This is a genomic window from Sphingobacterium sp. 1.A.5, assembly GCF_002734235.1.
In the GTDB taxonomy this organism is placed as follows: Bacteria; Bacteroidota; Bacteroidia; order Sphingobacteriales; family Sphingobacteriaceae; genus Sphingobacterium; species Sphingobacterium daejeonense.
Window position 1 is genome coordinate 1 of the sequence record NZ_PEBA01000016.1, and the last position, 50726, is coordinate 50726.

Sequence of the window (50726 nt, forward strand, 5' to 3'; positions counted from 1 at the left end):
CCTTGAACATCTTGATGGGGCTCTCTGCTGTACGCCCATTGGTCTGGCAATACTTCTCCAAAAGTTCCTCATGTATAAAACTGAAATCGATAAGATCGTTGATTTTGCGAAGTAGATTGTCTTTTGGAACAATGATATCGTACAATCCCGAATAGGAACTGAACTGAATTTTTTGTTGGGTAGAAAGCATCCTGATGTCCGTTAAAGCCTACTTTAAGATACGAAAAAAGGAGCAGAAAACTGTTGTTTTCCACTCCTTTTTTTAGCCCATTCTAAAAGAGGACTTTTTCAGTGCCCTCAAATTATCAATCGGCTTTTTCTATTATTTTACACCGTGCATTAATTTCTTTAAAATTGGCTGCAATGACATCACAATCACACCAGCAACAATGGGAACAATTGTGAATATTAAGAAAAATGTACTGAGAGAATATTGATTTGTGATGACCTCGATTTGACCTCCTAAAATTGCCGCTAGCTTGTTTCCAATAGCCAATGCTAAATACCACATACCAAACATAAAACCAATCATTCGCGCTGGAGCCAATTTAGAAACATAGGATAATCCCACTGGTGATAAGCATAACTCACCCAAAGTATGGAACATATAAGCAAGTATTAACCAAATCATCGAGACCTTGATGCCATCTTGAATGCCATGTGCTCCAAATGCCAATAATCCAAAACCTATAGCCATTATGATTAAGCCCATTCCATATTTTACTGTTGCCGGTGGATTAAATTTAGAATCCCATATTTTTGAAACAAAATTTGCAAAGGTGATAATAAAGAAAGAATTCATGATGGAAAACCATGACACTGCAATTTCGGATGATTCAGCTGTAAATTCACGATATAGCATCCAAATTGCAACTCCCCAAACACCTGCAAAACATATAAACTGTACAATATTGGAAAGTGGAGCCTTGCCATAGGTCTTCTTTGTAAGCATTATGACAACATAAGTCACCAATAATAAAGGAACTACTGTCAATAATGTATTTATTACATTGAATATGGTTAATGAATTACCAGACAAGCTGCGATCCACACTGTCACGTGCAAAGATCACCAAGGATGATGCCCCCTGCTCAAAAGACATCCAAAAGAAGATGACAAAAAAAGCAAAGATAATAACTGCAATTAATCGATCACGGACTACTTTAGTATATCGGCTTAACCTCGAAATTACTACGAATAAGAACAAAATTAATGCTATGATAATAGCCACATTTTGCCCTGCTAATGTCCCAATCTGAAGGCTAGATAATATATCGATTCCTGCAATTTTTGATAAAGGGTCATTAAACGCAAATCCAAGACCTAAAATGGTCATAATACCGATTAGAATTGAGTCTAACTTAGTAAATGGATTAGGTTTGTCATCTGGATTATCAATATTTACAACCGTAGCCTTTTGTTCTAAGTTTGTTTTTGAAGGTGGGTCACCAACGGTACCAAAAATTGGTTTTGCATACCAAAACTGTAAGGTACCTAGAAACATAAAAATTCCAGCAAGACCAAATCCCCAGTGCCATCCTACTTTCTCTCCCAAATAACCACATAGCATCATACCAAAAAATGCACCTGAATTAACTCCCATGTAGAAAATAGTGTAGGCAGCATCCTTTTTTTGAGGGAACTTTTTATACATTTCAGAAAGAATAGAGGTCATATTGGGTTTAAAGAAACCGGTTCCCAACACCAATGCTCCAAGGCCTAAATAGAGAAATAATGGGGTGTCAAATGCCATAAATAAATGACCTAAGGTCATTATAGCAGCCCCAATAACAATAGCATACCTATACCCCAGATATTTATCTGCCATAATTCCTCCAAAAATTGGTGAAATATAGAGTAACATTGCATAGGTACCATAAAGTGCACCTGCTTGGATTGGGTCCCAGCCCCAACCTGAAAATGGACTGCCTGATATAATTGCACTGGTTAAAAAGTTGATTAGTAATACGCGCATTCCATAAAATGAAAAACGCTCCCACATTTCCGTGAAAAATAAAACAAATAATCCTGAAGGGTGTCCTAAGACTAAACTACCATCTATTCCTTGTTTCTCTAGTTCTTCAGAAAATGAGGCATCTGAAATTTGATTCATACGTTAATTATTGGATTCTATACTCTGTAATATTGGCCGTAAAATTAAACAAAAAGCCGAATGTTAAACAATTCGGCTTTTTAATTACATTATATTTCTTTTACTTAAACTTATTATTAATGAATACCATGCATCATTTTCTTTAATTTATTATTGAAAATCAATAATAACAAAGCTACGAAAATTGGCAAAGCAGCAATAATCAAGAAAAATGTAGACATAGAATATTTTTCTGCAATTTGGTCGATATAAGAACCAGTCATACCAGCAATAAAGTTTGCAATGGCTGAAGCTGTGAACCAAAGACCAAATAATAATCCTGCTAATTTTTTAGGAGATAACTTACTTACATAAGAAAGACCAACTGGTGAGACACATAATTCGCCTGTTGTATGGAAGAAGTAAGCTAATATCAACCAAATCATACTGACAGAAGCTGATTGAGCTCCCGAAGGAATTGACATTGATCCATAAGCTAAGGCTAAAAATCCGACAGCAACTAAGATCAATCCAAAAGCAAACTTAACTGGCCCTGAAGGATTCCAAACCTTCTCCCACAATTTAGAAAATGAAGAAGCTAAAGTAATAATGAAAAATGAATTCAAGATTTGAAACCAGGAAACAGTTACTTCAGTATTTTCAACTGAAAATTCTCTATTAACTTTCCAAATACCTAATGCCCAAATTATTGCGAAAGAGATTGCTGTAAAAATAACTGTCAAAGGGTATTTGCTGAAAATTTGTTGGGATAGTTTAAATAATACCCAAGTAACAATTAATATTGGGAAGATGGTCAAGGCCGCATCAACCCATTTAAATATTTCACCGGAATTACCTTCTAATACACGCTGTGTATAGTTTTTAGCAAAAATGGTCATGGAACCACCTGCCTGTTCAAATGCAAAGAAGAAAAAGATACTTGCTATCATCAATACTGCAACCACAACTAAACGATCTTTAACGATGTTTTTTGGTGTATTGTCTTCTTCTTGAATATTATGAACATGTTCTTCTTCTTTATGAACGGTTCCAGGTTTTTCACCAATAACTCCAAATATCTTCTGAGCAAAATAGAATTGAACCATACCAAAGAACATAAAAACTCCAGCAAGTCCAAAACCGTAATGCCATCCTACCTTTTCACCAATGTATCCACATAAAAGCATACCTAAGAAAGCACCTGAATTAATCCCCATATAGAAAATTGTATAACCGGCATCCTTTTTAGCAGAGGTATCGGGATATAATTGACCAACCATCGATGAGATGTTAGGCTTAAACATACCATTACCTAAAATCATCAAGACTAATCCCAAATAAAAGAAGGATTGTGATGTCCCTTCAAGAGCCATTGAGGCATGACCGAGAGTCATAATCAATGCTCCCCATAAAATTGCTTTTCGATATCCTGTTAATTTATCAGCAATCATACCACCTATTAATGGAGTTAGATAAACTAATCCAGTATACCAGGCGTATAATTCCATAGCCTCAGCATTTGTCCATCCCCAACCGCCTTTCACTATTTCTGTAATTAAAAACACCGTAAGGAGTGCCCGCATACCGTAGTAACTAAAACGCTCCCACATTTCTGTGAAGAATAGGACAAACAAACTCGCAGGGTGTCCCATCACCATTTTATCGTCAACCCCTTGTTTGGCAAGGTGATGGACCAAATCCTGGTCTTTTTCTTGATTCATCGGTTATTATTATTTATGTTAATATAGAATTATTTACAGAACATTATTTTTTTCGGATAGCAAATTAACAAATTTTTATTTAGAATTAACACTTTGTTAATGCTCTCCCTCCCTTTTAACATTTAGAACTTATGATTGGATTAGGTCAGAAAAGTTTAATGAATTTTTAAATATTTAATGGTCTTTCGAACTATTAATTTTTAATAAAAACAGAATTTTATTGTTGATTTGAAACTGTATGCTACAGATATTTAAATAAAAAACAATAAATACACTAATCTATAATCAATAACATATTCATCAAAGGATGTAAATAATTTAAAAAATGGGGTTATTAAGTAAGGAATGGTATATGTTTTCAGTTATAATTAAACTTGTGTAAACATTTTTTTACGAATGAAAAAAGTTAAAAAATAAAAAAGGCAAAGTTGAACCAACCTTGCCTTAACTTTATAAGTTTCTTTTACTATTTGAATTTCTCCAATAATGCTTTTGTTAATTTGATTCCTTCATCTTCTGAAATCTTATCACCTTCAAATTCAATCCCCACATATCCTTTGTATCCAGCTTTCTTCACGATATCCATCATTTTTGCATAATCAATACCTGTGTCATTACCATTAGCATCAAAGGCATGAGATTTAGCACTAACACCTTTTGCATACGGCATTAATTCAGCAACTCCTTGGTATCTATCGTACTCATAGAAATTTCCAAAATCTGGTAAACTTCCACAATTTTTCTTCCCAACAGTTTTTAGAACATCAGCCAACCAATCTCCATGAGATGAAATACCACCATGATTCTCTACAACAACAGAGATCTTTCCTTTTTTACCGTAATCTGCTAATGTTGAAAGACTTTTTACCACTTGATCCTTCACTTCCTCTTTGGTACCTTCCCCGGCCGCATTAACACGGATGGCGTGACAACCCAAGAAGTTTGCAGCATCGATCCATTTGTAATGGTTTTCGACCGCTTGCTTACGCTTATTCTCATCGCGATCGCCTAAATTACCTTCCCCGTCAATCATAATCAGGACATTTTTCACTCCATTATCCTTTGCACGATTGTTCAAATCTTTTAAATAAGTCATATCTTTTGCCTTATCTTTAAAGAATTGATTTACATATTCTACACCATAGATACCAAAATTCTTCGCCGTATACTCTGGAAAATCAATGTTTTTCAGATCGCCCTTAAAAATTTTCTTATGTAAGGACCACTCAGCTAATGAAATCTCAAACCAGTCTTTCTTTCCTGCAAATACATCAAGCGAAGGTGCCAATGTCACTCCTGCAGTAACCAGACCAAGGTTTCTTAAAAATTCTCTTCTTGAACTCATGATTGTTGTTATATATAGTTTATTAGATATTTGCCCATCCAGAAGTCAATACATCCACTAAATGCATTGTCTTGATAGGTAGTTGATTTTTCTCAATATAAGCTTGCAATTGCAGTAGACATGACGAATCTGTAGAAATTATATAATCTGCTTTTACATTCATTGCATTCTGCACCTTCTGCTCTGCCATCGCTGTAGATATACCTTCGAATTTCACGGAAAAAGTACCACCAAACCCACAGCATGTTTCTTGGTCTTTCATCTCAAGAATTTCTAAACCGCCGACATGACTTAATAATTTGCGAGGTTCCTCCTTAATCTTGCATTCACGCAGTGCAGAACATGAATCATGATACACTGCTGTGCCTACTAATTCAGCACCAAAATATTCCTTCTGCAATACATTAACCAGAAAATCACTGATTTCAAATATATTACGTTGAAGGGATCTACATTTATTATGTTCTATAGAATTTGTAAATAAGTCATCATAACCACCTCTCACCATTCCAACACAAGAGGCAGATGGACTTACAACAGGATGTTCATCATTAAAATCATTTAAGAACTTTTGCCCTATTTTCTTCGCATCATCCCAAAATCCAGCATTATATGCTGGCTGTCCACAACAAGTTTGCTCGGTATTATAAATAACTTGGCAACCCGCCTTCTCTAAAAGTTTTACGCTGTTAAATGCAGTCTCTGGATATAACTGATCGATAAAACAAGGTATAAATAGCTCTACTTTATGCATTAATTGCTTTGAATAATCTGTAATTTATTAAATTTTAAAACACGAAACAACAACAAAAACCCTATAATAAAATAAACAGCCAAGAATAATGCCGAATAACGAATATTTTGAGTCATCTGCTCAATCAGTCCAAAACTAAACAAACCTATAACGATGGCAACTTTTTCAGTGACATCATAAAAACTAAAAAATGATGTGGTATCCTCAATATCCTCTGGTATTAACTTTGAATAAGTGGATCTGGATAAAGATTGAATACCTCCCATCAATAATCCGACAGAAAATGCCATTCCATAAAACTGGTATTCATTGGTCATAAAATACGAAGCGCAACAAATTAATATCCAAAAGAATACAACGACCATTAGAACCTTAATATTGCCAAATTTCTTTGCTGCAATAGACATAATATAAGCACCGCCAATTGCAACAATCTGAATCAATAAAATTGAGGCGATTAATTTACTGGCCCCCAAATTCAAAACTTTCTCGCCAAAAGCCGCAGCAACAATAATTAACGTTTGGATCCCCATGGCATAAAAGAAATACGCAGGAAGAAACCTTTTTATAGCTTCGATTTTATTGATCTGATTTAAGACAGTAGAAAATTCTTTTTTAACCTTAGTAAAAAATGGAAGTTTTTCAGATCCGACTGTAGGTCTATTTCTGGGAAGAAATCTAAATGGAATCTGGGCAAAAAGTATCCACCACAACCCTACTAATAGAAATGAAAATCTGGCTGGAAATGATGCATCCGTAATACCAAACCATTCTGGTTTGAAAATAAAAACAAAACAAATCAACTGTAAAGTTACACAGCCAACATATCCATAAGCAAATCCTTGGGCACTTACTCTATCTTGTTGATCAGGAGTGGCAATAATTGGTAAGTATGAATTATTAAAAGCAACACCGCCAATATAACCCATAGCAGCTAATCCAAAACAGAATATCCCCCACTCCAAAGTTTCAAGTTTGAAGAAAAACATACCCATACAGGCAATAGCACCTAGATAGGTGAAGAATTTCATGAAAAATTTACGCTTGCCAGCAGCATCTGAGTAAGCCGATATAAATGGAAGACCCAAGGCCATTAATAAATAGGCAATGGATAATGCAAAATTAGATAAAGCCGTATTTATAATCTCATACCCAAAGAATGATACTGTATCATTTGTGTCAGGATTTTTTGTAATTGTAGTATAATAAACAGGGAAAATCGTCGAATTGATGACCAAATTATAAGCTGAATTAGCCCAATCATACATGGACCAAGACCTAATCAGCCTTTTATCATTCTTCTTGAATATCTTCATAAGGTTTGCTTATGCGAATATACCAATTGATTTTATATATGATTTAATAATTTTCGTAGATATGTGTTACTATTCTTACCATTTCTTTACGTACAGGTGCTGAACTACCTAAATAATTGTTATTCAGGAATGAAAAAGCATATCTTTTCCCTTTCTTGGTTAGAATATATCCACTTTGACAATGAACACTATTAATTGTACCGGTTTTTGCCCAAACGAATGGTTTCCCTCCCGGAGTTGGATAGACATTCTTAAGTGTACCCTCCAAACCACCTGCAGGAAATAAATATAACTTCGCAGTTTCGTCACGAATATCATTATTTATCTGAAGTAATACTTCAACCATACTTCTAGGTGTAATTTTATTATAACTCGAAAGACCACTTCCATCCCTTAGCTCAATAGAATCACTTAATTTACTATAATAAGTGTCTTTCATAAATTTCCGAAGGTCTTCCGTTTTAAATTTATTATACTTTAAAAAGGATGCCACCATGTTAAGTTGTTCTGCTAAAAAATTATCGCTAGGTAGCATCATTTCCCTCAAAACAGCTCTTTTCTCCACAGAGTTTATAATTTTAAAATCTGAGGGCAAAGGCTTTGAAACTAAGCCCACTTCTTTTTTTAGAGTATCTTGAAGTAGTAATACAAGAAGACTATCACTAGGCCTAAAAGGCTTTTCATTGACATAATTTTTTGGCAATGGAAGTTCATTTATTTCATACCTATTATTTTCTAAAGCTCTATGTATTCTATACCTGGTCGTAGTATCGGACAATTGTTTTACATCTCTCTCAAAATATGATGGAAATAATTTTAATTTACCATTGACTTCTCTAAACTGAACCACATTTCCATAGATTGGAAAGGGAAATAACTCTGGCTGGTAATAAAATTCATAATCCTCTATAGACCATCCGTTTCTATAAGTGGGTTCTTGTGTAGAAGTACTTGAATAATATAATTTTTTATCGCTGTTTTTCAGGAAATTATATACTTTACCGCTATCAAGTTTTGGATGTAAAAAGCTAGGATCTCCAGTTCCCCAAAATATTAAGGAATCACCACGTTCCACATAAGCTAAGCCAGGAATTGAATCACCAATCAATTTCAATGAAGTAAATAATGTAAATACTTTGGTGTTGGATGCTGGTGTAAAATGCTTATCCTCGTTATATCCATATACATATCGCTGTTGATCAATATCATATAGACTGAATCCATAATAGTGCTTTTTCAGAATATTGGATTGATTAAACTGCTCATTTAGGTTTAAGGTACTGTCTTGCGCCTTTAGATTAACGCATGCCAATAACCCTAATAGGATTAATATGCTTCTCATAATGTAAACATAGTAAATTTTACATTTCTATTGATTCTGAAACAAACATTTTATAAATAAAAAGAATGGGCTAACCTTTACGGTCAGCCCATTCTTCTTTATTTGATTTAACTTATTAATTCGGTTTTAACACTCCATTACTTCTGTCGATTTCCACTTGAGGAATTGGCCAGTATTCGCTTTTAGCACCGAATACTAAACCTTTATACGAAGGAAGATATTGACCTTCAAATGCAGAATAGCTTTCAAGAACTGATTTAGCAACTCCCCATCGAACCAAATCAAAGAAGCGATGACCTTCAAGCGCAAGTTCTAACCTTCGTTCTGTTCTTACAGCTGTTCTTGCAGCATCCTGATTTGCGAATGCAGGATAAGGCTTAACATTGTAGGCAGCAGCATTTGCACCTGTTCCTGTTTTCTTTGGCGCTAAGGTAGCAGCTCGTTTCCGTACGTCGTTCACTAATTTCAATGCTCCAGCCAAGTTACCAGCTTCAACTTCACATTCAGCAGCCATTAACCAGACATCCGCTAAACGAATTACATTGACATCCAGACCAGTCAGATAATTTTCTCCAGGAGCAGCATTAGTAGCAAATTGAGACTGAGGGATCATGGTCTTAATTCCCACAAAAGGACCAGCATATTTAGCATCACGAATCCAAGCATTCCCCGGCATAATACCATAGTCTAAGTAAGAAACACCTCTACGGCCAACCGTATAATCTAACCTAGGATCAAATTTTAAGGAAACATCCAAAACATAGGATGCTGTTGGATTTTGTAAATCAGATAAATAAGGTTTTGCCCTGTATGCCGAAGGAGAAAGAGGCAACCCATTAGCATCTACTTGAAATGCATTCACCAAATCAATTGTTGGTTGATAAAATCCACAACAACCAACTGGAGATGTTCCATATAACCCAGAAAGCATATCACCAACATTTGAATTATCGGCAGCACCATTTGAATTGATTGCATGTTTAGAAACGACCACTGCTTCGGGTCCATTCTCCTTGGTAACATCAAAATTGTTCCAGTAAGGCATAGATACTAAATCCTTTCCGGCCATAACTTCTTTAAAAAGAGTTAATGCTTGAGCATATTTTTTCTGGTACAGATATAGTTTTCCTAAATATGCTTTTGCTGCATTTTTATCCATACGGCCAAACTCATCATTGATTTTAGTAGTAGGCAGGTTTTCTACAGCAAACTTCAAATCTTCTTCAATTAATGGAAGCACATCCTTATCATTTGGAATTTTAGCAGCTTCTTCTGCTGTAGCTATTTCTTCAGTAATGATAGGAACGTTTCTAAAAACTCTCCATAAATAAAAATAATAGTGTGCCCTCAGCATTTTAGCTTCTCCCTGAATTTCTTTGGCTCTTTCTGCAGATATTTCTTTTGGACCTGATTGGTCATTTGCCAATAATTTCAAGGTATTATTACAACGCAATACTCCTTCAAAATATACTTGCCATTGAGTGCTAAGATTATCATTGGTACTGATGGAGGTAAAATTCTCAATCATATTCATGGGAGTCTGGTCTGTAAGCTCTGATCCTTTATGTGCATTATCAGATGCCATTTCTCCAAAAACCCATTGACTAGGAGCTGAAGCATAGTTTCCCCAGGTTCCACTAACATTACCATTCATTATACTATATGCCCCCATCAAAGCGCCTTCCACCCCATCTTTATTACCTACCTGAGGTTCAGACAATTCCCCTTGAGGCAATTTCTGTAAGAATTCTTTTCCGCAGGAACTTACTAGTAGCATGCCTGCACCTAAAAGAATCATTAATTTATTTCGTTTCATGATTTTTCAATTTAAATTTCTACTATTAAAATCCTAAGTTAAGACCGAAAGTATACTGGCGAGCTTGCGGATATACCCCAAAATCTACACCCAATGCAGGATAATCAGACGGTGTCGCTGAAACCTCTGGATCTAATCCTTCATACTTTGTAATCGTAAAAAGATTAGTAACACCTAAATACAGTCTAAATCTGCTGAAAGCAGTATTCTCTCCAAACAATTTTTGAGTAGGTAAATTATATCCAATTTGGAAGTTTTTAAGTTTCAAGAAGCTTCCATCCTGCACGTAATAGCTAGATGTTGCATATTCGAATGCGCTCGGCTCATCATTTGGATTTGCTAAAGAAGGAATATTACTGCCCGTATTGGTTTCACTCCAAGCATCTAACAATCTCGTGCTTTTTTGACCTCTAAATACACCAAAGTCTGTAAAGTATCTAGTTGCTTCGTAAATATCATTCCCTTGAGAACCATAGAAATATAATAATACGTCAAAGTTTTTGTATGCAGCATTGATATTAAAAGAGTATACAAAATCAGGATGTGGATTTCCTATAATCGTTCTATCTCCTGGATCAATCTCACCATTGTTATTTAAATCAGCGTATTTTAAACCACCTGGTCTTGCTTTTTCATATGATGGAGAATTAGCAACATCCTCTACACTTTGGTAGATGCCTGCTACTTGGTACCCATAAAAAGAACCGAATGGTTGACCTTTTTGTAGAATTGAAGTTTCCATAGATCTAAAAGCACCATAGTTTACCTGAGTAACCTCTGGGGATAAAGCAACTACGTTATTTTTATACATTGAAAAATTCGCTGCCAAATCTAATGTAAATGGTTTTTCTTGTCTATATCCATAATGATAACCAAGAGAGAACTCAAAACCTTTATTGCTCATGTCGCCAATATTTCTATAAGGAACTCCAGCACGTCCTGTTGCTGCGGCAGGTAATGGAACTCTGAATAACATGTCGGTAGTCTTTTTATTGAACCAATCGATCGAACCATCAAAATCACCATTCAATACAGTAAAATCTAGACCTACATTCAGTGATTTAACCTGTTCCCATTTGATATCTGGATTTGCATAAAAGTTTTGCCATATACCATTGATCACTCCATTATTGATTGGATAAGAAGATTGAGTTAATGAAGCTAGGTATCTATTTAAGAATTGAAATCCTGGAATTCTTTGGTTACCCGTAACACCATAACCAGCACGAAGTTTTAAATCCGTTAACCATTCTGCATCCTTAGCGAATTCCTCTTGAGAAATACGCCATGCACCACTAATACCAGGGAATACACCATAAAGATTTTTCTCACCGAAGTTTGAAGATCCATCACGACGAAGGATTAAGCTCAATAAATAGCGGTCTTTGAATGCATAATCAGCTTTTCCCATTAAAGAGAACATACTACCAATAGAGCCTGAACCATTATTATTGAAGTTTGAACTTCCTGAATTCAGATAAAGGTAATCTAAACTGCTCATAATAAAATAGCCGTTTCTGCTACCATCTATCCCGCGGTTTCTATTTTTGATAGCCTCAGTACCCACCATAATATTTAAACTATGGTCCTCTCCTAAGTTTGGTTTATAATTCAAGGTATTAGTCCAAGTCCATTCCGTAGTAAAACCTTGATATTCACTCATACCATTGTTAAAACTTCCTTCTGAAAATTCCGGATTTGGATAATTATAACTTACACCGTTATAATTTTCATAACGTAGACCAAAATTAGTCCTTAATGTTAAACCTGGAATAAAATCATATTCTGCGAAAGCGTTACCGAAAAAGAAATTAGATCTGTTCATATTATCTTTTGCTCGGTATGCCATAGCCACAGGGTTTTGACCATTACCTAGATCTTTACCAAAAGATCCTGCAAAATTACCTCCTTCATCATAAACCGGAATTATATTCTGAATACGGTAAGCAAAACCTAATACCGATCCTTCACCTTGGTATCCACCAGCAGTATTTGGATTTACTCCCATACCATAGCCTTCAGTGTAAGCATAGGATAAATTCTCTCCAAACCTCAGTTTCTTTTCAAAAGCATTAAATTGCGTATTGGTTCTCACATTATAACGTCTGAATCCAGTATGAATTAAACTTCCTTTTTGATCTAAGTATCCGCCTGAAAAAGCATATTGGGAAGTTTCATTACCGCCATTTGCTGCTAATTGATAAGATTGTATAGGTGCAGTTTGGGATAATTCATCAAACCAATTTGTTCCTTCCTTATTTGCTTTTGTGATTTGATAAAAAGTTGAACGGTCTTTAGCATTATAATTATACTTGCTCATATCAACATCAGCCGGAGTTATATCCCAATTGGTTTTTGAGCCAGCAAGCAAATAATCTTGTAACTGAAGATTTGTGCCATTAAATTTATTATCAAAATCCAAAACTTGTTGTGGTGTTAACATTTTAGGAAATGCCCCTTTATTTGGAACACCAGCACCTGCATAAGCATCTAATGTAATATTGGTCTTGCCTTCTTTTCCCGATTTAGTCGTTATAATTACGACACCATTATTTGCCCGAGCACCATAAATTGAAGCAGCGGAAGCATCTTTCAAGACTTGCATGGACTCAATATCATTTTGATTTAACCAGCTCAATTTACCTTCGAATGGTATTCCATCGATAATATAGAGAGGTTCATTATTGTTGATTGTTGAGTAACCACGAATACGGATTTGTGGAGTTGACCCTGGCGCACCATCATTTACGATCTGAACACCAGTAGCACGACCTTGTAATGCTTCAACAGCACTTCCTGCCGGTTGCGATTTTAATTCAGTAACATTTACAACTGCAACCGCACCTGTTAAATCTTTCTTGCGTTGAGTACCATAACCCGTAACAACCACCGTTTCCAAATCACTACTATCCTCTGATAAGGATATAGTAACAGGTTGACTGGTAGAAGTAACAGTAAAGCGAGTGGATACAAAACCAACATATGTAATTTCTAATACATCGTTTGGTTGTGCATCAATTTCAAAATTTCCCGAAACATCTGATGAGGTACTTGAGGTTTTTCCAACGATTTTGATCGTTGCCCCAGCAATCGGCTCTTGGGTTGCCTGGTTAATAATCTTACCTTTTACTGGACTTTGCATTGCATATAATGGATGCATAGCGATTTTATTCCAAATGGATGGCTCTGATGCTGTGACATTGCTCATGCTGAGTAACCCCATAGAAATCAGAAGACCACTTTTTAGCAACCTTTTGGGAATAAAAGAATTGCTATGGAATTTCATTGATCTTCCCATAATAGAATTTGTTAGTTAGTTTGTTAAATTAATTTGTTTAGTACTTTTTTATTTAACCAAAAACCAAAGCGCGGCCATGGAATAAATAATTAAATTTAGATCCTATATAACTCCAATTTGGAATTACATTAATTTTTTAAGAATTGGATTCTCTAAGTGGGTTTCTTAATTGGATTTAAGTAATGGTGGTTCATAAGCTGTTAGTTTTATATAGTTATTAGTTATTCAAAATTATAAAATTAAGCAGTGTGCTTAACGTTAAACAAAGTGTACATCAAACACTTGTGAATTTTAATTATACCTCTCCTACAGATACTAAAAAAGATGATATAATGATAACAGGATTAAATTTCGTTTAGAATTTAGTTTACAATTAAATCTAATTTATGAAATATTTTTAATAAACAAGAGTTTTGTGCAACAAAATATTTACAACAAAAAAAAGGAGGTTTTCACCTCCTTTTTTAATTCATTTATTGTAAATCAATTAATATCCTAAAACGTATTTTAAACCACCAATAATTTGTTTTTGAAAATTGGGTTCATGCAAGGATTCTTTGGTATGCCCCAATCCTGTATAAAAAACTTTTATACCATCATAAACCTGGTACCATGCAATTGGATGAAAATCTCCCATCTTTCCATCCTTATAGGATGATTCGTCTAGGGTCATCAGAATTTTTAAATCAGGTTTTACATTTGAGAAGTCGTACCATTCATCCTTATGCATCCATACTTTTGGCAAATGCTTCGTTGCTAAGTGTTTTCTGTTCTTAACATCTATCTTTGCTTCTTGAACTGCAGGATGACTAGCAAAATATGCCCCTACTAAGCCATTATACCATGGCCAATTATGTTCTGTGTCTGTAGCAGCATGTATCCCCATAAATCCTTTCCCTGATTTCAAGAACTTTTGAAATGCTTCCTTTTGATCCGCATTAAAAATATCTCCAGTAGTGCTAAAAAACAATACAGCATCAAAATTATTGAGTGAATCCGCCAGAAAAACATTTGCATCCTCTGTATGGAACATCTGCATATTCTGGTCTTTCAATAGTCCAGATAATACCTTCACTCCTTCTTCAATATTGTCATGCCTGAAACCAGCAGTTTTAGTAAAAACCAATACCTTTTTAGGCTTTTCCAAATTAACTCCAAATGCAAAACAGAAACCTAAACAAAAAAGTAGTGTCAGTACGCAAATTCTTTTCATATGATTTTATTTAGTCAGTGTCTGATAAAAATCTAAACTTTCAACAATCGCATCTTCTTCAACAAATTTATTGAAGTCACAATCACCAATAGATCTCAACAAAGCAAAACCTAATTTGTTCCCTTCATTTTTCTTGTCGTTCTTCATCAAATCTAAAAGCTCAGGATAGATTGCTGAATTTAATTGGTAACTAGGATAAATTGATAGTAAATAAGAAACTATTTCATCTAATTCACTTTTCTCTAGATTATTGAATTTGTATGATAAGTAAGCTTCACACACCATACCGATTGCTATGGCTTCACCATGTAGTAAGGGGTTAACATCATTCACCAATGAATATCCCTCAATAGCATGTCCAATGGTATGTCCGAAATTTAAGATTTTCCTTATTCCTTTTTCAGTTGGATCTTCGGTTATTACGCTATTTTTGATAACCACAGATTCATAAACTAACCCTTCAGGAATTTCCGGTAAATTAACTGACTTACAACGATTAAACAAATCTTTATCTTTTATAAGGCCATGTTTAATAACTTCAGCAAAACCAGATAAAATTTGTCGATCATCCAAAGTCTCCAAAAATTTATTTGAGATAAAAACGGCTTTTGGTTGACTAAAAGTACCAATGATGTTTTTAACATTATCTAAATCAATCCCTGTTTTCCCTCCAACAGAGGCATCAACCTGTGATAATAGTGTGGTAGGAACATTTAGAAAATCAATACCTCTTTTATAGGTTGAGGCAGCGAATCCACCCATATCAGTCACGACACCCCCTCCTAAATTCATCATCAAAGCTTTTCGATCAGCTCCAAAATCTAACATAGTCTTCCATACTCCTATACAGAAATCTATGTTTTTATTCTCCTCCCCTGGATCGACTTCAATAATATCATAATCTACAATGTCAGGAATGGCTGCTTGAATTACTGGCAAACAATGGTCATTGGTGTTTCTGTCAACTAGAATTAAAAGTTGCGAATAATCATGGTCTATTAAGAAAGACTGCAATTCATTTAATTCATTATCGAATACGACATCGTATCCCAAACTATTAATCTTCTTCATATTTATTTTCTACCTAAAGATAGGTAAATTTCTCAATCTTAATCGGCTTAAAAATTAACCGATAAATATTTTACACAAAAAGAATACTATATTATTTTAACCTTATTGCCATCAAATTCAACAAGATCTCCTACCTTAACTTTTAATCTTTTCCTATAATCGACTTGACCATTGTATTTTACAAGTCCTTCTTCAACTACCCATTGAGCCATAGCGCCATGCTCTACCCAATTCATAACTTTTAATAATTGGATTAATTGAATGTAATCCCCTTCTAGTGTAAACGTTTGCATAAACAAAAGTAATTCTATTCAACAGTATTTACGACATTACTATGATTTTAATTCATAAAAAAAACCTAATTTTGCCAGCATCAAATTAAAGTAATATGGACATAGCTTCACCCTTAAAGCTGGACTTTAACAACACTGAAATTGCCTTTAAAGGAAAAAGTGATAAAGATCTTAACAAAGCTTATTGGTTATTTAAAATGGTTGCCAGTAACGCCCTGATCAAAATTGGCACTCCTATAACAAACTTTTCTCTAAACATCGGATTGCCTATCCAAGGAATAATCAAAAATACAATCTACAAACAATTCTGTGGTGGTGAAAGTATTGAAGATTGCCAAAAAGCAATTCAAGACCTGGGTAAAGGTCATGTAACTACAATATTAGATTATTCAGTAGAAGGAGAAGATTCTGAAGAAAGCTTCGATGCTTGCTGCAATGAAATTCTGAGAACAGTTGAAGCAGCAAAAAACAATCCTTTAATTTCTTTTTGTGTATTCAAACCAACTGGACTTGGAAGATTCGACCTCTTAGCAAAAATCGATGCAAAAGAAACGCTAAACGAGAATGAAAAAGCTGAACACCAACGATTATTAGATAGATGCGACAAGATTTGTAAAGCTTGTTATGATGCTGATATCCGAGTATTAGTTGATGCTGAACATTCTTGGATTCAAGACACAATCGATGATATTGCAAGAGAAATGATGGAAAAATACAACCAGGAAAAACCTATTGTATATAATACCTATCAGTTGTACCGTCATGATAAATTAGCCTCTTTAAAAGCAGATTTTGCTTATGCTAAAACTCAAGACTTTCATTTAGGAGCTAAAATAGTTCGTGGTGCATATATGGAAATTGAAAGAGAAAGAGCAAAAGAAAATGGATACCCTTCACCAATCCAACCAGATAAAAAAGCATCTGATATAGATTATAATGAAGCAATTCATTTCTGTTTGGATAATATCGACCAGATTGGACTCATGGCTGGAACTCATAATGAACAAAGCTGTAGGATATTAGCCGAAGAACTTGAGAAAAGAAATATTCCACATAACATTCCAAATGTATTCTTTGCACAACTTTTAGGAATGTCAGACAACCTTTCATTTAATTTGGCTGCTGCAGGTTATAATGTAGCTAAGTATATGCCATATGGTCCTGTGAAAGCAGTAATGCCTTACCTTTTCAGAAGAGCTCAGGAAAACACATCCGTTGGTGGTCAAACAGGCAGGGAACTCAGCCTGATCATGAAAGAACTTAAACGAAGAAAAGCAACAAAAAAATAATTAATACTTGAAAAGTCTCCAGATAATGGAGACTTTCTTATTTTTGCCGCATGACACCAGAAAATTATCAAAAATATCTAAGACTAAAAGAACTTGCAAATCCATATAAAGCATTGTTATTTGATGTTGACGGAACATTAGCAGATAATATGCTTGCTCATAAAGCAGCTTATGTTGCAACTGCAAAAGAACATGGTATCATTTTAAACCCAGACTTAATTGATGAAACCGCCGGCTGGCCTACTATAGCAGTGGCTGATGAAATCTCAAATCGATATAATGTATCCTTAGACAAATATGATTTTGCAAAGCGGAAGTCATCAATCTTCATCGAACAATTTATCCAAAAAACTAAACCAGTAGATTTTGTAAGACAAATCTTATATGATTTTTCGGAATCACGTAAAATAGGAATCGTTTCTGGAGGAACAAGATCAACATTAAATATTACCTTGGAAGTGATTCAGGTAGTAGGCAAGTATGAAACATTGGTATGCGCTGGTGATACTCCAGAAGGAAAGCCATCTCCACAACCATTCTTATTAGCGGCTAAACAACTAGAGGTGGACCCAACAGAATGTTTGGTCTTTGAAGATGGAGACCCAGGAGTACAAGCTGCAATATCAGCAGGAATGTCATGGGTAAGGATTGATCAGATCTAACTAGAAATTCGTAATAATTCGAATTCCTCCATTTGTATAGTTCATATCTGCACGTTTGAAACTTCCTACTGGTAGTTTTAAATAGGGTTCAACTGAAATCTTCATACTTTTGTTCATTTTCATCTCTTTACCAATAGATAAATTAACAAATCCACCAAAACCATTACTGCTGATATTTTCATCTTCGGTTTTGATCGCTCGAGAAACCTGCTGAACAGCATTCTTAACATCTGCCTCATTTTCTGGGAGACCATTACCAAATAATTCACTATTGGCATTCTCTACATAATGAGTGTACCTATTTTGATTAAATACAGCTGCATAAGTTAGTCCTGAAGACGCATAAAAGCCATCTTTGGATTTAACACGGATATCCAAAGGAATCTCCAATGCCTGTACATTCCCAGTAATAGCATTTACATTTGGCAAAACGATAGCATTATTACTTGCATATTGTTGGGTCAATCCGTTAGTCGTAATTTTCTGGATAGCTTCTTGACTTGCTAAAACTGGGGTCTCAGAATTAGCAATTGGATCCTTCAAAACCGAAACATCATATTTATTGTAAGCCAAACCAGTTCTAACACTTACGTTTTTATTAATGTTATAAGATAATAAAACACCTCCCCCAAAATTAAATCTCTCATTTGTAGAATTTGGAGAAACAAATAACCCTAAATCAAACTTATTTAATAGATTGAATTTACGACTTTTTAAATCTGGTGCATTGCCATTTTGATTGACGTTATTGTTATAGGCCAATTCTGTTTTTACACCATTACCAGATGTTTTATATTCTGTGTCATCCAATGTAATGTTTGCCATAGGACTCTCCTTAGAATAAGAATCCAGTGCAGAAGGCATTTGAATAGAATTTCTAAGGTTAATTGATGGATTATCTGAATAATTTCCCATTAAACCATACAATTTGCCCTGAACATTCCTCGGTGAAGATGATGAGGCTACGATATTTTGATTGTCAATTCTTTTCGAACTAAAATTATTTTCATAAACAATTACAGCATCTTCATCAGAAGACATCTGTTCTGTTCCAATTCTATTCTCAGTTATGCTATTTTCAATAGGTTTTTGGATAGAGTTATTTTTTGCTATTTCATTTTCTGAAACAACCTGATCAGTGTCCCAATTTCTAATTGCAAATAGGCCAATCAATAGAATTGCTGCAGCACTAGCAGCCCAATAAAAGGTCTTATTCCTTTTAGGTACTGCCGGATCATATCTATGCTGAAAATTCTCCCAAGAACCTTCCTTATAAGGAAGTTCCTCAGTTGACTTCATTTTTTCAATGATTTGATCGACAATATCTTTGTTATTTTTATTTTCCATTTTCTTTAACGAATCAGGATTTAATATTTTCTAAATTTATTTGGCTCAGATATAATTTGCGGAGTTTTTGTTTTGCTCGGGTCAAGTAAGTCCGCGAAGTACTTTCGGGAATACTGAGCTCCTTCCCTATTTCCTCATGCGAATAACCCTCGATTTCATATAAATTGAAGATTGACCTCTGAATATCGGGCAATTGCTGGATTAAACTCAGCATATCTTCGTACTCCAAACGGCTTCCATTGTCAACAGCATAATGAATGGTGTCTCCAGCATTCAGGTCATCCAGCATATACATTTGCTTTCTAACACGTAAAGCATCGATAGATGTATTAACCGCTATCCTAGCGATCCAAGACTTGAAAGTTTTTTCGAGTATCGTAGGATCTTCATGTAACGAAAACGTGCTGATCTTATTAAAAACCTTAACAAAACATTCATTAGCAAGCTCCTCAGCTTCCATCTCATGCTTCATATAACGGATTACTATTGCCATGATATAACCATAAAACTTCTTGTATAAAAAGGATTTACTTTTCTCAGAATTTGACATAGCACATTGCTCCAAAGCTGTCCTAAGATCCAATGGTCCACTTTTGCTGAGGTATTTGTTAAATATTCCCACCTATATCTTTTCTAATCCTTTTTGATAAAAAACTATAGATGAAGCTAAGCTTTATGCATACTTTTTTCCCGCTATTTTACTTATTTGTTCTATTAACGAGGTAAAACAATTTCATGCTACAGTTGGTATAAAATAATGATTAAGGTCATTAATTCCTTGCTAAATATTTGGTAAATTTAACAAACACAAAATTAACGACTATGAGAGCCATATTATTTCCTACTGATTTTTCAGAAATCGCAAACAATGCATTCCTTTATGCATTGCACATAGCGAAGTCTATTGATGCTAAGATATATGTGCTTTACACATATCTTGAACCTGTACTTTCAGCAACACATGGTGGCCAGCCCGAATTATTGGGTGAAGTATATCAAACCATAGAATTAAATCAATTCGAAGTTTATAAAAAGAAAACTCAAAATTTAAGAAATTTAGCAGCCGAAGTAGGAATGCAGGAGGTTGAACTGGTATTCTTATTTGAAGAAGGTCCTGTCGCATCAGTTGTAAAAAACATCGTTGACCGTGAAAAAATACATATCGTAGTCATGGGAACTCACGGTGAATCAGGGTTTTTGTCCAAACTTATCGGAACCAATACAGTAAGTGTGATTAAGTCAATACAGAACCCTGTTTTAGCTGTACCTCCGCATGCAAAATATCAAGGAATCAAAAGAACCGTATTTACCACTCTATTCAGAGAAAAAGATAAACCAGCATTAAAGGAAATGTTGGTGATGGCAAGAGCAGTAGGCGCCAAAATTGATTGCTTACATGTTCTGCATAACGATAAAGTTCCTGATGTTCTACTGAATACCGAAGCCTGGCAAAATGAATTTCCAGATGACGATATTAACTATATCTTACTAGATGAAGTAGAATCCATTGAAAATACAATTGCAAACTACATTTTAGAAAACAATATTGATATCTTAGGTGTCGTTAAAAGAAATCGAAACTTCTTTGACAGGCTTTTTGGAAGTAGTGTAAGCAACAATTTAGCATTACATTCCAAAGTGCCAATATTGGTGTTTCATGAAGAAAAATAAGTATGCAGCAGGTTATTAAAAAATTAGAAGAACTAAAAAGAATCAATGATAAGGCTGAAAAGTTCACTGAATTGACCGATGAGAACTTCGTCGAACATGGGGTCCTTTTTTTTATTCCATTGGAAAAATATGAGGTCAAGGTTTTAATACCAGCCCCTTTTCACAAAAGTATATTTGCGAGTGGAACACCAACTTATAAACAAGTGGTAAATCATAAAGAAGCAATGTTGCTAAAATAAAAAAGGGTATCAAAAGATACCCTTTTGAGCCTCCTATCGGAATCGAACCAATGACCTACTGATTACAAGTCAGTTGCTCTACCAGCTGAGCTAAGGAGGCGCTGAAAACGTTGCAAATATGATATTTTGCATTCAAATTTCCAAACAAAATACTTTATTCTAAAAAACTAAAAACCTAATTATATGAACCTCAACCCATTATTTTCTATACATAATTTTAAATAATGTCATTTTGTCTTGATAAATTATTTTCACCTGCCATTATTTCAGTTTATTATTAAAAAACAGAGAAGGCATTCCTTTTGTTATCACAATATCACAGTAACAAAACTAGCATATGAACTTTAACAACTTTACAATTAAAGCCCAAGAGGCAATACAAAAAGCTTCAGAAATTGCATCCGGACATCAGCAACAAGCTATTGAACCAGCACATATTATGAAAGCTTTATTAACGGTCGATGAAAATGTAATCGGCCATTTATTAAAAAAATTAAATGTAAACATCAATTACCTAACTCAAGAAGTCGATAAGATTATCGAATCATATCCGAAAGTAAGTGGAAGTAATGTTTACCTTAGTAACAGCGCCACGGCAGTCCTTCAAAAAGCTCAAAACTTTTTGAAAGAGTTTAATGATGAGTTTGTTTCCATTGAACACATTCTATTAGGCTTATTAGTTGCAGGTGACAAAGTCGCAACCTTGTTAAAAGACCAAGGTGTTACAGAAAAAGATTTAAAAACTGCCATTAAGGAATTGAGAGGCAATTCTCGAGTTACCGACCAAAATGCAGAGGCTACTTATAATGCATTGAACAAATACGCAAGGAATTTAAATGAATTTGCGGAATCCGGAAAACTTGATCCCGTTATCGGTCGAGATGAAGAAATAAGAAGGGTAATGCAGATTCTATCCCGTCGAACAAAAAACAACCCAATATTAGTCGGAGAACCCGGGGTTGGTAAAACGGCAATCGCTGAAGGAATTGCATATCGTATTATCAAAGGTGATGCTCCGGAAAACCTTAAAACAAAAACCGTTTTCTCATTGGATATGGGAGCTTTAGTAGCCGGAGCAAAATATAAAGGTGAATTCGAAGAACGATTAAAGGCTGTTGTAAAAGAAGTATCGGATAGTGATGGTGAAATTATTCTCTTTATTGATGAAATCCATACACTAGTTGGAGCTGGAGGTGGCGAAGGCGCAATGGATGCTGCTAATATCTTAAAACCTGCATTAGCTCGCGGAGAATTAAGAACTATTGGTGCAACAACCCTAAACGAATACCAAAAGTACTTTGAAAAAGATAAGGCATTGGAGCGTAGGTTCCAAAAAGTAATGGTTGAAGAACCAGATACGCAAGATGCAATTTCAATCCTGCGTGGTATAAAAGAAAGATATGAAACTCATCACAAAGTGAGGATTTTGGATGAAGCAATTATCTCTGCTGTTGAATTATCGCAAAGATACATAACAGATCGTTTCTTACCAGATAAAGCGATTGACCTAGTTGATGAAGCTGCTTCAAAACTAAGATTGGAAATGGACTCTGTTCCAGAAATCGTAGATGAATTGGAACGTCGTATCATGCAACTTGAAATTGAAAGAGAAGCTATTAAAAGAGAAAACGATGACAGAAAAGTATCTGAACTCTCTGAAACAATTGCAAATCTTTCCTCTGAAAGAGATTCTTTAAGAGCGAAATGGCAATCTGAAAAAACATTGGTTGACCAAGTGAATCAAGAAGCTGAAAATATTGAGAACTATAAACTGGAAGCTGAACAAGCAGAAAGGGCTGGTGATTATGGAAAAGTAGCAGAATTGAGATATGGCAAAATCAAGGAAGCTCAAGACAAAGTTGATGCTCTGAAAAAAGAACTATCTGAAAAACAAGATAGTAGCCGTATGCTTAAAGAAGAAGTTACTTCCGAAGATATTGCTGATGTGGTTTCTAAATGGACAGGCATACCAGTCAGTAAAATGGTGCAATCAGAAAGAGAGAAATTATTGAATCTTGAAGAAGAGTTGCACAAAAGAGTAGCTGGACAAGATGAAGCCATTGAAGCTATTGCTGATGCAATCCGAAGATCAAGAGCAGGACTTTCAGATGCTAAGCGACCAATAGGATCCTTTATTTTTCTTGGAACGACGGGTGTGGGTAAAACAGAACTTGCAAAAGCATTAGCTGAATATCTTTTTGATGATGAACAAGCGATGATTCGAATTGATATGTCGGAATACCAAGAAAGACATGCCGTTTCCAGGTTAATTGGAGCGCCTCCAGGATATGTCGGATATGATGAAGGTGGACAGTTAACAGAGGCAGTACGTCGCAGACCATATTCTGTAGTTTTATTGGACGAAATCGAAAAAGCACATCCAGATGTATTCAACATTTTATTGCAGGTTCTTGACGATGGGCACTTAACGGATAACAAAGGCCGTGTGGTGAACTTTAAAAACACCATCATAATTATGACATCTAATACTGGATCACATATCATTCAAGAGAATTTCTCAAAACTGAACGATAGTAACAGAGAAGAAGTTGTTGCTAAAACAAAAGATGAAGTTTTGGATTTATTACAAAAATCAATTCGTCCAGAGTTCTTGAACCGTATCGATGAGGTCATTATGTTTACTCCTTTGACAAGATCTGAAATTGGAGATATCGTAAGAATGCAATTCGACAAGGTTCAAAAGCAATTAGCCGAACAGAATATTTTCTTGACAGCATCGGATGAAGCATTAGATTGGTTGGCTCAGTTGGGATATGACCCAGTATATGGTGCTAGACCATTAAAAAGAGTGATTCAAAAAAGAATTCTAAATGAACTTTCGAAAGAAATTCTTTCAGGCAAAATCTCAAGAGATTCAATAATTGAACTGGATGCGTTTGATGGCAAATTTGTATTCCTCAATAAAAACGAAGAAAAAGAACAAAAACAAGAAAGTTAAAATAATCTGATAAATAAAAAACGGGCTGAATAAAATCAGCCCGTTTTCTTTTGCTTATTTGCATTTAGAAACTTTGTTAAACTTCATCAGAGTAGACAAATCTGATTTCTTCACGAAGATTATATCTAGATGCCATTACCTCTCCATAAGCTCCAGCCGTTCTAATTGCTATTAAATCTCCTCTTTCTGAAATTGGTAATTCTACCTCTTTACCAAAACAATCAGAACTTTCACAAATCGGACCGACTACATCATAATTTACCTCTTCCTTTATCTCTGTTGAACCCAACTTCTCAATCTTATGATAAGCCTGGTACAATGCAGGACGCATTAATTCGGTCATGCCAGCATCCAAAATCAAGAAATTCTTTTTAACCCCACTTTTGGTATATAAAACTTTGCTTATAAGGCTACCAGATTGAGCAACTAATGCTCTTCCTAATTCAAAATGAACTTCTTGCTGAGGGGTTCTTTCCAAAAACTTGTCAAATACTTCAAAATAAGCCTCAAAATCTGCAATAGGATTACCGTCAGGATTATGATAATCTACTCCTAATCCTCCCCCAACATTCAAAACCTTGATCGTAGTACCTCTTTCTTCAAACCAACTCTTCCATTCATTTACTTTGACACATAAGCTCTTGAATACATTGATATCCGTAATCTGAGATCCAACGTGAAAATGTAAACCCAATAGTTCTAGATTTTCACACTCCCTTAATACAGAAGCCGCTTTCTCTAGTTCCGAATTAGGAACTCCAAATTTGTTCTCATCAAGCCCTGTTGTTATATAATGATGGGTATGAGCATCAACATTTGGGTTTATACGTAATGAAACCTGAGCCTTTACATTGTTTTTCCCAGCCAACTCATTAATTACTAATAATTCCTGGATAGATTCAACATTGAAAGCAAAGATTTGATAGTTTAATGCCAATTCAATCTCTTTATCAGATTTCCCAACTCCCGCGAATGTAATTTGGCTTGCGGGAAAACCGGAATCAATGGATTTTTGAACCTCATTTCCACTTACACAATCTGCCCCAAATCCTTTTGATTGAATTAAATTCAAAACTCTTTCATTAAAATTTGCTTTCAGCGCATAATGAACATGAAACCCTCGTTTATCTGCAGATGCTTTAGCCCTTGATAAAGTTTCATCCAATAGATCCAGATCATAATAATAAAAAGGTGTTTCAAACTCCTTTAGTCGGTTTAAGTCAATTTTATGTATGTTCATTATTCTTCTAAAAAATTCTATTGTGCAATGATCTTAAAGCTTCAACTTTATAGTCAGAATCTAAAAGCATCGATACATTATAATCCGAGCCACCGTAAGAAACCATTCTTAATGGCAAGTGTTTCACTGAGTCTAATACCCTAGCAGCATAGCCGTGAGTATTTGCTCCAAAGTCTCCTACTACACATATAATAGTCTGGTTTTTATCCACACTTACTTTACCAAAATCTTCAACTTCGCGAATGATATCTTCCAAGTTTTTAGTATCATCGATTGTCAAGGATACAGCCACCTCCGAAGTGGTAATCATATCTATTGGAGTTTTATAGCGTTCAAATATTTCAAATATCTTTCTCAAGAAACCATATGCTAATAACATCCTTGATGAATGAATATGAATTGCAGTAATATCATCTTTAGCTGCTACTGCTCTGATAGCTCCTTTTTTTGCTCCATTTTGAGAAATTAAGGTTCCAAATGCCTTTGGATCCATCGTATTTAATAACCTAACAGGAACATTATACCTTTGTGCTGGAAAAACACTCTGAGGATGCAAAATCTTAGCTCCAAAGTAGGCAAGTTCGGCCGCCTCATCAAAACTTAGCTCCGCAATTGGAGTTGTATTCTTAACGATTCTTGGATCATTATTATGCATTCCATCAATATCTGTCCAAATCTGAATCTCATCAGCCTGGATAGCAGCACCAATTAATGAAGCAGTATAATCTGAACCACCCCTTCTTAAATTGTCGATTTCACCAAATGAATTTCTACAGATAAATCCTTGAGTAATAAAAAGAGAGTTTTCAGGGTATTCTGCCAATAGAGACTCCAGTTTCTCTTTGATAAAAGGCACAACAGGTTCATTGTCCTCATCAATCTTCATGAAATCTAAAGCAGGTAACAAAACCGATTCAACACCTTTTTCAGCAAGATACAAATGCCATAATGTCGTCGACATCAATTCTCCCTGTGCAAGAATATTCTTTTCTTCAATCTGAGTGAACAAGTCATTTGAAAACGAAGCTATAAAGTTAAAATGATAATCAATTAATTCCTTACCCTGCTTATATCCATTCTCTGTGCTGAAGAGGTCCTTGATTAAAGCTTCGTATTTATTCTTGTGTTCTTTAATTAATTCCTTGGCTTCATCCTTCTTACCATTTAAAAAAGCCTTAGAGATTTCAACTAATGCATTAGTTGTTCCAGCCACTGCTGAAAGCACAACAATTTGTCGCTCTGCGGGATTAACGATATCCGTCAAACTTTGGATACGTTCAGCACTTCCTACGGATGTTCCACCGAATTTGAGAATTTTCATATCTATTTATAAACTATTTGTTTTTTACGAGGGTGTGAATATAAGTGTTTTAACCAAAAAAAAGCGGCACAAATGCAAATAAAAGCTTTTGTGCCGCATAGATTTTTATGCGGAAGAATTACTTCTTCAGGTTTTCAATAAGCAATTGTGCAAGCTCATCACCAATTCTTTCTTGCGCTTCATTTGTAGCAGCACCAATATGTGGTGTTAAAGAAATCTTCGGATGCTGTAAGATTTCAGCTCTTGGAGTAGGTTCGTCATCGAAAACATCAAGACCAGCAAATGAAACTTTACCAGAATTCAGAGCTTCAACCAAACCCAATTCATCAATAACTCCACCTCTAGAAGCATTCACTAATCCTACACCATCTTTCAGTAAAGCAAATTCTTCCTTCCCAATAACCGGCCTGTCGGTAAATGGAACATGTAACGAAATAAAATCAGATTGTTTGAAAAGCGTCTCTAAATCAACTTGCTCAATAGGTACATTGACAGAAACATCTCCAGCAAAATTCAAAGTCAATGAATTTGGACCTTCGAATAAATCTGAATAGATGACGGTCATACCTAAACCCAATCCAATTTTTGCTGTCTCACGACCAATACGGCCAAAGCCAACAACGCCCAATACTTTTCCTTGAAGTTCTGATCCAGCACCGTAGGCTTTTTTCAAACTTCCAAAATTGGTCTGTCCTTCAACAGGCATTTTGCGGTTAGAATCATACAAGAACCTTACACCATTTAATAAATGAGCGAAAACAAGCTCCGCAACTGAATGTGAAGATGCTGCAGGTGTATTAACAACAGCTATGCCTTTTGAACGTGCAAAATCCACATCGATATTATCCATTCCTACACCACCACGTCCTATTACCTTAATATTTGGACAAGCATCAATTAAAGGTTGACGAAGTTTAGTAGCGCTACGAACTGTTACTGCATCATAGTCATTCAATCTATTGATCAATTCGTCCTGTGGGATATGTACAGTATCAACAACAAATCCCGCATCTTCTAATATTTTTTTACCGATAGGATCGATCCCATCGTTAGCTAAAATTTTCATAAATAATTATTTCTTTCTTTCCTCAAATTCTCTCATCGTATCAATTAAAGCATTGATCGAAGAGATTGATAAAGCATTGTAAATAGAAGCTCTAAACCCACCAACAGAACGATGGCCTTTAATTCCAATTAAATTACGCTCTTTAGCTAATGCTAAAAATTCTGCTTCTAATTCTGGTGTGTCCATGACAAACGTAACATTCATTCTCGAGCGATCTTCAACAGCAGCAGTGCCTTTAAAGAATGGGTTACGGTCGATTTCATCATATAAAGTACGAGCCTTAATAATATTCTCTTGTTCGATAACTTCTATCCCACCCTTCGCTTTCAACCAACGTAGATTCAACATAGAAACATAGATTGAAAATACAGGCGGCGTATTGTACATTGACCCTGCTTTTGCATGAGATTCATAATCAAAAATCGTAGGAATTGTTTTTCCTGACTTTCCAAATAACTCATCTTTAATTACAACAAGAGTTACCCCAGCTGGGCCCATATTTTTTTGTGCTCCAGCGTAGATTAAATCAAATTCAGAAACATCAATCGTCCTGCTTAAAATGTCCGAAGACATATCTACTACTGTAGGAACCGATGTATTTGGTTTATGAAAAACTTCAGTACCATAAATGGTATTGTTAGAAGTATAATGAAAATAGCTTGAATCCGCAGGGATAGCGAAATCCTTTGGAATGTAGGAATAATTTTGATCACTGGATGATGCAACAATATCAATCTGGCCGATTTTTTTGGCTTCTTTTGCTGCTTTAGTCGCCCAAACACCTGTATCCAAATAAGAAGCAAAGCCGCCTTCAGGCAATAGGTTCAAAGGAACCATAGCAAATTGTTGGCTAGCTCCACCTTGAAGGAAAAGAACCGAATATCCAGCAGGAACATTCAGCAATTCACGAACTAAACTCTCTGTCTCAGCAATTACTTCTTCGAACTCCTTGGAACGGTGCGAAATTTCCAATATAGATAAACCTGTACCATTAAAGTCAATTACTGCTCTTGAAGCTTCTTCAAAAACCTCTTTTGGTAGAATACATGGGCCTGCACCGAAATTATGTTTCATTAGACTAGTATAATTTGTTAAAAATTAGATGGTTAACAATTAATCAATCGTTTGACCTAAATTTGAATGTCCAAAGGTAAAATATTTTTGAAAATTTTTAAAACAAAATCCATGTTTGTTTAAAATATCTTAAATTAAAAAGACATTTGCTGACATATTGCTATTATAGACAACCACTTCCATCAACAAATTACTTCTTAAAAAATATTAACAAACCGCCTCTATTGTGGATATCTTTAATCCTGAAAGTCGTACCAAAAACGTAAAAATTTATGTATCTTCGCCTGTTATGTGTCTTTTATAGACATGACAAATATTATATTGATTGAAACCAAAATATAATGGCTGAAGAAACAGAAAACGAAAACAATTTAGTTCCTGCTGAAAACAGGATTATCCCCATCAATATCGAAGACCAAATGAAAGCCGCATACATCGATTATTCGATGTCGGTAATCGTGTCTCGTGCCCTACCAGACGCACGTGATGGCCTTAAACCAGTACACAGACGTGTATTGTACGGTATGCTAGACCTTGGGGTGACGAGTGGAAAACCCTATAAAAAATCTGCTCGTATTGTTGGAGATGTACTCGGTAAGTATCACCCACATGGTGACTCATCAGTATATGATACCATGGTTCGTATGGCCCAAACTTGGTCATTACGCTATCCCCTAGTCGATGGACAAGGTAACTATGGTTCAATTGATGGTGACCCACCAGCAGCAATGCGTTATACTGAAGCTCGACTCAGAAAAATTGCTGAGGAAATGTTGGCAGACATTAATAAAGACACTGTTGACTTCCAATTAAACTTTGATGACTCCCTTGAGGAACCAACCGTATTACCAACTCGTATCCCTAACCTATTAGTGAATGGTACATCAGGTATTGCTGTAGGTATGGCGACCAACATGGCGCCACATAATTTGAGCGAAGTAATCGATGGCACAATAGCATACATTGACAATAGAGATATCGAAATCTCTGAATTAATGACCCATGTTAAAGGACCAGACTTCCCTACAGGAGCATTAATATATGGTTATAATGGAGTAAAAGAAGCTTTCGAAACTGGACGTGGACGTATTGTTATGCGTGCTAAAGCCGAAATCGAAACTACAAAATCTGGAAAAGAAATAATCGTAGTTACAGAAATACCTTATCAAGTAAATAAATCGGACATGATCAAAAGAACTGCCGATTTAGTACAAGAAAAGAAAATCGAAGGTATATCTGAAATTAGAGATGAATCTTCAAAAGACATCAGAATTATCTACGAAATTAAACGTGATGCAAATGCAAACGTTGTCCTTAATAATTTATATAAACATACTGCCCTTCAAACATCTTTTTCAGTAAACAATATTGCTCTTGTAAAAGGTAGACCACAAATGATGAACTTAAAGGATATGATCCATGAGTTCGTTGAACATAGACATGATGTGGTTATCAGAAGAACAAAATTCGAACTTGCTGAAGCTGAAAAAAGAGCACATATTTTAGAAGGATATCTCATTGCATTAGATCACTTAGATGAAGTCATACAACTAATCCGTAATTCCGATACTCCAGAGGATGCTCGCGTTGGATTAATGGAACGTTTTGGATTAACTGATATTCAGGCAAGAGCTATTCTAGACATGACCCTTAGAAGGTTAACTGGTCTGGAAAGAGACAAGATCAAAGAAGAATATGCTGAGTTAATGAAAACAATCGACTACTTAAAAGAAGTACTTGCTGATGAAGGCCTTCGTTTTAAGATCATAAAAGATGAACTCATCGAAGTTAAAGAAAAATATGGCGATGAAAGACGTTCTCAGATTGTACACTCTGCTGAAGATCTTCGTATGGAAGACTTCATTGATGATGAAGAAGTCGTAATTACTATATCTCATAATAGCTATGTAAAACGTACTCCTTTAACCGAGTATCGTGTTCAAGGACGTGGTGGTAAAGGAGCTATAGGTTCTACTACTCGTGATGAAGATTTTACAGAACATATCATCACTGCATCAGCACATAATTATCTGTTATTATTCACAGAAGCTGGAAGATGTTTCTGGTTGAGGGCATTTGAAATCCCAGAAGGTAGCCGAACTTCGAAAGGAAGGGCCCTTCAAAATATCATCAATATCCCGAAAGATGAAAAAATCAAGGCATATATTAAGGTAACTAACCTTAAAGATCAAGAATACCTTGAAAATAATTTCATTATCATGTGTACCAAGAAAGGTACAATTAAGAAAACTTCACTTGAAGCTTATTCTAGACCAAGAGCCAATGGTATCAACGCAATCAATATTAATGAAGGCGATCAATTATTAGAAGCTACCCTAACAAATGGTTCTAGTGAGATCGTAATGGCTCTTCGTTCAGGTCGTGCGATTCGATTTAATGAATCAACCGTAAGACCAATGGGAAGAACTGCCACTGGTGTGCGTGGAATTACCCTAGCAAGCGAAAAAGATGAGGTTGTTGGCATGATTAGTGTTGATAATCAAGAGACAACTGTATTGGTAGTTTCGGAAAAAGGATACGGAAAACGAACTGATATAGATGACTACAGAATCACTAACCGTGGTGGTAAAGGAGTAAAAACCTTAAATATTACCGATAAAACTGGTGATTTAGTAGCTATCAAGGGCGTAACAGACGAAAATGACCTGATGATTATCAATAAATCAGGTATAGTTATTCGTATTGGAGTTGAAAGTTTACGTGTGATGGGTCGTGCTACTCAAGGTGTAAAATTAATCACGCTAAAAGGAAACGATGAAATCGCATCTGTAACTAAAGTTGATAGACAAGACGAAGAAGAAGAATTAGAAGTTGAAGGTGCGGAAGGCACTGAAAACTCAACAGAAAATGATTCAGCTAACACGGAGAATGAAGAACAAGAATAGTTTTATTGCAAGTGCTTTAGGAGCAATGTTACTTTTAAGTGCAAATGGTGCTTTTGCTCAGTCAGCTTACAAAGAAGCGAGCAATGCTTTTGCATTATATACACAGACTGGTGATATCAAAAATCTAGATAATGCTAGAAAACAAATTGATAACATCTATAAAACAAGACGTGACTCTTCTAAAACACGCGTGAATGTATTAAGAGGTATGGTTTTGAGCTCATTAGCATATGCTGATTCTGCCAGAACTATCAAATTAAATGCAGATCCAATCGATTTAACCTATCAAACACTTGATAAAATCGACCAAAAAGATCGTGCAGGATATGCTGGTGAGATAAATTATATCAACCAAAATCTTGCAGCTGCCTTAATCCATCGTGCTAATAAATCTCTTCAAGAACAGAAATTCGATGCAGCATTCGCGGATTTCAGCAAGGTTGATGCTTTGGATGCTAAAAGTGGAGATGTTACTTATAACCTAGCCTTATTAGCAACAAAAGCCGGAAAACCTCAAGATGCTATTGAGTATTATGGCAAAATTCATGAAGGTGGAAACATGTCAGCTCAGCAGTATATCGAATTGGCAAACTTATACGACCAATTAGATGAAAAACAACAAGCTTTGTCAACTTTAGAAGAAGGAAGAACAAAATTTCCAGAAGACAAATCATTATTGTTTCTCTTGATTGACAAATATGCAAAAAATGAAGCTTTCGACGCCATCGTACCGATCATTGAACAAGCCATTAAATTAGAACCCGAAAACATCGAGTTGAACTATCTTGCAGGCTATGCTAATGAAAATGCAAATAATATAGAAATAGCGAAATCTTATTATTCAAAAGTATTGGAATTAGATCCTAATAATTATGAATCAAATCTAGCGTTGGGACTGATTAACTTGAATGCATTTCTGAAAGACTCAGAAAATCAGGAATCGCAATATAATGCTCAAAATTTCTTATTAAAAGCAAATGAGATAAAACCTTATGAAATCAATGCTTTGAAATCATTAGCTTTATTTTATCAAAAAACAGAAGATGAAACTCAATTGGACAGAGTAAATTTACTCCTGAATCAATTAACAAATTAAACAAACAATAAATAGATATGAATTTTAAAAAATCAATATTATTTGTAGGATTGCTTTTTGCAACCAGTTCTACTGCCCTATTTGCACAGTCGGGCAATGTGAAAAAAGCAAAAGCTGCCATTGTAAAGTTTGAAGAACTAAAGGGGGCAGGTACTGCTGAATTAGGTAAGTCCAACCTAACAACTGCACAAGAATTAATTGATGCAGCGGTGGTTCACGACAAAACCAAAGATGATCCTGAAGCATGGACTTACTATGCTCTGGTATATTCTAACCTAGCAAATTTAGACAAAAGCGCAGATCATGCGGCTAAAGCTCAAGAAGGTATCAAAAAAGCTACTGAATTAGATACAGACAAAAAGAACGCTGAAAACATTACTGTTGCTGGTCAGACTTTAGGTCAATTCAAATTCAATCAAGGTGTAGCTGCTTGGGATAAACAAGATTATAAAACAGCGTACGCAGATTTCTCAGATGCATTGGTATATCTTCCAGGTGATACAACTTTGACATTCTATTCGGGACTTGCTGCCGTGCAGAACAAAGAATTCGATAAAGCAATCGAAAAGTATAAAGAATTAGTACCGGTGAAAGAATACTCTAGCCATAAAACTATTATGGTAGACCTTCCGAAACTATATCTTCAAAAAGGTGATACTACTTCTGCAATTGCTGCTGCTGCCGAAGCTGTGGCTGCTTATCCAGGTGACAATGATGCAGTTGTACAAAACATCGAACTGAACCTGATTACTGGTAATGAAGCAAAAATCGTTTCAGATATTGAAGCTCAATTAGCTAAAGACCCACAAAATAAAAGTCTACACTATTATTTAGGTCTTGCCTATGGTGCTGCTGGAAATCCAGAAAAAGCATTAGCATCATACCAAAAAGCAGTTGAAATCGACCCTAACTACTTAGAAGCAAACACAAATGCAGCTGTAGTTATTATGAACTCTGGTCGTGATGAATTGATGAAATTGAATGAAGATAAATCAGTTCCTGCAGCTGACTACAACAAGAAAGTTGAAGAAATCAAAGGAAGAATTGCAAGAGCAGTTCCTTATTTAGAAAAAGCTGTAGAATTAGACGCTAAAAATATTGATGCGTTGAAAAATCTTAAAAACTACTACGATTTCATGAATGACGAAGCTAAATCAGCAGAATTAGAAAAAAGAATCGAATCATTGAACTAATCACAACAATTCATAATTCAAAAAGCCGACTTAAAGTCGGCTTTTTTTATTTCTTTATATTTATCCTAAAGCCACATCCAACATCATCATCACTACAAAACCTAAAACAAAACCCAATATTGGAATATCAGAATGTTCTTCTTGTTGAGTTTCAGGAATTACTTCTTCAATAACAACAAAAAGCATCGCTCCAGCTGCAAACGACAATGCATAAGGAAGGATTGGCATAAAAAAGCCAACTGCAAATGCCCCAAGAACAGCAAATATTGGCTCTACGATAGCCGATAATTGACCATATTGAAAACTTTTCCATCTAGATAATCCCATCCTTCGCAATGGCATCGACACAGCAATTCCTTCAGGAAAGTTCTGTAAACCTATTCCCATTGCCAACAATACTGCACCTGTAATACTAGCCTCAGGAATACCAGAAGCAGCACCACCAAACAAAACTCCCACCGCTAAGCCCTCAGGAATATTATGCAAAGCAATAGCTATAGTCAATAAAGTCGTTCTATGTAATGATGATTTAGGACCCTCAGTCTTTAAAAAATTCAAATGCAAATGCGGCATCAATTTGTCCAGTCCAAAAATAAATAGAGCACCAAGTACAAAACCAATAGCTGATGGCATCACTTTTTCAAATCCCTCACCAGCACTCATCTCAATGGCAGGAGCTAAAAGAGACCAAAAACTGGCAGCAATCATTACTCCACCTGTAAACCCCAACATCCCATTCAGCAGCTTTTTATTTACACCCTTAAATAGAAAAACACTCGATGCACCTAAGGCAGTAACACCCCAGGTAAATAATCCAGCACATAATGCAGCAACAACGGCCTCCTGTTTGCCAAGGTATTCTATTAATTCGTCCATCATGAGTTGTGATTCAAAATAATTTTTTGAAAATAGTTAATCTTCGCAAAAAACTACGAAAATATTCAAGTAAATTCTAAAACTCAATGAAAAAGCCTTGAAAAAATATTTTCAAGGCTTTGAAATTGCTTAATCAATAAAATTAATTCTACTTTAAATGAGCTCTCAACATCCAAGCAGTTTTTTCATGTTTTTCTAATAGACCTACCAAGAAATCTTCGGTACCAGCATCATTATTATCCTCTGCTGTTTTTATATCTTCGCGTAATGAAATAATCAAGCTCTCGTAATCATTTAACAATTCAGATATAAAACCTTGACTGTCATTCTTTTTATATTTGGTCTCCGTTAATTGGGTAAGTTCTAAAAATTCCTTCATTGACCCAACCGCATAATGTCCAATTGAACGAACTCGTTCAGCAACCTCATCAATGATTTCTGCAAGTTCAGAATATAAACTCTCAAAAAACAAATGCTGCGCATGAAAATCTGGCCCCTCAACATTCCAGTGCGCATTCCTAGCTTTGGTATAAAGCACATTCTCATCTGCCAATAACTTATTCAATACTCCTGCAACAACTTTGCTGTCCTGATCTTTGATTCCGATATCTGTTTTCATTTTATTATATATTTATGTTTAATTAATGCTATACTATAATTAATACTTACTGGCCTCATTTAGTTTTGTTAAAGCATCTTCACCTAATCTTAATTGCAATGCGGAAACAAAACCTTGCAAGTGGGCTTCCTTCGTTGCACTAGCAATTGGCGCGGTAATAGTATCTTGTGATAATAACCAAGCAAGTGCAACTGAGGAAGAGGATGTACGATAGGCAGAGGCAACTTCATTTAAAGCCGAAACTATTCTTTGCCCTCTCTCATTCCAGTATTTCTTTTGAATGCCCTCTCCCCTTGCAGATTTAGAAAAATCATCATCATTAAGGTACTTTCCAGACAAAAAACCACTCGCTAATGAATAATAAGGAATTACCACCAAACCAAATTGTCTAACGGTTTGCTCATATTCCCGTTCATATTTTTCCCTATCATAAAGATTATATTCGGGTTGTAAAGAAACATAATGAGGCAAATTCAATTTTGAAGCTGTCTCTAAGCTTTCAATCAATCTATCGGTACTCATATTAGAAGCACCTATATATCTCACTTTACCTTCTTTAATCAATTCCTCATATGCCCTTAATGTTTCTTCAACAGGCGTGATTTGATCATCATAGTGTGTTTGATATAAATCGATATAATCTGTCTGAAGTCGACGTAAGGAAAGTTCTACTTGTTCTTTTATATAAGCACCCTGTGTATTGGGTTTACTATTATAGCCAAATCTTCCTCCAACTTTGGTCATCAGCACAACTTTATCACGATTTCCATTCTCCTTAAACCATTTGCCAATAATTATTTCAGATTCACCACCTTTATTTCCTTCAACCCAATGCGAGTAATTGTTTGATGTATCAATGGCGTTAAAACCAAAGGACATGAAAGAATCCATTATTTTGAAAGATTCCTTTTCATCCAATGTCCATCCGAAAACATTTCCTCCGAAAATCAATGGAACTATCTGTAAATCTGTATGTCCTAAAGAGACTATTCTTTCCATATTTAACCTTTTTTTGTAGGATACAATTTAACCATTATTTCATGCTTAAAGGCCATTTTCAAACGTAAATTTGTCATAATAATCTTAAATCATTTGCCTTTCCATTTGTATTATTATTTTTGTCAATCGTCGTCAAAATAAAATGCCCATAAAAATTCCTTTTTTACATTCATTTCAAAAAGATATTGCGGAAATACAATTTCCCGAGAAATTTACCTTTCCGTTTTGCTATGATCCGCATCCATTGAGCATGATTGCCGCAGAGCAAGTACAATATTACCTGCAGCAACAAACCGATTTTCAACATAATTTTGGATTAAATCCTGACCAAGATGGTTTGGTAATCGGTAAGATGTTTGGAGTACTTGTAGTAAAGGATGATCATAATAATATTGGGTTCTTAGCAGCGGTGTCAGGCAAGTTGGCAGGAACAAACCAGCACTCATATTTTGTTCCGCCCATATTTGATATGCTATCCCCAACAGGGTTTTTCCTGAAAGAAGAAGAAAATATCAATAGAATAAATCGAGAAATTGAAAACCTAACAAATTCAAAAATCTTGACAGATGCTAAAGAAAACTTAATCAGCACAAAAAATCAACAGGAACAAATCTTAGCAAACCTTAGAAATCTTCATAAAAAAAATAAAGCTGACAGAAAAATAATCAGAACCCAGAAAAAACTAGAGCTGAATGATTTAGACTATAAATTGATTGAGGATGATCTAATAAAACAGAGCTATAGAGATCAACATGAGTATTCTGTACAAAAGGAAAAGTCGGCTTTGGCAATTTCATGTGCCAATGACCACTTGAACGAAATCCTAAATAAAATCGAGAATCTGAAAAAAGATCGTAAGAACAGGTCCTCGAATCTTCAAAACCAACTTTTCAATCAATATAATTTCTTGAACGCCATCAATCAGAAAAAATCTGTAATTGATATTTTTTGTCAAGCTAAGCAAATACTGCCACCTGCAGGTGCTGGCGAATGTGCTGCGCCAAAATTACTTCAATACGCCTACCAAAACAATTTAAAACCTATCTGTATGGCAGAATTTTGGTGGGGCTCATCTCCTAACCAAGAGGTACGAAAACATAAGAATTATTATCCAGCATGCCGTGGTAAGTGTGAACCTATTCTTTCGCACATGCTCGAAGGTCTTGAAGTCGATGATAATCCGATGCTAGAAAATCCAGCACAAAACAAAGAATTAGAAATCATACATGAAGACGATGCCATTATTGTAGTCAATAAACCAGCAGAATTCTTATCAGTTCCCGGAATAAATGTTCAAGATTCTGTACAAACCAGAATTCAAGAATTATATCCCCAAATAATGAGCCCATTGATTATCCATCGGTTGGACATGTCAACATCGGGGATTTTAGTTTTAGCAAAAACTAAAGAGGCTCATCAATTTATTCAAGAACAATTCATCAATCATACCATCCAAAAAAGATATACAGCTCTCTTAGACGGTAAAATAGATGAAAGTGAGGGCATGATCCATCTACCACTGCGAGTCGATTTGGATGACAGACCTAGACAAGTAGTATGTTATCAGTATGGAAAAAATGCCAGAACCAAATTTGTCGTAAAATCTATAGAAAACAATAGAACTAGAATTCATTTCTACCCCTTAACAGGGAGGACTCATCAATTGAGGGTTCATGCAGCCCATGCCAAAGGCCTAAACTGTCCGATAGTTGGAGATGACCTCTATGGTAAACGGGAGGATAGGCTTCATCTACATGCAGGTTTCATAAAGTTTATCCATCCAATCTCAAAAGAAGAAATTAGCTTCGAAATCGAGGACCCGTTTTAGTAACTCAATAGAATTTTTTATCTTGGATTAAATTTATCCCAATCATGGAGGTATTAAAATACGCTTACCAGCATCCACTTTTTGAAAATACGGACCTAGACCAGATTTTTAAAGCGCATGAAAAAGTAGAGTTATCTAAAGGCGACTTTATCCTCGAAAAAGGACAAATAGCTAATGAATATTATATCCTTGACGACGGACTGGTCAGAACTTATCTCTACGATTACGAGGGAAACGAAATAACAACTGGATTTTCAGGAAAAAATGAAGTAGTCATAGAAGTAGCATCTATATTTCAAAGAATCCCCACCCAAGAGTATATTCAATGCCTAACCGACTGTTCTCTATGGAAAATAAAGTTTGACGACTTCCAAGACTTATTTCATAAAATACCCGCATTTCGAGAATGGGGTCGTGCATGGATGGCATTCGAACTATATCTCAGCAAAAAAAGAGCAACAGAAATGATCACCGAACCTGCTAAAATGAGATATCTACATCTAATGCAGGAGAAACCTCAAATAATCCAACAAGCACCTCTCAAATATATTGCCTCTTTTTTGGGAGTGACTGATACCTCCCTAAGTAGAATACGAAAAGAAATTATAAACCATTAAAGTCAAGATAATGGATTATTTTGAAGATAAATCGTTTAAAAACATCAATTTTAATCAAGTTAATTTCCAAAAAGGTGAATATGAATTTTGTCAATTCGACCAATGTAACTTAGAATCTTTGAATCTAAATGGATGTAAATTTATTGATTGCAAATTTTCTGACAGCAATCTCTCTTTGATGGATTTGACGCAAGCAAGTTTTCAAAATGTAAACTTTACCAATTGTAAACTTTTGGGTTTGAGGTTTGATAGCTTAAATCAATTCAATTTGGAATTGGATTTTCAAGAATGCATATTAAACCATAGCTCATTCTTTGGTTGCCATATCAAAGGAACAAATTTCAGTAATTGCAAACTTATAGATGTTGATTTTGAAAATACAAATCTAACCAATTCAATATTTGTAGGTTCAGATTTAAATGGAGCTCAGTTTATTAATTCTAACCTCGAAAAAGCTGACCTCAGAGAGTGTCAAAACCTATTTATAGACCCAGACCTTAATAAGATTAAAGCTGCAAAATTTAGTCTACAAAGTCTCCCAGGATTGTTGGAAAAACACAAGATTAAAGTCAGTTTTTAAATCTAAATAAGCCCCTTAATTGTCATTTTGACTTAATATATCCAGAAATAAAAAGATTTACCATTCCAATTTCTTAAATTTAACAATATGAAAATATTGGCTTTTGGGGCAAGTAATAGCTCGAATTCTATCAATAAAAAGTTTGTTAGCAGTGTCAGTAAATATTATAAAGAACCAGAAGATGAAATTCAAATTCTAGACTTGAATGATTTTGAGCTTCCAATTTACTCCAAGGATCGGGAAAATGAGAATGGTATCCCCGATGCCGCAATTCGATTCGCTGAAAAAATTGACTGGGCAGATTTAATTCTTATATCATTTGCTGAGAATAATGGCAATTACAATGCATGTTACAAAAATTTAATTGATTGGATTTCCAGAATAAAAGGCCGAAAAATTTATCCGAACAAACCATTATTTATACTTTCCACTAGTGAAGGTATCAGAGGTGGACAGACAGTCCTCGAAATAGCAGAAGAAAGATTGCCACGAGATGGAGCAAACATATTGGATAAATTCTCATTACCAGAATTCAGCAAAAATTTTGAAGAAGGGCGTGGTGTTATCACCCCACTATACAGAAGTCAATTAGAGGCCAAGGTCAGAAAAACTAAAAGAACCATGGCACAAATCTTATCTCAAGAACAACAGTAAATTTTAATTTTCAATATTATGGCAAAGAAAGTATTATTATTAGTTGGTGATTATGTAGAGGACTACGAGGCAATGGTCCCTTTTCAAGCAATGGAGTCGGTAGGCATACAAGTAGATACTGTAGCACCAGACCGTAAAAAAGGTGATGTAGTGCCAACTGCAGTACATGATTTTACAGGCGACCAAACCTACAAAGAATTAAGAGGTCACAATTTCGCTATCAATAAAGATTTTGATTCCGTAAATACGGATGATTATGATGGACTTTATATCGCGGGCGGCAGGTCAGCTGAATATATCCGATTGAATAAAAGGGTGTTAGAGATTACAAAAGACTTTTTTGATAAAGACAAACCCGTAGCTGCAATTTGTCATGGTATTCAAGTATTGACAGCTGCAAAAGTTCTAAAAGGTAGGACCTTGACTGCTTATGTTGCAGTTGGTCCAGATATTGAGTTAGCGGGTGGAACATGGAAAAACATCCCAGCAGATCAAGCTGTCGTAGATGGTAATTTGGTTACTTCTCCTGCTTGGCCAGGACATCAAAACATCTTAAAAGAATTCTATAAATTGTTAGGCATAAAAATTACTCTATAATGCAAAAAAAGAGTAAAAAATTATGGATCATTGCTGTTCCTTTAATTCTAATTTTGGGATACTTTATATATGATGCATACTCCCAACCTTCAATTGAAGATATTCCTGGAGATTTCACTGAAGTAGCTTTTGTGAGAAACGAAAATAATAAAGGTGGAATAATAAGAATATATGCAGTAACTGTTGGAGACCAGTTGAATGCACAATATGATAAATGTGCAGATATGTTTCCTGTGAACGATTATGGAAGTATTACCAAGGTTTATTTTTTCGACAAGAATAAACCCTTTCCGACCAGCCTTAATCTGGAGGAACCACATTACGATACTGCTAAATATGAAGCTATTAATATCTTAAGCCGAAGAGGCTTGAAAAAATAATATTCATAATAAAAAGCGGTGATTAGCCGCTTTTTTTTGTCGTTTTAAAGAATTATATTTTCTTTATTAAATATATTATTTATATTTATGAATAATATATAACCAAATGAGTAAAATTTTAACCTACATCTATAAAGGAAAACATTCTAGTTTATCATAGTAAATGTAGTTTTCAGAACTTTCTGTTTATACATTTTTTACAGCGAATTTAGTATAAATAGCACTCAAGATTTTCTTGAGTGCTTTTCTGTAAATCAAATTATAATGTTCACTTTTTATCAAATCCAAGCCATACTATAAATTCAAAATCGCCAACAACCATCAATAGTTTAAATTTTTAATTATTATTTATTAATATTTTTTATAATTTTGTTCGAAATTTGAAATTTAAGTTTTTATTAACCCAAATATATTTTACCGTTCGGGAAAGTATTGGACAAAAGTCATTTAAGCCCAGATTATTTATTAAAAGAAGATAAGAATTTTAAAAAATATGCTGCTTAAATCTTATTTTCTATTATTTAATAATTTGATATTAATTTATTAACTTTTACCAAATAATGCTCGAACATCTTTGAGCTATGATGATAGATAGAGAAATGGCAAGTAAATTTATCCCTAGAGATATAAGTTGGTTGAGTTTTAATGGTCGCGTATTACAAGAAGCAGCCGATCCCACTGTCCCCCTTCATTTAAGAATAAAATTCCTAGGTATATTTTCAAATAATTTAGACGAATTCTTTAGAGTTCGTGTTGCTGCCCTAAAAAGAGCTGCAGAGATAAATACCAAAGAATCAAATAGCTATTTCTATAAAGCACCTGCAATTATCCTTGAAAAAATTACAGAAATTGTTATCAAACAACAACGTAAATTCGATAAAATTTGGAACCAAGTCCAAAGGGAAATGGCCAAACAAAAGGTGTATATAAAAACAGCTGAAGAATTAAATCCAGCACAACTGGAATTTGTAAAAAATTATTTCGATGAAGAAGTAGAAACCAATATCATTCCTCTTATCCTAGATGAGGCTAATCCAATGCCTTACTTAAGAGATAAAAGCCTCTATTTAGGAATTGCAATGTATAAAGATGATTGGCAATACGATACCAAATTCGCAATCATTGAACTGCCTTCCCGTCAATTAGGAAGGTTCGTAATATTACCATCTCCTAAGAATCAAAAACATATCATCTTGGTGGAAGATATCGTTAAGGTAAATCTACCTTATATATTCTCTTATTTCGGATTTGATGAGTTTGTAGCCAATACATTTAAGGTTACAAAAGATGCCGAATTTGACCTTGACAACGATATCAATACAACAATTGCTGAAAAAATCTCTAAAGGAATCAAAAACCGGAGAAAAGGAAAACCTACAAGGTTTGTTTTTGACCAAGAGATGGATCCAAAATTATTGGAGCTATTGATCAAAAAACTTAATCTAAGTAAAAAAGACAGTATAATACCTGGACAAAAAATACATAATTTTAAACACTTCATGGATTTTCCTGATGTGTTCAAATCATATACAAAACCTGAAGAAAGAAAATCATTTGAACATCCTGATTTTGTAGGATTTGATCGGGTTACTGATGTCATCCAAAAGAAAGATGTACTCCTCTCCTTCCCTTATCATGAATTTCGACCTATGATCGACCTGCTGAGAGAAGCAGCTATGGATCCTGATGTTAAGTCTATTAAAACGACAATATACAGGATGGCAACCAATTCAAAAATTGCAAATGCTTTGGTAAATGCTGCTAGAAATGGTAAAGAGGTAACGGTAATGCTGGAACTCAGAGCAAGGTTTGATGAAGAACACAATCTCGAATGGAAAGAAAGATTCGAAATGGAAGGTGTGAAAGTCCTGGTTGGAATTCCGAACAAAAAGGTACACGCCAAATTATGTATCATCAAAAAAAGGGTAAATAATAAAACGATACAATACGGATTTGTTAGCACTGGAAATATCAATGAGAAAACAGCTAAATTATACGGCGATTATTGTTTGATGACTAGCAATAAAGGTGTAATGGCTGACATTAATAAAATATTCAATGCTCTGGCAAAACCTAAAGTAGCATTTGTTGATCAAATCAAAAACAATAAAAGTCTATTGATTTGTCCAAAAGACATGCGTCAGCAGATATGCTCATTTATTGATAAGGAAATTGCAGAAGCAAAAGCTGGCAGGCCAGCGAGAATAATAATCAAAATAAATTCTCTGAGCGATAAAGAATCAATCAAAAAAATATACGAAGCTTCTTCAGCTGGTGTTCAAGTAGACCTAATAGTTAGAGGAATTTTTTGTGCAGTAAATCAGAAAAAATTCATCAAACCTTTCCATGCAATTAGTATCGTTGATGAATTTCTTGAACATGCGCGCGTTTTTTACTTCTATGCAGCTGGTAAAGAGTTAACTTATATTTCCTCAGCAGATTTAATGACAAGGAATCTTGACCATCGTGTAGAAGCTGCAGTAAAGATCCACAGCAAAAAACTAAAACATGAATTGTTAGAAATGTTGGAGATTCAATTGAGAGATAACGTCAAAGCGAGATATTTAAATAACAAGCAAACAAATGAATATGTCCATAATGATGAACCTATTTGTCGCTCCCAAATCGTAATTCATAATTATTTAAAAAGTAAAGCTGAGGAACAAGAAATAATTCAAGAAACATTAAATCAATAAATTGCAATTTTTGTTTTGCTAATATTTTTAGTATTTTAGTAAAAATATTAGTGAGATGGAACATGAATTTATTTATGGTAGAGGGGCGCAAAAAAATATACATAACGTATTTTCAAAGCTAAGTTATTCGCAAGACCATATTGAAGGGATAGATGATTGGGAACAGGAAGTTCCAAATACCCAGTTTACAATCATCCATCCTAAAACAATTGTCAACAAAGTAAGCAGTCCAGATGTAGGAATGGAATATTCTGCAAATCCATATCAAGGCTGCGAGCATGGTTGTATCTATTGTTATGCACGTAATTCACATCAATATTGGGGATACAGTGCTGGTCTTGACTTTGAAAGCAAAATCCTCGTAAAATCCAATGCCCCAAAATTGTTCAGAGATTTTCTGTGCAAAAAATCTTGGGACGGTACACCAATCTCTCTTTCAGGAAATACTGATTGTTATCAACCTCTTGAAAGAAAGTTCAAGCTTACACAATCAATTTTAAAAATTGCGCTAGAACATGGCCAACCAATAGGCCTTATTACCAAAAACAGCCTTATTCTTCGCGACATTGATATCCTTGCAGAAATGGCAAAGAAAAATCTCTGTGTAGTTTTTTTATCCATCAATTCTTTAACCAAAGAAACTAGATCAAAGATGGAACCTAGAACGGCTACAGCACAACAGAGATTGAAAGTAATCGAAGCATTAGCTAGTAAAGGAATTCCTGTAGGAATTATGTGTGCACCAATAATTCCAGGACTAACGGATCATGAAATTCCAAAAGTCCTCAAAGCAGCCGCCGATGCTGGTGCTCGGTGGGCAGGTTATACCATTGTAAGATTAAATGGAGAAATATCAAAAATTTTCGAAGAATGGCTTTGGAAGGCATATCCGGATCGAGCAAATAAAATCTGGCATAGTATTCAAGCATGCCATAATGGAAAGGTAAATGATAGTGAATTCGGAAATAGAATGAAAGGAACTGGACAACTTGCAGAAATAATAAGAGATAATTTCAGATTGCACTGTAATAAAAATAATCTCAACAATTCAATGTTTGAATATGACCTCTCACACTTTAAAAATCAACGAAATACACAGTTAAATCTCTTCGATTTCCTGTAATTTTTAATGTTAAAATTATGTTAAAGTAAAGTTGTAACACTTATGTTGCAACCTAAATGGCACCATGATTGGTTATAAGTATGACGATAAACTATTGAAAAACTATTTAAAACGTTGTACTATGAAAAAAACATTGAAATTACTAAGTCTATTATTCGTGGTTTTATTTGCAGTTTCTGCTTGTTCTAAAGATGATGATCCTGTAGATAATGACTTTTTTGTTGATGATTATAAAGGTACAATTTCCTTTAAACCAACAGGAGGCGAAATGAAAGGCCCACTACAAGGAACAGTAACAGTTACTAAAGTTGGTGGATCAAACTATTCTTTCCTTTTTAGTGATGATATGGAAGACATTAACAATATTAAAATGAAGGAAGGAGATAACACCAAACTATTTATCGAAGATGGTACTTTGGGTATTATTTCAATAGACGCAGATAAATTAACAATTGCCTATACTGATGATGATGGAACTTGGACGGCCGACTGTACAAGAGACTAAAACTTCGATATATACAGATTAATTTAACTTGAAAGGAGCTGTCAATTTGATAGCTCCTTTCTTATTTGACTTTAAGTAATAAGGTCACTTTAAATAAATTGCTGTTGCTATTTATGATCAAGTTAAAATCTTCACCAAAATGATATTGAAGCCTGTTTTCAAATTCTGAAATGAATTTATTATCCGCTTGATTTGTCAAATGATGATTTACCCTATTGCTGACCTCATAAACAATATGATTATCTTTTGCTTTCAGCTTTACCTTCAGAGGATAATTTTCCATTGTATTGTAGCCATTAACCAAACCATTTTGGACCATCGGAAATAAAATCAATACAGGAATTTCCTTTTCATGATTATCAACATCAAATTCAATTTTATGATAGATGTTGTCAGGCAAAACCTTGCTGTACAGTTTTATGTATTCATTTAAGGAAGTTATTTCAGAACCAAACGGCCATCTATCCTCAAAATTAAAACCAGATAATTTCTGTAGAAACTTACCATGTTCTTCAACCACAGAGATGTTGGATTTAGTGGAATTAAGAATTAATTTACTTAGATAAGTGTCGGACTTAGCATGTAAGAAACTGAGCTCAGCTTCTGATTTTATTACACTTTGCTCAAGTCCTTCTATCGTTATCTTGCTTTTTTTCCAGAACATGATTCTAATAATCTATAATTCAGGTTTTCTTAATGCTTTTGGATTTTTACCTTCTAACCCACTAACACCTCCTGATACTACAAGTTTCATGGCATCAGTAGCAGAAATATCCAATTTGGTAACCTTCTTAGCCGAAATAATCACCACTTGACCGGCAACCGAATAAGAATAAGGAAAGTAAACAATCACTTCACCAGGTAAATTAATAGCTTTAAGATCTTTTTGAGTTAAAAAACCTATTTTCTTCAGGCCAAATTCATTCACCTCAACCAATACTGGTTCATTGAATTTCTTTGCATCACCAACAAAGGCCTCGGTAAAGTCCTTAATAGATGAATACAACGTATTAAATAAAGGAATTTTACTAATCGTCCTATTTAGCCACGCCCTGATAGGGGCAGTAACTAAAGTGGTAAAAATAAATCCTATTAGAGTCAATAGTAAAATGACCGAGACAATACCTAATCCAGGAATATATAATGGTTTGCCGTACTCATCAGTCAAGAAATGCTCAGTAATGTTTAATGCTCCATCCAACGTAGCAACCAACCATACAATTACAAAGATGGCACCAGCAACCGGCGCAACCACCAAGGTTCCCTTAATCAGATAGTAAAAAAACTTTTGAAAAAACTTAGTTATCATTTTATTCGTAATAATATACCCTTTTAACTCGACTTGAAATATTTACTAATAGCTCATATGGAATAGTTCCAATTGCCTGGGCTGATTCCATTAAACTTGGAAAAACTATCACCTCATCCCCTACTTGGACATCCTGGCCAGTGATATCGAGCATACACATATCCATACAGATATTTCCAACTGTACTCACTAATTGACCATTAATTTGCATTTTTCCAACTGAATTACCAAACCTTCTCGAATATCCATCCGCATATCCTATTTTGACAGTAGCAATCTTACTGTCTTTAGACAATACTCCTTTACGATCATAACCTACTGTTTCTCCTGCAGTTAACTCCTTTATCTGTGTAACGGTAGTTTTTAGACTGCTAACTTGTTCTAGGTTCGAAAAATTCCTGTCCATATCAACTCCGTATAGCCCAATTCCTAATCTAACCATATCCATATGTGCTTCTGGCCATCGAACAATAGCAGATGTATTAGCCACATGCTTGATGAATGTATACCCCAGTCCTTCCTCCAGTTCTTGCGCAGCGGAACGATAGCTATTTATTTGTTGTAAAGTAAAATCATCTTGATTGAGGTCTCCCGAAGCAACCAAATGCGTGAAAAACGATTGAACATGAACCTGATCCTGATTTTTCAGCTTTTCTATAACAGTTTTTATCTCTGCCGGAAAAAACCCCAACCGGTGCATACCCGTATCTAATTTTAGATGAATATTGAATCCGTGGATGTCATTCTCCTTTAAGAAATCTATAAATTCATCTAAAAAACTCATACTATATATTTCAGGCTCTAAATTATGTTGCAATAAGGTTTGAAAGGTATCTCGGTCTGGACTCAATACCATAATAGGTAATGTTATTCCTGCATTTCTCAATTCAACACCTTCATCAGCGAATGCAACAGTCAGATAATCTACCTTACTGAACTGTAATAAATTTGCAACCTCAAAACTACCGCTACCATAAGAAAATGCTTTTACCATGGCCATCAGTTTAACTCCTTTTGGAATTAAACTCCTATAGAGCATCAGATTATTTGAAATAGCATTTAGATTGATTTCCAAAACAGTACCATGGGACCTTAAGGCCAACCGTTGTACAACCCGCTCAAAAAGAAATTTCCTCGCTCCTTTTACTAAGATACTTTCATTGTGAAAGTCCAATTCTGTAAAATGGGACAATAGAGATTCCGTATTTTCAAAGCTTGTCTTGGTTTCAATATCAATATTGTTTAACCAATCGTAATCTGTACCAACCCATATAAAACGTTGCAACTGTGAGCTATTCAAAAGTGAAACCAATTTCTGTTGTAACTTGTCACTTTCCGCAAGACCCTCCATCTCCGAAAGAATCAATGTTTTTTTGCTGTGTTGGTTCTGCTGATTTAGAAATTCTAACGAAATTTTTAACGATGCGAGGTCGTTGGAATAAGAATCATCAATTATTGAAGAATGATTGATACCCTTTTTCAATTGCAAACGCATTTCTAAAGGTTTTAATCCTTGAATTCTTTCAACAACCGTCTCTGCATCATAACCAAGATAATACATCGTTGCAATGCAACTCATGATATTCTCAATTGAAGCACGGTCAGTAAATGGAACTTGGCAAATACAAATTACTTCTCCAATACGAACTTTCAATTTACTGGTATTCCCCGACCTATCTTCAGATATAAGTTGAACCTGATCATGATCAGATTTCCCCCAACTCACCATTCTTACATCAGGATTTACCATCTCTTTTTCTAAATAATCAGATCCGGCGATTAAGGCATCAACAGATTTAAAAAGCTTAATTTTTTCAACTAATTTCTCCTGTTTACTTTCAAAATTCTGAGAATGGGCAACTCCAATATTAGTAAAAATACCAATAGTAGGCTGAATCATCTGTTGAAGTTTTTCCATTTCGCCAGGCTCACTAATCCCTGCTTCTATTAAAGCCAAGTCATACTGAGGACCTAGGTTCCATAAAGAGAGCGCAACTCCCAATTGAGAATTATAGCTTTTTGGACTTTGGTAAACTTTCTTTTCAGGCACCAACAATTGATAAAGCCAAGCTTTTACGATCGATTTCCCATTACTTCCAGTTATTCCTATTATAGGAATATTAAATTGTTTGCGATGATAAGTAACCAATGTTTGCATAAACTCCAAAACATCGGAAACCAATATAACATTGACATCAGTTTTATCGTTCAGAAAAGGAATAGAATTTGAAATAACGAAACTCCGAATTCCTTTTTCGTAGGCATCTGGAATAAAATCATGACCATCACGAGTGGCTTTAAGGGCAAAAAACAAAGATTCTTCAGGATTGTTTACCTTCCGGCTGTCGTATACTAGTTCGCTGATTTTTGACGATAAATCATTTGATTTAAAAGCTGTTACTTTTAATACTTCGCAAATAAATTTAATAGTATACATGATTCTGCAAATAAAGAACGAAGTTCATCATTTTTTTTAAAAGTTCATCATTTTTTGAAGATTTGCATTATGGACGAACCGATAAAAAAACAAAAGACATTTACGCCACTGGAAGCTAAGAGAAAAGCAGAATCATATTGTGCTTATCAAGAGCGCTCCCAACAAGAGGTGCGTGACAAACTATATGGCTGGGGGCTGCACAAAACAGATGTGGAAAATATAATCGGTTATCTAATCGAAGAAAATTTCCTGAATGAAGAAAGGTTTGCGAAGGCTTATGCGTTAGGAAAATTCAGAATCAAGGGTTGGGGTAAAATAAAGATCACGCAGGGGCTAAAACTTAAGCAGGTATCGACTCCACTCATCAAAATCGCTTTAAAGCAAATCGAGCCAACCGATTATTTTGAAAAATTAACTGCCATTATTATCAAAAAATCGAATTTGATTAAAGAGTCAGATCCATATAAAAAAAGAAATAAGCTATATCAATATGCATTGGGTCGAGGGTATGAAAATAATTTAATTTTAGAGGTACTGAAAGACAACGATTTGGGCGATTAATGAAATATTTTTCAAAAAATAATTTTAGGATTTCAATTTTCTCTCTATATTTGCACCACGTCAAGCGAAAGTAGCTCAGTTGGTAGAGCACAACCTTGCCAAGGTTGGGGTCGCGAGTTCGAATCTCGTCTTTCGCTCAGTTGCCTAGGTGGTGGAACTGGTAGACACGCAGGACTTAAAATCCTGTTCCTGTTAAAGGAGTGCGGGTTCGATTCCCGCCCTAGGTACGAAAACAAAAAGCCTGTCGCAAGACAGGCTTTTTTTGTTTAGACATAAGACATAAGACAAAAGACATTGGGATCAGTTTCAAAAGGATGGATCAGTGGATCAAGCTGAATTCTTGGGGGGAGTGTTAAAAATTTCTTAGTTTAGCGTCCTTAATACAAATATCCCTTGCAAGAAGCCGAACGTAAATTACTATCCTTATTGATGCCGGAAGGGCTTTTGGAATACTTCCAGATTTTAGAAGTCGATCAGGTCGACAATCAACTCCATATTTATTTAGATGAACTTAATATTGCTCCGACAGGCTATGAGAACAGCAAGTTGGAGTCAAAGGGTTTTATGCCTTCTACTGAAATTTCAGACTTTCCCATTCGAGGCCAGAAAGTTACGCTACAT

General features: G+C 35.0%; 41 protein-coding genes, 3 tRNA genes and 2 pseudogenes. 21 read left to right on the top strand and 25 right to left on the bottom strand.

The genetic code is table 11. The annotated features are described in order from the left end of the window. From CRT24_RS09235 to CRT24_RS09290, 12 genes and pseudogenes are all read right to left on the bottom strand, one after another. A pseudogene (locus tag CRT24_RS09235) lies at positions 1-190 on the bottom strand (IS5/IS1182 family transposase); the annotation flags it as partial. Positions 191-322: 132 nt separating this feature from the next. Then, the gene (locus CRT24_RS09240) at positions 323-2113 is read right to left on the bottom strand and encodes a peptide MFS transporter (RefSeq protein WP_099370961.1); all 1791 of its coding nucleotides are present in this window, start codon (positions 2111-2113) and stop codon (positions 323-325) included. 116 nt (positions 2114-2229) lie between these two features. Continuing rightward, positions 2230-3813: a peptide MFS transporter gene (locus CRT24_RS09245; protein ID WP_099370962.1), complete on the bottom strand. Its 1584-nt coding sequence runs from the start codon at positions 3811-3813 to the stop codon at positions 2230-2232. 466 nt (positions 3814-4279) lie between these two features. After that, a complete protein-coding gene (locus CRT24_RS09250) occupies positions 4280-5158 on the bottom strand; it encodes a sugar phosphate isomerase/epimerase (protein WP_099370963.1) in 879 nt (292 codons plus the stop codon). Positions 5159-5180: 22 nt separating this feature from the next. Then, positions 5181-5912, bottom strand: coding sequence for a (Fe-S)-binding protein (locus CRT24_RS09255; protein WP_099370964.1), 732 nt, complete (start codon positions 5910-5912; stop codon positions 5181-5183). Then, the gene (locus CRT24_RS09260; protein ID WP_099370965.1) at positions 5912-7228 is read right to left on the bottom strand and encodes an MFS transporter; all 1317 of its coding nucleotides are present in this window, start codon (positions 7226-7228) and stop codon (positions 5912-5914) included. The genes CRT24_RS09255 and CRT24_RS09260 overlap by 1 nt, the downstream gene beginning before the upstream one ends. 43 nt (positions 7229-7271) lie before the next feature. Then, positions 7272-8570: a D-alanyl-D-alanine carboxypeptidase gene (locus tag CRT24_RS09265; RefSeq protein WP_099370966.1), complete on the bottom strand. Its 1299-nt coding sequence runs from the start codon at positions 8568-8570 to the stop codon at positions 7272-7274. A gap of 115 nt (positions 8571-8685) precedes the next feature. Next, a complete protein-coding gene (locus tag CRT24_RS09270; RefSeq protein ID WP_257214006.1) occupies positions 8686-10386 on the bottom strand; it encodes a RagB/SusD family nutrient uptake outer membrane protein in 1701 nt (566 codons plus the stop codon). Between the two features lie 25 nt (positions 10387-10411). Then, a complete protein-coding gene (locus CRT24_RS09275; RefSeq protein WP_099370968.1) occupies positions 10412-13684 on the bottom strand; it encodes a TonB-dependent receptor in 3273 nt (1090 codons plus the stop codon). A 487-nt stretch (positions 13685-14171) separates the two neighbouring features. Then, positions 14172-14897 (bottom strand): ThuA domain-containing protein, encoded by a 726-nt coding sequence (locus tag CRT24_RS09280; RefSeq protein ID WP_099370969.1) that lies wholly within the window; start codon positions 14895-14897, stop codon positions 14172-14174. Between the two features lie 6 nt (positions 14898-14903). Further along, on the bottom strand, positions 14904-15968 hold the full coding sequence (aroB, locus tag CRT24_RS09285; protein ID WP_099370970.1) for a 3-dehydroquinate synthase: 1065 nt from the start codon (positions 15966-15968) through the stop codon (positions 14904-14906). An 86-nt stretch (positions 15969-16054) separates the two neighbouring features. Continuing rightward, positions 16055-16261 carry an RNA-binding S4 domain-containing protein gene (locus tag CRT24_RS09290; RefSeq protein WP_099370971.1) on the bottom strand — a complete coding sequence of 69 codons (207 nt, stop codon included), beginning with the start codon at positions 16259-16261 and terminating at the stop codon, positions 16055-16057. A 95-nt stretch (positions 16262-16356) separates the two neighbouring features. Between CRT24_RS09290 and CRT24_RS09295 the strand changes: the two genes are divergently transcribed. Both CRT24_RS09295 and CRT24_RS09300 read left to right on the top strand, forming a co-directional pair. Continuing rightward, positions 16357-17550, top strand: a complete 1194-nt coding sequence (locus CRT24_RS09295) for a proline dehydrogenase family protein (protein WP_099370972.1) — start codon at positions 16357-16359, stop codon at positions 17548-17550. A gap of 50 nt (positions 17551-17600) precedes the next feature. Continuing rightward, complete coding sequence (locus CRT24_RS09300; RefSeq protein ID WP_099370973.1) at positions 17601-18212, top strand: HAD family phosphatase; 612 nt, start codon at positions 17601-17603, stop codon at positions 18210-18212. Here the strand turns inward: CRT24_RS09300 and CRT24_RS09305 are convergent, their stop codons facing one another. Both CRT24_RS09305 and CRT24_RS09310 read right to left on the bottom strand, forming a co-directional pair. Further along, on the bottom strand, positions 18213-19559 hold the full coding sequence (locus CRT24_RS09305) for a hypothetical protein (protein WP_099370974.1): 1347 nt from the start codon (positions 19557-19559) through the stop codon (positions 18213-18215). It abuts the gene before it with no gap. A 13-nt stretch (positions 19560-19572) separates the two neighbouring features. Continuing rightward, positions 19573-20181 carry an RNA polymerase sigma factor gene (locus CRT24_RS09310; RefSeq protein ID WP_257214007.1) on the bottom strand — a complete coding sequence of 203 codons (609 nt, stop codon included), beginning with the start codon at positions 20179-20181 and terminating at the stop codon, positions 19573-19575. Between the two features lie 200 nt (positions 20182-20381). Here CRT24_RS09310 and CRT24_RS09315 point away from each other — a divergent pair, with 200 nt between their 5' ends. Both CRT24_RS09315 and CRT24_RS09320 read left to right on the top strand, forming a co-directional pair. Further along, positions 20382-21230, top strand: a complete 849-nt coding sequence (locus CRT24_RS09315) for a universal stress protein (RefSeq protein ID WP_099370975.1) — start codon at positions 20382-20384, stop codon at positions 21228-21230. Between the two features lie 2 nt (positions 21231-21232). Beyond that, positions 21233-21469: a hypothetical protein gene (locus tag CRT24_RS09320; RefSeq protein WP_099370976.1), complete on the top strand. Its 237-nt coding sequence runs from the start codon at positions 21233-21235 to the stop codon at positions 21467-21469. Positions 21470-21496: 27 nt separating this feature from the next. Here CRT24_RS09320 and CRT24_RS09325 read toward each other — a convergent pair. Beyond that, positions 21497-21569 (bottom strand) — tRNA-Thr (locus tag CRT24_RS09325). A 237-nt stretch (positions 21570-21806) separates the two neighbouring features. On the opposite strand from CRT24_RS09325, the gene clpB reads away from it, so the two are divergent. Beyond that, positions 21807-24428 (top strand): ATP-dependent chaperone ClpB, encoded by a 2622-nt coding sequence (gene clpB / locus CRT24_RS09330; RefSeq protein ID WP_099370977.1) that lies wholly within the window; start codon positions 21807-21809, stop codon positions 24426-24428. Positions 24429-24504: 76 nt separating this feature from the next. On the opposite strand, the gene lysA is transcribed toward clpB, so the two are convergent. The 4 genes from lysA to serC all read right to left on the bottom strand — a co-directional run bounded on the left by lysA (position 24505) and on the right by serC (position 29129). Continuing rightward, positions 24505-25668, bottom strand: a complete 1164-nt coding sequence (gene lysA, locus CRT24_RS09335) for a diaminopimelate decarboxylase (RefSeq protein ID WP_099370978.1) — start codon at positions 25666-25668, stop codon at positions 24505-24507. Between the two features lie 7 nt (positions 25669-25675). Then, positions 25676-26989: an aspartate kinase gene (locus CRT24_RS09340; RefSeq protein WP_099370979.1), complete on the bottom strand. Its 1314-nt coding sequence runs from the start codon at positions 26987-26989 to the stop codon at positions 25676-25678. Between the two features lie 118 nt (positions 26990-27107). Further along, complete coding sequence (locus tag CRT24_RS09345) at positions 27108-28055, bottom strand: D-2-hydroxyacid dehydrogenase (protein WP_099370980.1); 948 nt, start codon at positions 28053-28055, stop codon at positions 27108-27110. A gap of 6 nt (positions 28056-28061) precedes the next feature. Further along, positions 28062-29129, bottom strand: a complete 1068-nt coding sequence (serC, locus tag CRT24_RS09350) for a 3-phosphoserine/phosphohydroxythreonine transaminase (RefSeq protein ID WP_099370981.1) — start codon at positions 29127-29129, stop codon at positions 28062-28064. A 341-nt stretch (positions 29130-29470) separates the two neighbouring features. Between serC and gyrA the strand changes: the two genes are divergently transcribed. From gyrA to CRT24_RS09365, 3 genes are read left to right on the top strand one after another with little or no spacing between them, the layout of a single operon-like run. Continuing rightward, entirely contained in the window at positions 29471-32035 is a 2565-nt protein-coding gene (gene gyrA / locus CRT24_RS09355; protein ID WP_099370982.1) for a DNA gyrase subunit A, read from the top strand. Next, positions 32019-33131, top strand: coding sequence for a lipopolysaccharide assembly protein LapB (locus CRT24_RS09360; protein ID WP_232046722.1), 1113 nt, complete (start codon positions 32019-32021; stop codon positions 33129-33131). The genes gyrA and CRT24_RS09360 overlap by 17 nt, the downstream gene beginning before the upstream one ends. A gap of 17 nt (positions 33132-33148) precedes the next feature. Then, a complete protein-coding gene (locus tag CRT24_RS09365; protein ID WP_099370983.1) occupies positions 33149-34324 on the top strand; it encodes a tetratricopeptide repeat protein in 1176 nt (391 codons plus the stop codon). 60 nt (positions 34325-34384) lie between these two features. On the opposite strand, the gene CRT24_RS09370 is transcribed toward CRT24_RS09365, so the two are convergent. The 3 genes from CRT24_RS09370 to CRT24_RS09380 all read right to left on the bottom strand — a co-directional run bounded on the left by CRT24_RS09370 (position 34385) and on the right by CRT24_RS09380 (position 36818). Continuing rightward, positions 34385-35203, bottom strand: coding sequence for a ZIP family metal transporter (locus CRT24_RS09370; RefSeq protein ID WP_099370984.1), 819 nt, complete (start codon positions 35201-35203; stop codon positions 34385-34387). A gap of 145 nt (positions 35204-35348) precedes the next feature. Then, positions 35349-35819, bottom strand: coding sequence for a Dps family protein (locus tag CRT24_RS09375; protein WP_099370985.1), 471 nt, complete (start codon positions 35817-35819; stop codon positions 35349-35351). A gap of 39 nt (positions 35820-35858) precedes the next feature. Then, positions 35859-36818 (bottom strand): aldo/keto reductase, encoded by a 960-nt coding sequence (locus tag CRT24_RS09380; RefSeq protein ID WP_099370986.1) that lies wholly within the window; start codon positions 36816-36818, stop codon positions 35859-35861. 142 nt (positions 36819-36960) lie between these two features. Between CRT24_RS09380 and CRT24_RS09385 the strand changes: the two genes are divergently transcribed. The 9 genes from CRT24_RS09385 (at position 36961) to CRT24_RS09425 (ending at position 45798) form a co-directional block, all read left to right on the top strand. Further along, a complete protein-coding gene (locus tag CRT24_RS09385; protein WP_099370987.1) occupies positions 36961-38646 on the top strand; it encodes an RluA family pseudouridine synthase in 1686 nt (561 codons plus the stop codon). A 44-nt stretch (positions 38647-38690) separates the two neighbouring features. Then, positions 38691-39263, top strand: coding sequence for a Crp/Fnr family transcriptional regulator (locus tag CRT24_RS09390; protein WP_099370988.1), 573 nt, complete (start codon positions 38691-38693; stop codon positions 39261-39263). A 10-nt stretch (positions 39264-39273) separates the two neighbouring features. Further along, positions 39274-39843 carry a pentapeptide repeat-containing protein gene (locus tag CRT24_RS09395; protein WP_099370989.1) on the top strand — a complete coding sequence of 190 codons (570 nt, stop codon included), beginning with the start codon at positions 39274-39276 and terminating at the stop codon, positions 39841-39843. A gap of 87 nt (positions 39844-39930) precedes the next feature. Continuing rightward, a complete protein-coding gene (locus CRT24_RS09400; RefSeq protein ID WP_099370990.1) occupies positions 39931-40497 on the top strand; it encodes an NADPH-dependent FMN reductase in 567 nt (188 codons plus the stop codon). An 18-nt stretch (positions 40498-40515) separates the two neighbouring features. After that, positions 40516-41094 (top strand): DJ-1/PfpI family protein, encoded by a 579-nt coding sequence (locus tag CRT24_RS09405; RefSeq protein WP_099370991.1) that lies wholly within the window; start codon positions 40516-40518, stop codon positions 41092-41094. Beyond that, a complete protein-coding gene (locus tag CRT24_RS09410) occupies positions 41094-41474 on the top strand; it encodes a hypothetical protein (RefSeq protein WP_099370992.1) in 381 nt (126 codons plus the stop codon). Before CRT24_RS09405 ends, CRT24_RS09410 begins: the two co-directional genes overlap by 1 nt. Before the next feature lie 581 nt (positions 41475-42055). Further along, positions 42056-44170 carry a polyphosphate kinase 1 gene (gene ppk1 / locus CRT24_RS09415; protein ID WP_218962601.1) on the top strand — a complete coding sequence of 705 codons (2115 nt, stop codon included), beginning with the start codon at positions 42056-42058 and terminating at the stop codon, positions 44168-44170. Positions 44171-44225: 55 nt separating this feature from the next. Further along, positions 44226-45293 (top strand): PA0069 family radical SAM protein, encoded by a 1068-nt coding sequence (locus tag CRT24_RS09420; protein ID WP_099370993.1) that lies wholly within the window; start codon positions 44226-44228, stop codon positions 45291-45293. A gap of 121 nt (positions 45294-45414) precedes the next feature. Further along, a complete protein-coding gene (locus tag CRT24_RS09425) occupies positions 45415-45798 on the top strand; it encodes a hypothetical protein (RefSeq protein WP_099370994.1) in 384 nt (127 codons plus the stop codon). Between the two features lie 61 nt (positions 45799-45859). Here CRT24_RS09425 and CRT24_RS09430 read toward each other — a convergent pair whose 3' ends face one another. The 3 genes from CRT24_RS09430 to CRT24_RS09440 are packed head-to-tail and all read right to left on the bottom strand — an operon-like array spanning position 45860 to position 49544. Continuing rightward, positions 45860-46462: a hypothetical protein gene (locus tag CRT24_RS09430; RefSeq protein ID WP_099370995.1), complete on the bottom strand. Its 603-nt coding sequence runs from the start codon at positions 46460-46462 to the stop codon at positions 45860-45862. 12 nt (positions 46463-46474) lie between these two features. Continuing rightward, a complete protein-coding gene (locus CRT24_RS09435) occupies positions 46475-47107 on the bottom strand; it encodes a DUF502 domain-containing protein (RefSeq protein WP_099370996.1) in 633 nt (210 codons plus the stop codon). A 1-nt stretch (position 47108) separates the two neighbouring features. Further along, positions 47109-49544 carry a bifunctional UDP-N-acetylmuramoyl-tripeptide:D-alanyl-D-alanine ligase/alanine racemase gene (locus CRT24_RS09440; protein WP_099370997.1) on the bottom strand — a complete coding sequence of 812 codons (2436 nt, stop codon included), beginning with the start codon at positions 49542-49544 and terminating at the stop codon, positions 47109-47111. 69 nt (positions 49545-49613) lie between these two features. Here CRT24_RS09440 and CRT24_RS09445 point away from each other — a divergent pair, with 69 nt between their 5' ends. From CRT24_RS09445 to CRT24_RS09460, 4 genes and pseudogenes are all read left to right on the top strand, one after another. Beyond that, positions 49614-50105, top strand: a complete 492-nt coding sequence (locus CRT24_RS09445) for a regulatory protein RecX (RefSeq protein WP_099370998.1) — start codon at positions 49614-49616, stop codon at positions 50103-50105. A gap of 64 nt (positions 50106-50169) precedes the next feature. Continuing rightward, a tRNA-Gly gene (locus tag CRT24_RS09450) sits at positions 50170-50242 on the top strand. A gap of 5 nt (positions 50243-50247) precedes the next feature. Then, a tRNA-Leu gene (locus tag CRT24_RS09455) sits at positions 50248-50332 on the top strand. Positions 50333-50498: 166 nt separating this feature from the next. Further along, positions 50499-50726 (top strand): annotated as a pseudogene (locus CRT24_RS09460) (transposase); the annotation flags it as partial.

What these genes read in the sequence shown, in the direction of transcription:
- CRT24_RS09240 (WP_099370961.1), bottom strand. Translation starts at nt 2,113, where the DNA reads ATGAATCAAATTTCAGATGCCTCATTTTCTGAAGAACTAGAGAAACAA.
- CRT24_RS09245 (WP_099370962.1), bottom strand. Translation starts at nt 3,813, where the DNA reads ATGAATCAAGAAAAAGACCAGGATTTGGTCCATCACCTTGCCAAACAA.
- CRT24_RS09250 (WP_099370963.1), bottom strand. Translation starts at nt 5,158, where the DNA reads ATGAGTTCAAGAAGAGAATTTTTAAGAAACCTTGGTCTGGTTACTGCA.
- CRT24_RS09255 (WP_099370964.1), bottom strand. Translation starts at nt 5,912, where the DNA reads ATGCATAAAGTAGAGCTATTTATACCTTGTTTTATCGATCAGTTATAT.
- CRT24_RS09260 (WP_099370965.1), bottom strand. Translation starts at nt 7,228, where the DNA reads ATGAAGATATTCAAGAAGAATGATAAAAGGCTGATTAGGTCTTGGTCC.
- CRT24_RS09265 (WP_099370966.1), bottom strand. Translation starts at nt 8,570, where the DNA reads ATGAGAAGCATATTAATCCTATTAGGGTTATTGGCATGCGTTAATCTA.
- CRT24_RS09270 (WP_257214006.1), bottom strand. Translation starts at nt 10,386, where the DNA reads ATGAAACGAAATAAATTAATGATTCTTTTAGGTGCAGGCATGCTACTA.
- CRT24_RS09275 (WP_099370968.1), bottom strand. Translation starts at nt 13,684, where the DNA reads ATGGGAAGATCAATGAAATTCCATAGCAATTCTTTTATTCCCAAAAGG.
- CRT24_RS09280 (WP_099370969.1), bottom strand. Translation starts at nt 14,897, where the DNA reads ATGAAAAGAATTTGCGTACTGACACTACTTTTTTGTTTAGGTTTCTGT.
- aroB (WP_099370970.1), bottom strand. Translation starts at nt 15,968, where the DNA reads ATGAAGAAGATTAATAGTTTGGGATACGATGTCGTATTCGATAATGAA.
- CRT24_RS09290 (WP_099370971.1), bottom strand. Translation starts at nt 16,261, where the DNA reads ATGCAAACGTTTACACTAGAAGGGGATTACATTCAATTAATCCAATTA.
- CRT24_RS09295 (WP_099370972.1), top strand. Translation starts at nt 16,357, where the DNA reads ATGGACATAGCTTCACCCTTAAAGCTGGACTTTAACAACACTGAAATT.
- CRT24_RS09300 (WP_099370973.1), top strand. Translation starts at nt 17,601, where the DNA reads ATGACACCAGAAAATTATCAAAAATATCTAAGACTAAAAGAACTTGCA.
- CRT24_RS09305 (WP_099370974.1), bottom strand. Translation starts at nt 19,559, where the DNA reads ATGGAAAATAAAAATAACAAAGATATTGTCGATCAAATCATTGAAAAA.
- CRT24_RS09315 (WP_099370975.1), top strand. Translation starts at nt 20,382, where the DNA reads ATGAGAGCCATATTATTTCCTACTGATTTTTCAGAAATCGCAAACAAT.
- CRT24_RS09320 (WP_099370976.1), top strand. Translation starts at nt 21,233, where the DNA reads ATGCAGCAGGTTATTAAAAAATTAGAAGAACTAAAAAGAATCAATGAT.
- clpB (WP_099370977.1), top strand. Translation starts at nt 21,807, where the DNA reads ATGAACTTTAACAACTTTACAATTAAAGCCCAAGAGGCAATACAAAAA.
- lysA (WP_099370978.1), bottom strand. Translation starts at nt 25,668, where the DNA reads ATGAACATACATAAAATTGACTTAAACCGACTAAAGGAGTTTGAAACA.
- CRT24_RS09340 (WP_099370979.1), bottom strand. Translation starts at nt 26,989, where the DNA reads ATGAAAATTCTCAAATTCGGTGGAACATCCGTAGGAAGTGCTGAACGT.
- CRT24_RS09345 (WP_099370980.1), bottom strand. Translation starts at nt 28,055, where the DNA reads ATGAAAATTTTAGCTAACGATGGGATCGATCCTATCGGTAAAAAAATA.
- serC (WP_099370981.1), bottom strand. Translation starts at nt 29,129, where the DNA reads ATGAAACATAATTTCGGTGCAGGCCCATGTATTCTACCAAAAGAGGTT.
- gyrA (WP_099370982.1), top strand. Translation starts at nt 29,471, where the DNA reads ATGGCTGAAGAAACAGAAAACGAAAACAATTTAGTTCCTGCTGAAAAC.
- CRT24_RS09360 (WP_232046722.1), top strand. Translation starts at nt 32,019, where the DNA reads ATGAAGAACAAGAATAGTTTTATTGCAAGTGCTTTAGGAGCAATGTTA.
- CRT24_RS09365 (WP_099370983.1), top strand. Translation starts at nt 33,149, where the DNA reads ATGAATTTTAAAAAATCAATATTATTTGTAGGATTGCTTTTTGCAACC.
- CRT24_RS09370 (WP_099370984.1), bottom strand. Translation starts at nt 35,203, where the DNA reads ATGATGGACGAATTAATAGAATACCTTGGCAAACAGGAGGCCGTTGTT.
- CRT24_RS09375 (WP_099370985.1), bottom strand. Translation starts at nt 35,819, where the DNA reads ATGAAAACAGATATCGGAATCAAAGATCAGGACAGCAAAGTTGTTGCA.
- CRT24_RS09380 (WP_099370986.1), bottom strand. Translation starts at nt 36,818, where the DNA reads ATGGAAAGAATAGTCTCTTTAGGACATACAGATTTACAGATAGTTCCA.
- CRT24_RS09385 (WP_099370987.1), top strand. Translation starts at nt 36,961, where the DNA reads ATGCCCATAAAAATTCCTTTTTTACATTCATTTCAAAAAGATATTGCG.
- CRT24_RS09390 (WP_099370988.1), top strand. Translation starts at nt 38,691, where the DNA reads ATGGAGGTATTAAAATACGCTTACCAGCATCCACTTTTTGAAAATACG.
- CRT24_RS09395 (WP_099370989.1), top strand. Translation starts at nt 39,274, where the DNA reads ATGGATTATTTTGAAGATAAATCGTTTAAAAACATCAATTTTAATCAA.
- CRT24_RS09400 (WP_099370990.1), top strand. Translation starts at nt 39,931, where the DNA reads ATGAAAATATTGGCTTTTGGGGCAAGTAATAGCTCGAATTCTATCAAT.
- CRT24_RS09405 (WP_099370991.1), top strand. Translation starts at nt 40,516, where the DNA reads ATGGCAAAGAAAGTATTATTATTAGTTGGTGATTATGTAGAGGACTAC.
- CRT24_RS09410 (WP_099370992.1), top strand. Translation starts at nt 41,094, where the DNA reads ATGCAAAAAAAGAGTAAAAAATTATGGATCATTGCTGTTCCTTTAATT.
- ppk1 (WP_218962601.1), top strand. Translation starts at nt 42,056, where the DNA reads ATGATGATAGATAGAGAAATGGCAAGTAAATTTATCCCTAGAGATATA.
- CRT24_RS09420 (WP_099370993.1), top strand. Translation starts at nt 44,226, where the DNA reads ATGGAACATGAATTTATTTATGGTAGAGGGGCGCAAAAAAATATACAT.
- CRT24_RS09425 (WP_099370994.1), top strand. Translation starts at nt 45,415, where the DNA reads ATGAAAAAAACATTGAAATTACTAAGTCTATTATTCGTGGTTTTATTT.
- CRT24_RS09430 (WP_099370995.1), bottom strand. Translation starts at nt 46,462, where the DNA reads ATGTTCTGGAAAAAAAGCAAGATAACGATAGAAGGACTTGAGCAAAGT.
- CRT24_RS09435 (WP_099370996.1), bottom strand. Translation starts at nt 47,107, where the DNA reads ATGATAACTAAGTTTTTTCAAAAGTTTTTTTACTATCTGATTAAGGGA.
- CRT24_RS09440 (WP_099370997.1), bottom strand. Translation starts at nt 49,544, where the DNA reads ATGTATACTATTAAATTTATTTGCGAAGTATTAAAAGTAACAGCTTTT.
- CRT24_RS09445 (WP_099370998.1), top strand. Translation starts at nt 49,614, where the DNA reads ATGGACGAACCGATAAAAAAACAAAAGACATTTACGCCACTGGAAGCT.